Source organism: Sphingobacterium spiritivorum, from assembly GCF_016725325.1.
Taxonomy (GTDB): Bacteria; Bacteroidota; Bacteroidia; order Sphingobacteriales; family Sphingobacteriaceae; genus Sphingobacterium.
In genome coordinates this window covers 4,439,972-4,497,642 of the sequence record NZ_CP068083.1, presented here as the reverse complement: position 1 = coordinate 4,497,642, position 57,671 = coordinate 4,439,972, and the positions used below count along the sequence as shown (strand labels likewise).

Below are 57,671 nucleotides of genomic sequence, written 5' to 3'. Positions count from 1 at the left end.
TCCAATGGTCCGATTATCGTGACACCATCTAAATAAGATATTGCAGTATGATGAAAAAAACATATTTCAGGTCGCTCTGTATCTTATTTATTTTTGTTGTGCAGACCCATATTTCGGTCGCACAACAAAAAAAATATCAGGTGTATGCAGCTGCCTTTTATAATCTGGAAAATTTGTTTGACACAGAAAAAGACACCTTGATCAATGACGAGGAGTTTACATCTGAAGGTGGTAATCGCTGGACAGCAGAGAAATACAGAAGGAAACAGCTCAATATGGCAAAAGTCATATCCCGCTTAGGTAAAAAATACTGTCCCGCAGGTCCTGCATTTGTAGGGCTTTGTGAACTCGAAAATCGTAAAGTACTGGAAGATCTTACCCAACAGCCGTCACTGGTATCTCTGGGATACGGTATTGTACATTATGATTCACCAGACAGACGTGGTGTAGATGTAGCTTTGCTTTATAATCCGGGACTGTTTAAAGTAAAAAGCTCAAAAGTGTTTGCATACAAAGTTGATCATTTACCAGAATACAGAACCCGGGATATTCTACTGGTAACAGGTGAATTGGCTGGAGAGGAAATGCACGTTCTGGTCAATCACTGGCCTTCCCGGTATGGCGGTAAATCTTCCGAACTTCGGGAGCATGCTGCTACTATCGTACGTTCTGTAGTAGATTCATTATATGCACAGGATTCTCTGGCTAAGGTCGTCATAATGGGCGATTTGAACGATGATCCGGTAGATAAAAGTGTACGGGTGGTGTTGAATGCTAAAAAAACACAGCCGGAAGTTGCAAAGGGCGGACTTTTTAATACCATGTGGCAACATTACGATCGTGGTGTAGGTTCTTTGGGCTATCAGGGGAAATGGAATCTCTTTGATCAGATCATCATATCTGAGCCTCTTTTAGGGGAGGATCGCTCAACCTTAAAATTCTGGAAATCTGAAATTTATAATCCCGAGTTTCTGATTACACAGGAAGGTCGATACAAAGGCTATCCGTTTCGCACATTCTCCGGAAATGTATTTCAAAACGGATATTCCGACCACTTTCCGACTTTGATTTATCTGGTAAAAGATTTGAATTAAATCTTTAGTTTTGAAAGTTCTATGCGCATATTGATTTATCTGTATATCAGCACTACACTCTTCTTTGCCACAGGTTGCGCAAAGGATGATAAGGATACTGCTATTCCAGTGTCTGCCCGTACAGTAATGGTGTACATGGCAGCGAACAACAGTCTTTCCTCAGATGCTTATAAAAACCTCAATCAGATGGAAGAAGGGTTTACAGGGACCGATGGAAAGCTCGTCGTTTATGCGCGTATATTCGGTCAGCAGCCCAAACTCTACGAGATCGTATACGATACGAGCCCGGAAATAAAAAGCAAGGTACTCAAGACCTATAATGATCATGATTCTTCTGATCCGGATATTATGAAAATGATATTTGCTGACATGAAGAATCTTGCTCCATCACATTCATACGGAGCGATATTATGGTCACATGCCACAAACTGGGCTCCGGCTAATGCGGGAAAAATCAGTGTCCGTTCTTTTGGAGATGATAACTACAGCAAGATGGATGTACAGGTGCTGAAATCGGCTCTTCCTTCAGAATTGGATTTTCTGATTTTTGATGCCTGTTCGATGGCTTCTGTAGAGGTGCTGTATGAACTTCGAGATGTTGCACCCTATATTCTGGCTTCTCCAACTGAGGTGCTGAGTGTAGGTATGCCTTACCATCAGATCAACAGCTTATTGTATGAAACAGATGTAAAGAAAGGGCTTAGCGCTATTGCTAAAGCCTACATTGCTTATTATGAGCAAAAGTCAGGTTTGGAGCAGTCCGCTACTTTTTCATTAGTAGATACAAGAGCAATGGCCGGACTGGCCAGAGAGACACAGCTTTTGCTTTCTCAAAATCCAGAAGTTATTCCTACGATCAATCGGAATATGGTGCAACGGCTAGATCTTGATCCGGCAACACCGGTCAAAGCATATGATTTTCTGGATATGTTTGAAAAACATTTTCAACCGGAGAAATTACAAGGCCTGAAAACAGCTATAGAAAAAACAGTTGTTTATAAAGCACATACCGCCAATTTCCTGGGAAAACCTATTCTGGCCTTTTCAGGATTATCAGGTTATATTCCAGCGAAAGAAGAAGCTTCCTTAGCTCCCTTTTATCAGACTTTGTCCTGGTCAAAAGATGCGGGTTATGATAAGTTATTCTGGTGGTAAGAATTAATAAAACAAAACAGTCCGAAATCTACATTTCGGACTGTTTTGTTTTATATCTATAATTGATCAAAGATTATGCGGATGGCGGGGTATTTCGCAGATATTTTACTTCTGTCTCAGAGAAAACATCCAGATTAATAATGCTCATTGTTGCATCAGCATACCAGTTTCCTTCTTCGTCTAATTTTTGTAGTTGCCATTTATATTCATGCCCCTTTTTTGAGAAAACCTTGATTCTAAAATATTCATTAAATCGAATGTTATTTTTTTATTAAATTTAATTCTTCAATCGTTTTGTTAATATTGTTTTTTGTATAATTGGAATATTTTTAACTAACAAAAATTATGAGTTTTTATTTTCGATTAAGTTTTATAATAATATTATTATTGTGCTTTCATAAAGGCAATGCACAAAATTTATTAAATTTTGAATCATGGAATGTTGGAGCAGCTCCTCAAACATCAAACTTGGAATACTTTGGTTCAGATGAAGATAATATTCTCATTTGGGAAAGTGTTCCAAGAGATGGAAAGAATGTAGTCTGGAGGGTTAATGGAAATTCTGTAGGAGATCAAGTGGGGGGATTTATATTTAAAAATCAGACTGTAAATCCTTGGAAGATGTATAGATATAGTGTTTGGATTAAAATGTCCATGAATCATGGTCAAATTTCGCTTGGAGTTTTTAATTCTCCAATAAAGAATTTGGATGGATCCATTAATCAGTTTGGAACATTCTTTTCTGATAAATTACCAATATTGGAACGATGGTATTTAGCAGTTTGTTACATACATCCTTTTAATAGTAATTTACAAGAGCATACAGGAGCAATTTATGATGGAATAACAGGGCTTAAAGCATTATCAATAAATGATCTTAAGTTTTTGAATGGAACAACATCAATTAATTTATTTAGTGATTTAATTATAAATGCTACGAATCCTGATCCATCTATATATACAGATTATTTTGCCCCAAGGCTAGAAGAAGTTAATGGTAATGAAATGCAACTTTCAGGTTTACTTGGCTTAACTACAGGAGTTGGTGAAACATTTTTTAAAGATAATGTAGGTATCAAAACTGAAAATACAAAGGGATACACGTTAGCAGTAAACGGTAATATCAGAGCCAAAGAGATAAAGGTTGACGCTGCAAATTGGCCAGATTACGTCTTCGATCAAACGTATCAACTCAAACCTCTCCATGAAGTTGAAAAATTTATAAAAAAAAATGGACACCTTCAGGAAATACCAAAAGCTGAAGAAATTGAAAAGGAAGGGCTGTCTCTTGGTGAAATCAACAATTTGCTTATAAAAAAGATTGAAGAACTTACTTTGTACATTATAGAAATAAACAAAACTGTAGATAAGCTTAAGCAAAATTAAAAACTGTTATGCTGACTTTAAAGTGATTAATAATTTCTATTAATCACTTTAAATAATTCTTCACTCACCGTTTTACTTTGATTCACCATCATAAAATGTCCGGCGTCTTCAATACGTGTAGCTATATTTTTAACATTCTTAGCGGGAAGAATATTATCTTTTGTCCCATGAATATGTATATAGTTTGTCGGTTCCTGTAAATTTTTCCAATTCAAAATTTCATTAATCGCCCACGTCATAAACAGGGGGTCTGTATCTTTTAATATTTCCTTGAGAAGTTGCTTATCTTCAGCTGTATGAATACCGAATAGCCATCCTAATACAGGATTATAGCTTTTGAATAGGGATGGAGGAAATATTTTGTGCAGTTTTAATCGACCCAATAATCTGTATAAAGCCGGAATTTCATGTCTTGTTTTAGCTGATGCGAGTAATATGAGTTTATCATATACTATTAATTTAGAGATCTCAACTGCGACCATTCCTCCAAAGGATAATCCTATAATAATTGGATTATCAGTATGTATCATTTGAGTCATACGTGCAGCATACTGTTCAATAGATTCTTGACTATGTGGAGGAATCCAATCCAGATATTCAACATCAAGACCATTGAAATCAATGTTACTAAATACTCTTTTATCCACACCCAATCCGCTGATAACATATATTTTCTTCATAACCGATAATAACCCTTGTCAATATAGGTAAAAGATAGATCTCCTAAAAGCTATTACTGCGCATTCTATCTGCGTAGCAGATTATAAATCAAAAGCCTAACTTTAGACTATTTAATATTATTTCATTGTAATTCAGCTTGTTGTTTTTTTTGTTTTAGACTACGAAAAAGGATTGCATAGTCACTTTTGATCTTTGTATTGACCTTGTTGTAAACAAGATAAAATATACTTGATATGAGAGATAGAATACTTAAAAAATTAAATGAAATTTCAGTTGCAGAAAATATAAAGATACTTTTTGCTTGTGAATCCGGGAGTAGAGGGTGGAAATTTCCTTCTATTGACAGCGACTACGATGTTCGCTTTATTTTTGTAAGAAAGCCTGATGCCTATTCAACTATTTTTCCAGCAGTTATGGATCTGCAGTTTCCGATCCATGAGGACCTCGATATGTATGGCTGGGATCTTAGAAAGGTACTTACTCTTTTATATAGTAGCAATGCGACACCTTTCGAATGGATACAATCTCCTATAGTTTACTGCCAGGAGCTAACTTTTAAAAAGTTTTTTTTACAGTTGATAGAGTCTTATTTTGATGAGCGAAAGCAAGTACATCATTACCTTGGGACGGTTAGGAGCAAGATCGATATCCTTGAATATAAAAAAGTGAAATTAAAGTCATTATTTTACGTGCTGAGATCTTTGTTAGCAGCAGAATGGAGTTTAAATAATAATTCATATCCTCCTATGATCTTTGACGAGCTGATGGTGTTGATGCCAAAAGATATATGTAATGAAGCAATAGACCTTGTCGCATTAAAGAGCAATGTTAATGAACAATTTGAATATACCTTAACCTCTTCTCTTAGACAATATATATCAGATAAATTCAGAAGTCTGGAAGCAAAAGCCAAATTGACAGAAAGCAAACAGTTTGATAAAGATCATTTAGAAGAATTTTTTAAATCTATATTACATCAATCATGACAATACAGGATCTTAAGAATCAAAAACTGATACTATTTGAAGCTATAGTTGGAAGTAAAGCATACGGTCTTGCTACAGATGAGTCAGACACAGATATAAAAGGAGTGTTTTATTTACCTAAAGACAAATTCTTCGGTATGGAGTACATTTCTCAGGTGAACAATTCTACCAATGATGAGGTTTATTATGAATTGGGACGATTTGTTGAGCTGTTGTCCAAAAGTAATCCTAATACATTAGAATTACTGGCCAGTCCTGAAGATTGTATTCTGCATCAGGATCCTTTGTTTAAGATGTTTGATATGGAAAGTCTTGTTACGCGTGAATTAGTGGAGACTTTTGCTAATTATGCTATGGCTCAGGTGAAAAAAGCTAAGGGATTAAATAAAAAAGTAAATAATCCATTAGACGAAACGCGTAAAAATCTTTTAGATTTTTGTTTTGTAATTGATGGCCATGAAAGTATAGCCTTACAAAAATGGTTAAAAATAAAAAAATGGAACCAAAAGCATTGTGGATTGGTAAAAATTAATCATAGCAAGGGGGTGTACGCTTTGTTTTATGATACCACTGGGATGCACAATTATAAAGGTATTTTGCTCAAAAATGATAGTCAGGAGGTTTCTTGCAGCTCCGTGAAGCCAGGAGAAGTGCTTAAAGCTTATTTGTTTGTGAATCAGGATGCATATTCTTCTTATTGTAAGAGTTATAAAGAGTACTTTGAATGGGTAAAACAACGAAACGAAAGTCGTTATCAGGGAACATTAAAACACGGAGGGGGATATGATGCAAAAAATATGATGCACACGATCCGCTTATTAGATATGTCAAAAGAAATACTTCAATACAGAAAATTGAATGTAAGAAGACCTGATAGGGAAGAATTATTGAAGGTAAAAAAGGGGACATATACTTATGAAAAGTTGTATGAGGAATGTGAAAGATCTATTAATGAAATTAACTCAATGCTGTATGTATGTGCTTTTGCGCAAAAACCGGATATTTCTAATCTGGAAAGTATTTTAGTGAAAATCAGAAAAGAGTTATATAAATAGTTTTTGTGATACACTTTTACACCAGTCATTTTATTTTAAAATGACTGGTGTAGATTCATAGGACAAATGTCACCTGAATATAAAACATGATATCCGAAACTATTTTTGTGGTCTGTTTGATCCGGATACTACCATATTCTTATTAAATTGTGCCTGTAATAAAATAAACGACGGCTATGGCAGAGGAACATAACAAGACTGAATTTTGGGAATCAGCATTTAATGATAAAAAGGAAATGTGGGGTTTTGAACCTTCCAAATCTGCTGTGTTGACGAAAGATTTCTTTGTGCAGAAAGATCTCCGGAATATACTGATACCCGGAGTTGGTTATGGGCGTAATGCGCAGATTTTTAAAGATAATGGAATAAAAGTTACAGGTATTGAGATCTCACAGACAGCCATCCAGATGGCGGAAAAACATTATGGAACAGATATGCTTATTTATCATGGTTCTGTAACGGATATGCCTTTTGACAAGGAGTTGTATGATGGAATATTTTGTTATGCTTTGATTCATTTATTGAATGAAGATCAACGAAAGAAACTGATCAGAGACTGCTATAATCAATTGATACCAGGAGGTTATATGGTATTTACAGTTATTTCCAAATCAGCACATACATACGGTCAGGGACGCCTGATCAGTACCGATCGCTATGAAATATACGAAGGTGTCCATATGTTTTTTTATGATGAAGATTCCATCCGGACAGAATTCGGGGCATTCGGACTATTCGGGATCACAGAAATAGACGAGAATCAACCGTTCTATTTAATCAAATGTCAGAAAGAACAATAAAAGTAAAATCATGATAGTTTTGCAGATCTTATGCTAGTAGCGGACGGCCTCACTTTTTAAGCATTCTGTTTAAAGTAATTTTAATACGCATCCGTCTACCTCTCTTTAACGACGCTAAATATGGCAAAAAGACTTATTCTGATATTATTACTTTTTCTGGTTGCAGATATATATTTCTATCAGGCGATCACTACGCTTACAGAAAGTACATGGATCCGGACGATCTATTGGTCTGTAGATGTATTGTTGTTTTCAGGAATTATCGCTATCGTATTTCTCCGGAGAGCAGGTAACAATCTGCAACGATTCATTCCTGTATTGATTACAGCTATGCTGGTTATCTTTATTCCCAAACTATTCTCCTTTCCGATACTGTTAGCAGAAGATATTGTAAGGCTATTTCGGGGATTTCCGGTTAGAAGTATATATGTCAGCGAAGCGACATTAGCCCTTGCTGTTATTATGGTATTGATTATTCTGTTTGGTCTTACACGTGGTAAGCATTTTTACAGAGTGAGAAAAGAGACACTCTTCTTTCCTGATCTTCCGGAAGTTTTTGACGGTTTTACCATCACTCAATTGTCCGATATACATTCCGGGAGTCTGAATGATATCAAAGGAGTACAAAAAGGAATAGATCTCGCCAATGCGCAAAACAGTGATCTTTTGTTGTTCACAGGAGATCTTGTCAATAATATGGCTAGTGAAATGGATCCCTGGATTCCATATTTCACAAAACTCAAGGCTCCCTATGGTAAATATTCTGTATTGGGCAACCACGATTATGGAGACTACATTCGTTGGGATAATAAGGAAGCCAAGGAAGCCAATCTTAACCGACTAAAACAGGTACATGCCGAAACAGGTTTCCGATTATTACTCAATGAAGCTGTAATTATCAATAAACAAGGTCAAAGTATAGCACTGGTAGGAGTAGAAAACTGGGGTAAGGGTGGTTTTCATCAATATGGCGACCTCAAAGAAGCCACTTCTCATATTCCTGATGATGCATTCAAAATACTGATGTCTCATGATCCTTCTCACTGGGATGAAGTTACCGTTGATCACAATCAGCGTGTACACCTCACTTTGGCAGGACATACACACGGGATGCAGTTTGGAATTGAGTTATTCGGCTTCAAATGGAGTCCTATTCAATATTTTTATAAACAATGGGCAGGTCTCTACCAGAGAGATGGTAAATATTTGTATGTCAATCGAGGATTTGGATATCACGGACTAAAAGGAAGGGTAGGTGTATGGCCGGAAATAACGGTGCTTACACTCAAACGAGAAGTCTGATTTTCATAAAATTATCAAACTCTTAATATAAAAGAGCCCCTAAGAAAATCTTTCTTAGGGGCTCTTTTATAATCAGGATAATTATGTTTTATTTTGTTCTTTCTCTCTCCTCCTCATTTCCGAAATTCCTTTGTCTGGATTTTATTTCTTTGTTGCCGAATTTATAACTTACAGATATACGGAATCCTCTGCTGTCGTGGTAAGATCTGACATCATTTTTGATCCCATTGGAGTAATAGCTGATAAGGGGTCTTTGTGCATTCAGCAAATCTTCTCCTGTAACTGTCAGCGTCAGATTTTTATTGAGCAATAAAAATTTCATAGAAATATCCATAATATGAAGCCTGGAAATATGGAAGATCTGATATCTTCCGGGAAGCTGTAACCCATAATTCAAACCAAAAAATATGGATTTTGACGAATTCAGGGTAAAATCGTTATTGCTGTAAAAATAAGCGTTATAGCCATCGACAGATTCTACGAAATTTGTTTTTGATTTCACATGCTGATAGTTTACATTGAATCCTGTAAAACTATTCCACCAGGACCATTTACTGAAATTGTAATACGTTGAATACCCGATCTGGTAGGTGTCCGCATAGTTTAGAGGAGTACTTCTTGTCACATTATTTACCGGATCAACTATAGACAGTTCCTGTCCAAAATCTGAAACCCGAGAGAAGTATACCGAACTCATCCATTTCTGTTTGTAGATGTAGGAAAATTCAAGATTATCAATAAAAGAAGGTTTCAGAAACGGATTTCCTTCCGAATAATAGTAGGGACTGGTACGGATCACAAAAGGATTGAGATAGTCAAAATCCGGTCTGCGGATCCTCCTGCTATAATTAAGAGAAAACGAGTTGCTGTCATTGGGTACATAGGTAACATAAGCTGTCGGAAAAAACCGGATATAATTATTTTTATTAGCCTGATTCAGATTGGCAGAATATCCCTCTGTTTGCGTAGCTTCCATTCTCATCCCAAATTGCGTTTCCCAATGTTCATTCAGCTTTCTGTGAGCCGAAAAGTATAATGCTTCATTGTATTCTTTATAATTAAAAACATTAGACTGATCCGTATTCAGTATTGGTGTTCCGCTTAGATTGTCATATACCTGCAGATCGTTATTCGTATTTGTATAGGATATTTTTCCTCCGAAACTAAGATTAGCCCAGTTGTAAGGTAAGGAAACATCTATCTTTCCTGAATAGTTTTTTATCGTATTGATATTACTGTTTGTAGATGAAAAGTAACTGTTCGGGATTGGGGTACGGTTTGGGTCCAGTTCATGACCGGCAAAAGAACGGTAATCGCCCTTCTTATACCTGAAGTAGTCCAGATCCATAGTGATGTTCTTACCGGATGAATCTAAAGCAAGGTTATGATACCAGTTGAGTGCATTCATTTCAGGCTTATTATGAGCTTCTACATCAGATGTAATGTAGGAATTTATGATTTCGTTTGAAGCATTAAATCTTGTAGTGAGTGGATTATTAGCAGAAGTGCGGTCCGTGAAACTGCCTAAGTATTTGACTCCGGTGCTCCATTTGTCCGTTATTTTGTAATCTGCTCCCAATCCCAGACTCCAAATAGAACTTACAGATTTGTTGCGAACCTCCTCTGTCCATAATTCGTCTGTGTAGAAGATGCGTCTGTCTGAGCGGGTACTCAGTTTTTCAGTACCTTTACTCATACTGGTTTGTAAAGATAACCGATTATGATTGTAGTTGAATAATCCCTGCAGATTGCTGCCTGCATATGTTTTCTGCGTATAGGTTGTGCCTATATTCGCAGTCCAGGAATTAGCTTTTGCAGTTTTGAGTTTAATATTAATCAGTCCACTGTTTCCTTCAGCATCATATTTGGCAGGAGGGGTAGTGATGACTTCAATGCTTTTGATATTGTCTGCCGGAATAGATTTTAAAAAAACAGCTACATCCTCTTCTGACATCCGTTGTAACCGGTCATCTATCATCACCAACACATTACCCTTACCTACAATAGAGATATTTTCGTTTTGTACTCTTACCGTGGGTGTGGCTTTCAGTGCATCCAGAGCCGTACCTCCGGTAGCGAAAGTCGAATTCTCCACATGAAATACCAGTCTGTCTACCTTTTGCTCGATTTGTTTTTTTCGGCCAGTTACCGTTACTCCGTCTAATTCGGTTACCTCGTCTATCTCCACATCTGCCAGGGTTGTATCCTGACGTAAAAGGAGAGGTATATTCTTAAATTCTTTTCCGAATTGCTCAATGACCAATTGGTAATCGCCTTTGGAAGTTTGGATAGAAAAATATCCAAGACTATCTGTGAATGCCTGATGAATCCGGACTGAGTCCTTATTCAGGAGATTGATATGTACAAATTCGACAGGTTGCCGGCTTAGATTGATAATTCTGCCCTTTACCCATATCTGCTGTCCCATAGCACTCAACTGACAAAGAATAGCAACTATAAAAAAGATAAATGTTTTCATGTGTTTAATGTTAAATCCGGACAAATATTCTCCGAAAAATAGTATTGGCCTATTTTTTTCGACAAACCCCTCCGGTTTATCTACGAATCCGTTTTTGTAGACTTTGATGAATGAGTACCTTTGAAAAAAACTAGTTAGATGTTGTATAAAGGAACATTATCAAAAGCAACGGAAAGATTCATCCATCTCATATTTTGGCTGATTGTAATCTATTTTACATTCGTGAAAAATCCCTTATATGCAAAGTTTGCAGTACCGGATCTGTTTTACATGACTTACGTGATCTGTTTTGTTTCCACCTTTTACTTTCATTATCTGATCGTCATGAGATGGGCATTTAATGCCTTTAAATGGAAAAAACTGTTTTTAGGAATATTTATTTCCTATCTGGTTTTTACAGGTCTACGGTGGGTGTCAGAACAGGTGGTAACGGATGTATTATTTCATAAAATCAATTATGTCAATACCACGTTTATCAGTTATATGCTGGATAATATGCATTACAGCAGTATGCCTATTGTTTTCAGTTCTTTACTTTGGTTTGCTATCTATTTTATAAGACTGCTGGAATACAATAAGATTATCCTGGAAGAAAACAAAAACACGGAAATTAAATTTCTGAAAGCACAGATCAATCCACATTTTGTATTCAATACCCTTAATAATATTTATTCAATGGTTTATTTTCAATCGGATAAATCGTTGCCTGCCATTGAGAAACTGAGCCAGATCATGCGTTTTACAACGTATGAATCTCAGAAAGAAAAGATAAAGCTGGCAGATGAAATCGGCTATATTAACGCATATCTGGAGTTGGAACAGTTGAGACATGAGGAAAATGCTTTTGTTGATTTGCATATGGAGGTACTGAATGAGGGTATGGAAATACCGCCCTACCTTTTATCACCTTTAGTTGAAAATGCACTCAAACATGGAATTGCGTCCAATTCAGCACCTATTATAATACATCTTCATGTCGATGCACAAAAACTGACTTTCAGAGTGGAAAACGGGATCGGAAATCATAAAAAGGATAAACTAGGCGGTATAGGATTGGATAATCTAAAAAAGCGTCTTGAAATATACTATCCGCAAACACATGATTTAAAACTGCAGAATAAGAATAACATGTTTACAGCTGAACTGCAAATAAATTTATGATAAAAAGAAAAATAAACTGCCTCATCTTAGATGATGAACCTTTTGCAGTAAAGCTTCTGGCAGATTATGCCTCTAAAGTATCACAATTGAATATTGTATATGCAGGGACGGATGCTTTTGAAGTCATTGAAATATTAAATTCCGCATCTGTAGATTTGATATTTATAGATATACAGATGCCTCAGCTCACAGGTATTGAATTAATGCAGATGTTTAACCAGAAGCACAATTTTGTTATCACTTCGGCTTATTCTGAATATGCATTGGATGCTTTTCAGTTTAATGTAATTGATTTCTTATTAAAACCGGTCACCTTTAACCGGTTTTATCAGAGTGTAGAAAAATTCAACCGCTGGCAAGCTGCGTTTGCAAACAGTGAGGCTGACAATTCGCTGTTTGTGAAAGTAGACCGCAAACATTACAAAATCCAACCGGATGACATCCTTTTTATAGAAGGACTAAAAGATTATATCCGTATTCATACGGTATCGGAGCGGATCGTGGTATTAGAAAATATGAAAGATATTCTGGACAGATTGCCGCAAAACCAGTTTGTGCGTATCCATAGATCCTATATCATCCCTTTAAACAAAATCAAAGTAATAGAAGGAAATCAGATCGTCATGACGAATGGTGAATATCTCCCGATCGGGGAGACTTACCGAAAACTTATTGGTGAATGGCTGGGAAAAAATTAACCGGTCTTTCTATAAAATAATATTCCGCTTGAATGCACAGCCCAGTTCAATAATAGAATCTGTCTTTGCAATTCCCGGAATATTATCAATTTTTTCATACAGTAATTGCCTCATGTGTTCATGATTTTTGGCAACGATCTTAATGTATAAAGTATAGTTTCCTGTAATGTAATAACATTCGGTAACTTCAGGGATTTTCTGTAATTCTTCAATTACCCGCTTTGAATCGTAATCTTTTTCCAGACTAATACCCGTGAAAGCTCCCCAGTCGTAGCCCAGTTTTTTCTCATTCAATACAGGTTTAGTTCCTTCTAATATACCCTGATCGGATAGCCTGCTTATGCGCTGATGAATCATCGTATTGGAAACGCCCATTTCACTGGCAATAGCCGAATAAGCCATTCTTCCGTCTGTGTCCAGCGTTTTGAGTATGCGGATATCAAAATCATCTAATGTATACATGGTTTTTGGAGTTGAATATTCAAATTTAGTATAATTTGTTATTTTTTAAGTCAAATTAAATATTTATTTGTGTTTTACATGTTATATTTTATAAGTTTGAAAATATGAATAATAATATTGAGGATATGAATATTCAAACCGATAAAACCAAAAGTGATGCTTTTATAGCAAAAGAAAACCAATATGGTGCACATAATTATCACCCGCTTCCTGTTGTATTAGAAAGAGGAGAAGGGGTATTTGTCTGGGATGTGGAAGGTAAAAGATATGTTGATTTTTTATCAGCTTATTCAGCTGTAAATCAGGGCCACTGTCATCCGCGTATTATCCATGCGCTGACCGAGCAGGCTAAAAAACTAACGCTTACTTCACGTGCATTTTTCAATAATAAACTTGGAGAATTTGAAGAATACATCTGCAGGTTATTTGGATATGATAAAGCGCTTATTATGAATTCCGGAGTAGAAGCCGTGGAAACAGCCATGAAACTCTGTCGTAAATGGGGATACCAGGTCAAAGGAATCGATAGTAATCAGGCAAAAATTGTATTCGCCAAAGATAATTTTCACGGGCGGACCATTTCTGTGATTTCGGCTTCTAATGATGAAGTCAGTACCCATGAATTTGGTCCTTTCGTAGATGGAATCATTCAGGTACCTTATAATGATGTCGAGGCTTTTGAAAAACTCTTAAAAGAAGATAAGAATATTGCAGGCTTTATCGTAGAACCCATTCAGGGGGAAGCCGGGATTATTATTCCTGATGAAACATATCTTTCTGCAGTCCGTCAATTGTGTACAGATTATAATGTACTGTTTATCGCAGATGAAATTCAGACAGGTATCGGACGTACAGGAAACTTATTGGCATCCTATGATGTCTTCGGATCTGTACCTAGCAGTAAACCGGATGTTCTCATTTTAGGTAAAGCATTGTCCGGTGGTGTATTACCGGTATCAGCAGTATTGGCTAATGATGATATTATGCTTACAATCAAGCCGGGAGAACACGGATCCACCTATGGAGGTAATCCATTGGCTTGCGCGGTTTCCATAGAAGCGCTACAGGTGGTGCTGGATGAAAAACTCACTGAAAACAGCCAAAAAATGGGTGAAATATTGCGGGCCGGGCTGAAAGAAATTGCCGGAAAGATAACATTGATTAAAGAAGTAAGAGGAAAAGGATTATTAACAGCTATAGAAATGAATTGCTCTGAAGAGGATGAATTAGCCTGGAATCTATGTCTTGAATTCAAGAAAAATGGACTTTTGGCAAAACCCACACATGGCAATAAAATTCGCCTGGCCCCGCCATTGGTAATCAATGAAGAACAGATAACAGAAAGTCTGCGTATTATCGAGAAATCCTTAAATGCTTTTGTATGAAAAGATCTATAGAACTGATTAAGAACAGATCTGATATAGGTGCAGGGACAAGAGGATCAGATCTGGGGATAGACGCAATAGAGATTGCCGCAATTAATAAAGGCAGTCTTTTCTTTAGAAAATATCCGTTTGTGGATGTACAGACACGTAATGATTCAATTTATGAGAATGATCTCAATCCATTCGGCAAACATATAAAACAGGTATATCAGCAATGTAAACAGGTGGCTTCTATTGTTGAAGACAGCATATTGAAGGAAAATTTTCCACTTGTATTCTCCGGTGATCATTCTTCAGCAATCGGTACGATCAGCGGGATAAAAGCTGCTCTTCCCGATAAAAGGTTGGGCGTGATCTGGATCGATGCCCATGCGGATATACATTCACCCTATACGACGCCTTCCGGAAATCTGCACGGAATGCCGATCGCTGCAGTGTTGCAGGAAGATAATTTACAGTGCCGGATTAATGAGGTGGACAGCCATACACAGACATATTGGGAAAAACTAAAGCATGTAGGTACAGCTGAAGCCAAACTGGTAGCTGAAGATCTGGTATATTTTGGCGTCCGCGATACGGAGGAACCTGAAGATATGCTTATAGAAAGGTTGGGCATCAAAAACTATCAGGTAGGAGAGGTACGTGTTAAGAATGTAGAGCAATGTATTACAGAAGTATTTGAACAATTGAAAAACTGTGATATTATATATGTCTCATTTGATGTAGATAGTATGGACAGTGAAAAGATTTCTGAAGGAACAGGTACACCCGTACCCGAAGGATTCTTTCCTTTTGAAGTTACCTTACTCTTACAGGAACTGATGCGTTCGGAAAAAGTAGTTTGTATGGAAGTTGTGGAAGTAAATCCTCTGCTGGATCATCATGGAAACAGAATGGCTGAAGTCACATTCGACATCCTGGAGAAAGTAGCAACTGTTATAGAAGGTACGGACTAAAATCGGGAATAGCTTTCCTGTCAGCTTATATAAACCGCTTCGAAAGAGGCGGTTTTTTATTTTGATAACAACTTATGTGAGTGAAATATTTTTATGTTTCTGTAAATATTAAAATAGACTTAAAGAGATATGATAACTCTCTGAAAAATTACTTAATTTTAAATGAGCATCGTAATCGTTTATATTTTGTCAATATGAAATTTTGAGCGACGTGAAATCAGAGAAGCAAAATAAATTCCTGAGGGAAAGATCAACATAATAAAGAAAAGTATGTAGTTACTGTCCTGAAATTTAAGAAAGATGTTACGAATATTTTAGAAACGGGAACAAAATTGGGTGGCTTACAATTGAAATTTTCAAATTTTTAATAAGATGAAAGAGATAGAGAGAATACATCAAAGTATAAAAGGAGAATTACCCGATACGACAAGGATGGTTATCACAATAAAAAATGTTGACAATGTTGAAGAAGTCCTTAATAATGCTAAGAAAATTATGAAATGTATTTCTAACTATGCTTATACAGATAATTGGCCATCAGATGAAGAATGGAAATCTATCCTTCCGAAGTGGTTTGTGGAAAGTATGACGGAAAAATCCGAGAAAGATAGAGAGAATGATGAGAACTTATGGCATTATGAATCTTGGATAGAGAGTATGTACCATAGAGCATGGGAATGGTATAGTTCGAAGATTGAAGGTAATACAATAACGATTGTGTTTAAAATGCTTAATCTCCCATATATTTTTGAACAATTTCTTTATATATTTTATTCTCAGGGAGTACCAATGAGTAATATTACAGATAAAGATGATATATATGGGGAAACCCAACATTAAGTTTTAACGCTTTGCATGAAGCAGTTTTTCTTTATTTAAACCATTTTTTTATCAAAGATCTGTTGACAAGAGCCGTTGATTTTTTTCTTTCCTGATCCGGGAGTTTAAGAAGGGTGTTAAGAATATTTTAGAAACTGGAACAAAATTGGGTGGCTTACAATTGAAATTTTCAAATTTTTAATAAGATGAAAGAGATAGAGAGAATACATCAAAGTATAAAAGGAGAATTACCCGATATGACAAGGATGGTTATCACAATAAAAAATGTTGACCATGTTGAAGAAGTCCTTAATAATGCTAAGGAAATTATGAAATGTATTTCTAACTATGCTTATACAGATAATTGGCCATCAGATGAAGAATGGAAATCTATCCTTCCGAAGTGGTTTGTGGAAAGTATGACCCAAAAATCTATCGAAACAATAATGAAAACCAAAGGCCAATGGCATTATGAATCTTGGATAGACAGTATGTACCATAGAGCATGGGAATGGTATAGTTCGAAGATTGAAGGTAGTACAATAACGATTGTGCTTAAAATGCTTAATCTCCCATATATATTTGAACAATTTCTTTATATATTTTATTCTCAGGGAGTACCAATGAGTAATATTACAGATAAAGATGATATATATGGGGAAACCCAACATTAAGTTTTAACTCTTTGCATGAAGCAGTTTTTTTTTATTTAAACCATTTTTTTATCAAAGATCTGCTAACACGAACAGTTGAATTTTTTCTTTAATGATCCGGGAATTTAAGAAAGATGTTACGAATATTTTCAGAAACTGGAAAAAATTAAATGAAACATACAGAAAATCAAATTAGAATTATCGCTTTAAAAATATTAAAGGATATTGAAATATAAAGAAATTGTGGACTCAACCGATAACATTAATTATAGATAAATGAAAAGTGTAAAATGGTTTTGGATTGTAAACTTGTTATTAACCCTTATAAGTTTATTTTTTTTGGTTTGTTTTATAATAGATCTGAATAAATTCTCTTTACTAAAAAATGTTTATTATCTGGTGACTTTGGATGAGTCTATTACTCCCTTTCTTTTTATAATGGAGTGTATTCAGATTCCGCTAATACTAGTGATTTTATTATGGAAGAAGCAAGAAAGAAGAACTCTTCCATTATTTTACTTATTCTTTCTTATTACTTTATGCGTTTTGAAAATAGTATTATACTTTACTACAGCTCTTGGTTTTGCATATGGAGAGTATTAATTTATTCTTCAATAGAAACCTAAATTATATAAAATGAATTTTAAAAAACAAAAATAGGATGTTGTCACGCAGTGTTTATTTTGAAGGTAAGTCTTCATCTCTGATGCAGCAGGAGAGCCTGTTTACTATCAGAATTTTAATTAAAGGATGCTAATGGAAAATATTATCGCATTAAGGACTAATGCTTTTATAATGTCTTGACCACTTCAAAAGTAGCGGCTTTTCTGAGATAAGAGAATATCCTCTTTTGCCTTGAAGAAGAAGTGGCAGATAGTGCTTTCAAACTTGCCGAGAGAAGGTTGAAAGTCAGATAGTTTATTAAAACAATAAGAATTATGATTCCAATAGGAGAAGAGTATGATAAAATATCAAACAGAGATTTAGTAAATATTATTTCGAAAGAAGGGAAGATTAATATTAATTATTATCCTGTTTTAGCAAAAAGAATGAAGGACGATTCTAGATTTGAAAAATTCTTATTAGCAGAAGTTAGCTCAGAAGATAATATAAATGAGGTATTTTTTGGTTTTGCTAAAATAGCGTGGATTCCATTATTATCAATTATAGAATATAGTACATCTAACTTTATAAGGAAAGGGGTAATTGAGTTTAATAAATGGTCAGAAATAGAGAAAGACGTTTTTATAAATTATATTAAAAACGAAAAAATAATTAAATATTTTTAATTCTGTCAAAAATATAGTGAATAAATTTTTGACTATTCTTAATAAGAGAGAGTGTACTTTTTCTAAGAGCGTGTTCAGAAATCTGGATTCTGAAATTAGTCAAAATTGTTAATGAAAAGCGAACTGGAAAATATTAAAATCCAGTATAAAAGCCAATCAAACGCTATTTATTCCTTCGCTATTTTCACTGTTTTTCTACTGTTATCTTTATCTTTTATGGAGAGATTCAGGCTTTCCCCGGTGAAGTAATTTCCAAGGAAAAGTTGACATATGTCCTTGAATTCATCAACTTTATAATCATTAATCTGCAGAATAACGTCTCCACGTTTCAAACCTGCTTTTTCAGCATTTGAACCTTCATATACAACAGAGACTATATAGTCATCATTCACAAGCTGGGAATCAAAACCATAAAAATTACTGTTCTTAACAATTTGTCTGGTCTGATAAGGGTGAAAATAAAAGTGTTTGTGCAGATAATCGAGAGTGATTATGCCATATTTACCAAAGGGCATGCCTATGGCGTTTTTATTCTTATGTTCCGATACATTAGTTATAATGCTGTCCAGTATTCCGGGGCCGATTTCAATCTGATTCAGCAGTATTCTCCATTCATCTCCCTCTTTTCCGGCACCGAAGAGTCCTGATGAAACGGATCCTTTGCCTTTATACAGCATTTTCGCTTCTCCTTTATTATTCAATTCGTTATAAGTAGGGTAGGACACCGCTAAAAGTTTATCTGAGCCGCTGTCAAATAAAACCTGGAATGGGTTACTGTCAGCTATTTTTATGTTCAAAAACGGCCTGCTGTTTTTGTCAAAAGCCAGGGCCATTCTTTCGTCAGGAAGTACGGTGAAGTTTTCGATTTTATCGGTCAGGATGAGCAATTTTTTTTCAAGATCGATCTGTACGATACTATGCTTAAGGATTGTACTTCCTAAAAGCCCGTCCACAGCAAAACACTGCAAAAGGCCACTGGCAGACAAGTCATAAACCAGTGCCTGTGTATTTGAAAAAGCAATATTTCCGATTTGTATATCCGGCATTTTCACAACCGGAATGTCACTTGATTTGCCGGTAACATCCGTTGTCGCTATTTTATGTCTTGATTTAAAGTTGAGCTCTGCGCGTAACTGTTCTGATATCAGAAAAGGGGCGCCTGTATCCAGAATAAATCTTCTTTCTTTATTTTCAATGGTTAGCTTAATAATTATCTTATTCTTTACATACTCAAAGGGTATAGTATCACAGAAATTAGAAACCTTGATTTTCGAAGCATTCAGATTTTGTGCATACCCAATATCAGGTAGCATGAAAAGAAATGCCATCATGGCAATAAAAGATAATTTAGATAGAGTCATTGTTCAGCAACGATTAATAATCACAGTCCACAATATAATAAAATTGTATTTACTTCCAGTCACTCAAAATTCTGATAAAAAATATACTTTGCAATAGTATTGCAAGTAATAGTTTCATACATTTATGCGATCATGAAGTGTCTGATTATCATATGGGCCTTTTATTTTGTTGCGCTATCTATAGTTCCCTGTAGTGATGGCATAAATAAATGCGAAGATTTGTCTTCTTCTCAGAAGAAGGCAGAAGATTCGCTGCTTCATGACCACAACCAGGATCAGGACGATTACTGTTCTCCTTTTTGTCAGTGTAGCTGTTGTAGTGTTACACTGGCTGTATTTCATTTTGAAGTATTAAAGATGACCGAACCTTTTTCTCAGTTTACAACTGATAATGCGGCCGTAACCGGTTCATCTGTTGTCCGTACATATACCGGAAATATATGGCAACCTCCTCAGTCAATAGCTTAGTTCCTGATACAGGAGCTGCTTCCTCATTCTCCTTTGTTTGCATTTATCAGAACAAAGGCTGAAAACACAGTTAGTCAATTACATATTACCGAAAAACAAAAATAGAATAGCTTGTGCTATACGCGACCTGTTACGTATTGTTCCTGTATGAATGCAGAACAATCGTATCTATGTTTTAAATAGCATATAAGATCTATTTACACTGTCACTGTACAGTATCAATAAAAAAAATTAGATGGCATTAAAAGAAGAAATGGAACAGCAGGGTAACTGGTTGTTCCGATACAGAAGTATTTTACCAGTTGGCATTCTGGTGCTTGCACTGATCATTTTTATAGAGATGAAATTAAAGCAAAGTCCATTATCAGCATGTGATTATGTTTTTGAATCATTCTGTTTACTCATTAGTCTCGCGGGCTTATTGATCAGAGCCTATACAGTAGGATATTCACCTAAAAATACCTCAGGACGTAATACAGCACAGGGGCAGGTCGCCGATACACTAAATACTACCGGCATATACAGTGTCGTCAGAAATCCCCTTTATCTGGGTAATTTCTTTATGTGGCTTGGCCTTGCATTACTCACGGAGAACGTATGGTTTGTCATCAGTTTTATCCTTCTTTACTGGATGTACTATGAGCGGATCATTTTTGCCGAAGAACAATTCCTCGAACGTAAATTCGGAGATCAATACACCGAATGGGCCAAAAGAGTCCCTGTGTTCATTCCTAATTTTAATAAATTCAGCAAACCCGACATAAAATTCAATATCATTAAAGTTCTGCTCAAAGAAAAGAACGGCTTTTTTGCTTTGTTTCTGTTATTTAGTTTCTTTAATATTATTGAGGAATATATTCGCAAACATACACACTACAATATGGTTTTTATAACAGGTTTTCTGATTGCAATGGTTAGTTATCTGGTATTAAAGTGGCTAAAGGTGAATATGTCCAATGAAAACTGATAAAATAAGCATGGCTATGAAAAATGAAATAGAAAACAAGCTCAAAGCTAAAAACACAAAGCCAACGAGTATGCGCATATTGGTGTATGATTTTTTAGCTTCTCAGCAAGTGGCCTTATCTCTTTCCGAAATTGAAAATTACTTTTATCCGGCAGATCGTATTACTCTATACAGAACGCTAAAGACTTTCGAAGAGAAAGGAATTGTACACAGTATACAGGAGAATAACACCAGTAAATACAGATTGTGCAGTGATGACTGCAGTGAACAGACACACAGAGACTGGCATCTGCATCTATATTGCAAGATATGTAAGCAGACAACTTGCAGGACAGACATTAGTTTCAAGCAGCCTTCAGGTGCTGAAGTGCAAATAGACGAAGTAAGATTATTTGCCAAAGGTATATGTGAAAACTGCCTGTCCAAAAGTATGCAATAGTATTGCAGATATAAGCTGGTTAGATTTGTATCATTGAATAAATGATTAAGTATTGAAATAAAAAACTATCAGATCATGACAACAAACAACAACAATACACCGAAAAATAATACCGATTGCTGCACATACACCGAAAAAATATATGAAAAAGCAGGAGCGAAGGATCTTATAGACGGCACAGGAAAAAAAGATGACCATAATCATGATCATGGCGGACATAGTGATGATGACGGTCATGATCATTCTCATGTAGAAGGAAGTCCCTTTAAACTCTTTCTGCCAGCCATTATTTCTTTTGTGCTGCTGATGGTGGCTATTACTTTTGATAACTGGCTGCCTCAGGCCTGGTTTACCGGATGGGTGAGAACAATCTGGTATGTAATTGCTTATATACCTGTGGGACTTCCGGTTATCCGAGATGCTATAGTCAGTGTTAGCAAAGGAGATGTATTTTCCGAATTCTTTTTAATGACCATAGCCACTGTGGGAGCATTTGTTATTGCTGAATACCCCGAAGGTGTCGCCGTGATGCTGTTTTATGCTGTAGGTGAAGTTTTTCAGACATTAGCTGTGTCAAGAGCCAAAGGAAATATCAAGGCATTGCTGGATCAGCGTCCGGATGAAGTCACGATTCTGGTCGATAATCAGGCAAAAACAGTCAAAGCAGAAAGTGCTCAGATCAATGATGTGATACAACTCAAACCCGGAGAGAAACTGGCATTAGATGGTGAACTCTTATCAGAGGCTGCTTCTTTCAATACGGCAGCGTTAACAGGGGAGAGTAAGCCGGATACAAAAGCGAAAGGTGAGGTTGTACTGGCCGGGATGATCAATCTGAATACGGTGAGTCTGGTAAAGGTGACTACAGCTTATACAGACAGCAAGCTGAGTAAAATACTGGAATTAGTACAAAATGCGACTGCGCAAAAAGCGCCAACCGAACTCTTTATACGCAAATTTGCTAAAATATACACGCCTATAGTTGTTGTATTAGCCATTATTATTTGTCTTGTTCCTTACTTTTTTGTGCAGGATTATCAGTTCAATGACTGGCTGTACAGAGCATTGGTTTTTCTGGTTATTTCCTGTCCGTGTGCACTGGTGATTTCTATACCGCTCGGTTACTTTGGAGGTATTGGGGCAGCCAGCAAAAACGGCATCTTGTTTAAAGGCAGTAATTTTCTGGATGCTCTGGCTGAAATACAGCATGTAGTAATGGATAAAACCGGAACAATGACCGAGGGCGTTTTTCAGGTTCAGGAAGTAAACTTTAAACCGGAGTATAACCAGACCGAGATATTGGGAATGGTAAATGCGCTGGAAAGCCACAGCACACACCCGGTAGCTACCGCCATACATCAATATGTAGGAGAAATAGACAGCAAGCTTATTTTAGAGCATACGGAAGAAATAGCGGGACATGGATTGAGAGCACAGATCAACGGAAAAGAACTGCTGGTCGGTAATTTCAAGCTGATGGATAAATTTAAGATTGCCTATGATGTCGATCCCTCTTCCATAGTATACACCCTGATAGCCGTTGCGTATGATGGACAGTTTGTAGGCTATATGACTATTGCCGACAGTATTAAAGAGGATGCTGCAGAAACGATCAGGCTTTTGCATAGTTTTAATGTAAAGGCGACCATGCTCAGCGGTGATAAAAGCTCTGTGGTACAATATGTAGCTGGACAATTAGGGATTGATAATGCCTTCGGAGACTTATTGCCAGAGGACAAAGTAAGCAGACTTAAGGAAATAAAGGCTGGAAATGTACGTGTAGCCTTTGTTGGTGACGGCGTAAATGATGCTCCGGTGGTGGCCTTAAGTGATGTCGGTATAGCGATGGGTGGATTGGGCAGTGACGCAACCATTGAGACTGCTGATGTGGTAATTCAGGATGACCAACCATCTAAAATTCCGATGGCTATCCGGATCGGAAAGCAAACCAAACGCGTGGTATGGCAAAATATAACGTTAGCATTTGTCGTAAAAGGAATCGTATTGATTCTGGGTGCCGGAGGTCTGGCTACCATGTGGGAAGCAGTTTTTGCAGATGTAGGCGTTTCTTTAATTGCCATCCTGAATGCTGTACGTATACAGAAGATGAAATTTTAGCAAGATAAGGAATAAATGGTCTTTTCTGATTTCGCTGTCCGGAAGCGGGTATAAAACTTCTGGTCAGCAAATCAGATAACACACTGTAGAATTAAAAGGTTACCGCAGTTGTTTTATTAAATCCTGCTTTAACAAAAGGTTTCAGCTGAGGTGTAAATAATTGTGGTGCAAATTCAATTTCCTTTGTTGTCTTGTTGACAATCCATTGCGATCTCTTCTCCAGTATAAATTCTAGTCTTTTCTCCGGTGACAGACCTGGCAGGGTATAGTAAGTGATATGTTCGCCTTCTTTTCCGTTATTCTCACGATAAATCCCTTTAATACGTACATTGTTTCTGGTTTCAAAAGATTTGATAAAGGGGCCGTCTTCATTCGCAATTTCCCAACGGGGATCTTTCGGACAACAAACCGATCCGTACTGTTCGGACCGATAAGATACAAAGTGATCCTTAGGTATATCCGGAGTCTTAAAATCAAGCTGAGGATGACCATTTCCGGATATGCGCATACTATCCACGCTGATCTGATCTTCATTTCTTTTAATATGGTAATACACATTTGTCGTAGCGGGCTCCAGAACAATACCGTTTTTGGTGGCATCTTCTGCTACACGCTGGTAAAACTCCCAGTCCGGAACTATGAGAATAAACTCCTTTACCGAAGGATAAAAAGATGTTGAATTTTTGAACAAATCTACAGGCACTCTGGCAGATAAGAAGAATACATGTAATGTGTCCTGATCTTCTTTCATAGGTATATCGATCAGATAATTATCTCCCTGGTGTGCGACATGCTCATTTTCAATCATAATGACTTCACGATAAGCGGTATCCAAAAAATTGACTACTGTATCACGGACTGTAGAGGAAAGTGAAGAATTACCGGACTTTTGCAGGTTCATGCAACTGCAGGCAAAAGCAAGTACAGAGGAAAAAGTAAAAACAACTAATTTTATCATAAGCGGGTTTTTAGTATTAACAGTCTATCCATTTCTTAGTTTTAAAGATATCACTGTTTGTACTAATTGTAATATCCTGATTTATATTTGCAGGAAAAGAGTTGATAAGCGTATAATTCACAGGAATATTTTTCTTCTCTGATTATGAAAAGCAGCCTGAACACCCTATTTTTACTGCATAACCTGATTACGGATGAATAGAATAATAAACGGTGTAATACTCGTTTGCTTTATAGCACTGGTTTCCTGCAGCACATATAAATTTATTGAAGGCTCTTTATTAAAGAGTTGGGGAATCAAACCCGGAGAAGCAGCTGTCCTGAACACATCAGATTCTAAAATATACAGATTCCTGATTATCAACAACTCGTCTGAAGATAATGATCTGACTGTTAAAAATGCAGATGGCACATTAATACGACAGATTGCACGACATGATACCGTAGAAGTGAAAGCGGCACTGAATGGCATTCGTATTGAAAACAGCGCTGTAAAAGACGCTATTTTTACCCTGAGTGTCTTCTTGAAGCGGGAGACCTTTAAAATGCCCGAAGTTAAAAAGCAGCCGCTTTGATTGCAGGCGTTAATACTCTTCTTAAAGAATGAGTCTGGCTATTAATAGCGCATTTCCTCACAATTGTAACCAATTTTATTTAAGAAACTAACGATATCATCCATACGAAAAGACTGACCTTCTACACGCAGTACATTGTCACAATCCATCAGATCAAAATTAATCGCAAATCCCGGATATTTTTTAAGAAGTTGCTGGACAATAAGATAGGCTATATCAGAATTAGCAACATCGGTTTTATATACTTTTATCATCATATCATTTATAAAATTAGAGTGTATGTTATTTTCTTTTGATTTTTGAAAAAGGATTAAAGGATAGACCTATATTAAAATAGAATGCCGGATCTGGTTTTGTTTTGAAAATATAATCGTCAAATGATTTTTCTTTTTCAAACACCCGGGCTGTAGGAACGATCCTCGCACCCGTTTTCGCTGCTATAATAAAATAATTGCCAAGCAGATGCTCATAGACGAATCCGGAATTGATATCCATCTGGCTATACTGGTATTTTTGGGAAGTACCATCTAAATTGTAGAGATAAAATGAAGTGCCATCCAATTCTGCACCTACAGAAACTCTTCCCTTACGGAAAACATGTTTTCGGAGCATTAGATTTCTTGGCAGGTTTATATCTGCAATGAATCCGTTATCAAATTCATGTTCATACAAAAAGGTTGGAATAATAGGAATTTGAGCACTGGGATCTATATTCCAAAGGAGTCCGACAGCCATTTTTGTTTGTCGGTTTGCCTTTAATATCATTGTACCCGTTACTAAACCTCTGACTCTCTCCAAATCCTTTTCGCTGCCATCTACCATTACGCTGGAAGAGAAAATGGTCATTTTATTCCATAATCTGGCAAAGTAAGCCAGATTCAGGGATGTAAAATGTGACTGATACTCATCCTTTTGTATAGCTTTATCTGAACCGGATGGATGTATAAGTTCGGATTCTGCCATGATATATCTGTATCCAACGGTCGTTCCCAATGCCCACTTCTGTTTTTTGATCAGATTCAGATTGACACCAACCCTTGCCTGTGAAAAATTCGTCATTTTTCTATCCGGAAGATTTTCAGCAGCTATCTGAGATGAGTAATTATAAGGAGTCAGATAGGAATACTCGGCATTAAAGGGCCTTAGTTCTGTAAATTTTAAGGCGGCATAAGCTAACGTAAGTTTCGTTATTTGTGCGTTTTTGGAAACACTATCTGCAGATTGGGCAAAAACCGTAGTTATGGATAAGATTGAAGAGAAAAACAATAATATTCGTATGCTGATGTTCATGTCTTAATAATAAGGAGATTGATTTCAGAAGCAAAAAAAGCAGTTATAATAAAGCGGAAATGTGTTTTTATACGAAACGGACTGTTTTTTATACCAAATGGATATTGAAAGGCAGATTTGTATAATAAAAGCAGGCATTCGTATAATTTATATACCTTATGAGGTATATGTTTATATTTTTGTGGAGTTGATTTAATCCCGACAGCTTCTATGAGTTACAGACCGCAAAAGATGACAAATAATCAGGTTATTAATTTTATCGTTGATAAACGGTATAGTGTCTGGCGTCATATAGCTCTTCTGATCACACTATTTTTACATCTCTATTATTCGACTTCCTTAGATGCTGTTAATCGGGATATTAGTTATCCGGGGCTGATAGCCGTATTTATTACGTTCACGATTATGTTTTACATTAACATATATCTGTTAGTTCCCGCCATATTTTTAAAAGCTGAATATGCTTTATATTTTTTATGTCTTGTCATTTTGGTCGTCGTAGGTCTTACCTCTCTGGTATTTATTTTCAATAATTATATTAAACCGGATGTAAGCATTAAAGAAAAGTTTGAAGTAAACCGCTTTTACAAGGGTGCAGTCTTATCTATAATTATCATTCTGATAAGTACACTGATCAAACTGATGCAACGATGGGTAAAGGACAACGAACGCATAAAAGCATTGAGTAATCTGACGCTTAGTATGGAATTAAATGAATTAAAAAATCAGATCAATCCGCATTTTCTTTTTAATATGCTCAATAACGTAAAGGCTTTAACCCGTACCAATCCGGAAGCGGCTTCTATGGTTATCATGAAATTGTCCGAATTTTTACGATATCAGTTATATGAAAATAATGACGATAAAACCCTCTTGGTGTCAGAAATCAACTTTTTATCCAATTTTGTAAATCTTGAAAAAATCAGAAGAGACAGCCTTTCTATCGATATACAGAATGATGTAGATCCCCGGATACTCAATGGTATTTTTATACCGCCCAACCTCTTCACTACCTTTGTTGAGAATGCTGTTAAGCACAGTCATAGCAGCGATAACGGACACGCCTATATTCATATTCACATCATGTCGGAGAACAACAGACTCAAATTTGTCTGTAAAAATTCTAAAACAGAAGACGATCAGAATTTGGACAAAACAAATAGCGGATTAGGACTGAATAATATTAAAAGGCGTTTACAGTTGTTGTACGACAAGCAATACAGCCTCGATATCCGGTCTTCTGATCATGAATATATTGTTAATTTAAGTATACCCGTATGAACTGTATAATAGTAGATGATGAACCTCTTGCCAGAGATGAAATGCAATCGCTGATTTCAGAGGTTTCTGAAATAGAAATATTGGGTAAATTTTCGAATGCCAGACAGGCACTTGATTTTTTAAAAGAGCAGCCTGTAGACCTGATCTTTCTGGATATACAGATGCCACTTGTTACCGGTATTGATTTTGCTCAGCAAATCTCCGGTCAGAGTATGATTATCTTTACGACAGCTTATCCGCAGTACGCTTTGAAAAGTTATGAACTGGATGCATTGGATTATCTGTTGAAGCCTATAGAGAAACTACGTCTGGAAAAAGCAATACATAAGTTTCTCAGTTATAAAAATCTTCTTTCGGATACAACGGTGAAAAATACAGTTGAGGCTAATACAGAAGATTTTCTGTTTATAAAATCAGAAAGAAGGTTTTACAAGATATATTTTCAGGATATCCGGTTTGTAGAAGGACTGAAGGATTATGTAGTTATTTACACTAAAAGCCAGAAACTGATTACAGCAATGAACCTGAAGATTATGCATCAGAAATTGCCGGTCAGCAGCTTCCAGCGTGTCAGTAAATCATATGTAATCAATGTAGATTTTATAGATTCCTTTGATAACCATACCATTTATATGGATGAGAATGAAATTCCGCTGGGAGAGGTTTATAAAAAAGAATTCTTCGAACGCTATTTAGGAGGATCTCTTAATGCACAAAAATAATGCTCTGGATCTTTGTAGTATATTTTCACTGATTTCAGCGATATAATTCTAGTAAATGATTCCTTATCTTCGAAGATACAGTACATTAAAAATCAGAAAGATGTCCAGATTACATATTATTTTATTCCTGCTTCTCTTTACTTTTAGCCGTGGTGTCAATGCCCAGATTATTAGTGTAGGGTACAAGTATGAAGAGAAAAGTATGTTTCAGAGTACGGTTAACCTTCCTTTTCTGATGGATAAAAATAAGCCTTACGAATATATGGCGGGTGTGGATTATACAACCAAAAATTCATTTGCTCCTTCAGGCATAGCTCCGCAGCTGACAGGGGGATATTATATTATAGACAATAAACATAAAAGTAATATCCTGTCTCTGCAGTTGAGTGCCGGATATCTTTTCGATCTGAATAAGAATTTCCAGAATCAGGTCCGGTTGTCTCCTCATGTATACTTTGAACTGAACGGTATTTTTAATTTCAAAGCTGGATATGACTTTTTTATGCCTCTGGAGAAGGGATATCCATATATATCAATAGGTCTCGGCGGACTGCTTTCGCTCAGACATATGAATATAGGGTTCTGAGATTTTTTTAGGTGGATTCAGTTATGATCTGCTTAATGCGGAAATGGCTTCTTCTCTTGTTTTTACAAAGTTGATACGACCTGTTTTATTGCTTTCATATATAAAATCCCGCAGGCTTTTACTGGAATATATGGAAAAATCACCTATAATCGCCATACGACCGCTGTAGGTAGAGAATTTCTGTAGAATATCACCTGCAATACCCGTTTTGAGATCAAAAAAATCCGGATGTACATGTGCTGCAGTAATTATAACGCTGTCTGCATCCTGATACTTGCAGTTCATGATAAGCTCCAGGGCATCCTGTGCCGTACTTATTTCTATGTTATCAGATTGTAATTCTGCTATTCGGATTTCGTTGCTCGTTATAAAGTCTATATTCATATCCTAAAAGGGTTGCTTTAACTTCTGATATATTTTGGAAATCAGGGTCAAAACAAATATAGTCATCTTCGGGCATAATGTTCTTCGGAGAAGATTAAACTGAAAATCATCTTATTCATTACAAATAAGATGATCTGAATTGTACTATATAAAAATTATTTCTGTTGTGCTTCTGCCCAGGCTTTAAATTGTGTAATCGCTTTGCTCAACACGCCCGCCGATCCTTTAAATTTTCCGGAACCACTGGGAACATTTCCTTTTCCATACCACTCGTAAAATCCCTGAGTCCGGATGACCCGTTCCAGCATGGGGCGAACTTCTGTATAGGCTTCATGGGCAAATCCATTTGCGATGAGTTGCTGGATCATTCGCCCTCCAAACCATGTCCAGTCACCGCCATTCTGATATATATAGGCTCTTGACATATCTCCTCTGAAAAATCCTTCAGGATAAGTCGGATACAAGGTTAGCCCTATACTCGGCATTCCTGACAAGCGTACGTTTTCAACCATTTGCTTGTTGACGACAGCTATTTCTTTTTTGGAGAGTACGCCGGCTTCTATTGCTATAGCAGTCCCGCCGTGATAATGAATCTTGTTTTCATCAAATCCATCAGGCAGAGGTGACTTTCCGGGATAGATATGAGGGATGAATTTTTGATTTTTTGTATCCCAAAGGTGTTTTCGGATATTAGTATGAATAGATTTTTGCAGCTTTTTCCACTGCGCTACTTCGGGAGCCTGCGGAGCAACACTACATAAGTCTCTTAAAGCAATAATCAGCATAGCATTATCATATACATCTATAGCTTCATTGGAAAGCTCATTCCAGTCACATCCAAAGTTATCATGTGGCTGCACATCTCCCCAGTCCGCGGTCATAGCGCCATATAACAAGCCATATTGTTTATTGTAGCGTTCACGCAGAAGGTAGTCTATCATTTTATTCATGCGGGTGAGTACAGTTTTTCCTGCTACACTTTCCTGCAGAATAGCATGATCACCTGTTTTGCGGATGTATTTACATACAAGTTGTATCAGAGAAGTTTCCTGATCCGTTTCCACCGTATTCTTAAACCCTACATGACCCGGAGCCGCTGCTGCATAATAAGGGGTGTCATCATTCCATGTAAAATCCTTTTTCAGTACATATCCGTCTACCATTTCATCGTTAGGTTGCTGCAGAGCGAAGAATAGCAATATAGCACCTCTGACATCTTCTTTAGAACGTTCTTCCAAAGCTGTTTCAATAAAAGTATTGAGATCTCTTGCCCATATCTGCGAGTAACCACTTCCGGCATTAAATCCTTCTTTTATGACCGAGCGGGCCAACTTATCTACATGTGTCAGGGAGGTGTCAGCCAGAATAGCAGCTGATAATTTTTGATTTTCCAAGTGTTTGCGGGAATGACAGCCTGTCAACAAAAACAGACCGCACAGCCAATAAAGCATAGTATTCATAATGGTGTATAAGGTTGTATGTATATACATGCAATGATACGCATAATTGTAAGATAAGCAAGTGATGATTTGTAATAAAAGTATTGATACATTAAAATAATGAAGTTTTGTAAGGCTTTTATATATAAGATAAGTATTTAATATTTTTATTATTCGGAATAATAAAATATATTTGCTTTTATATGTATATACATTTTGATTTAATAAATCATATCTACATACACGTCAGAAATTATAAATTATGAAATATCCATGTAGTACAGACTGCACAAACACGAATGAATATAGTTTGGATATTCTAAATGACCATTTAAACTCAAATACATATGAAATATATATTTCTCACCATACTGTCAGTCTGCACCTTTGTTATTCAGGTTTGTGGACAAACTGCCGAAAAACCTGTACGTTATGTAAATCCAAATATTGGTACAGCACATAGCCGCTATTTCTTTTACACACCTGCAGCTTTACCATTTGGGATGGCCAAATTAGCGCCCAGTACAAATGGAAGTTATGGGAATGCCTCAGGATGGGAAGCCGTCGGATATGATGAACGACATGAATCTATTGCAGGTTTTTCCAATTTTCATGAATTTCAGATTGGGGGTGTAGTATTTGCACCTACTGTAGGAAAGGTAAAGACATATCCCGGAGTATTGGAAGATCCGCATTCGGGTTACAGATCGGCATTTGACAAAAAAGATGAATTCGCTACTGCCGGTTATTATCAGGTCAGGCTAAAGGATTATGGAATTAAAGCGGAATTAACGGCCACAGCACGTGTGGGATTCCATCAGTATACTTTTCCGGAGACAGATTCTGCCAATATTATCTTTGACATCGGTCACAAGATGGGAGAGAGTGGACTTGTGCTGGACGCTCAGGTAAACTATGAAGGCAACCATATTTCAGGCTATGTGGTGACTAAACCGGTATATGTAAAGAAGTATCAGGAATCGGCCACAGTGACGATGTATTTCTATGCAGAAATAGATAAAACACCTGTAGCCTATGGTACATTTACAGACAGTACAACATATGCCGGAGAGAAAGAAAAGAGTGGAAAAGGAGCAGGACTCTATCTGGTCTTCCATACAAGGGAAGGGGAGAATATCGGTATTAAAACCGGACTTTCTTATACATCGATTGAAAATGCCAGAATAAATCTGATAAAAGAGGCTAAAGATCTTTCATTTGATAAAGCCAAAGAGCAGGCTTTAGATAAGTGGAATACCGCATTGTCACGCATCACCGTAAGCGGAGGTAAAGAATCAGACCGCATCAAATTTTATACAGGTCTATATCATGCATTGTTAGGCAGAGGGCTGGCCAGCGATATAAATGGTGCTTATCCCCGGAATGATGGCGGAGTGGGCCAGATAGCACTTCGTAAAAACGGAGAGCCTGTACATCATCATTACAATACGGATGCGATATGGGGAGCTTTCTGGAATCTGACACAATTGTGGGCGATTGCTTATCCGGAATATTATAACGACTGGATTCAAAGTCAGTTACTGGTCTATAAAGATGCAGGCTGGCTGGGAGACGGCATCGCAAACAGTAAATACGTATCCGGAGTGGGAACAAACTTTACAGGATTAGCCATTGCTGCTGCTTACAATATCGGTATACGGGATTACGATGTAGAACTGGCATATGAAGCAGCCCGCAAAAATGAGCTTGTATCCGAAGGGCGTATACCCGGTGCAGGTAAATTAGATGTAGGCGTATTTGTCCGTCAGGGGTATTCACCTTATCTTATAGATAAATCAGACAGCCCTGAACTCATGGTGCAAGGTTCGCCGTTCGGAGCCTCACATACTCTGGAATATGCTTTCTCCGCTTACGCCGTCGCTCAGTTTGCGAAGGCTTTAGGAAAAAATGAGGATTACCGGACACTGAACAAATTATCCAAAGGCTGGAAGCAACTGTATGACCCAACAACCAAGTTTATACGACCTAAAGACGTTAACGGACAGTTTATAGATAAATTCAATCCTTATGAATCCTGGAGAGGATTTCAGGAAGGTAATGCCTGGCAATATACATTCTATGTACCACACACACCCGAAGAACTGGTATCCCTTGTGGGGAAAGAAACATTTAATAAACGACTGGACAGTATTTTTACTATCTCCCGCAAGAACGTATTCGGAGGAGGTACACATATCGATGCTTTTGCAGGTATTGAAGGATTATATAACCACGGCAATCAGCCCAACTTACATATCTCCTGGCTATTTCATTTTGCAGGAAGACCAGATCTGAGCCAAAAATGGGTACGGTCCATATGTAATGAATTTTACGGAACAGATGGTGTACACGGCTACGGCTACGGACAGGATGAAGATCAGGGCCAATTGGGAGCATGGTATGTACTATCTGCAATGGGTATGTTTGATGTCAAAGGACTAACCGCTCCGGATGCTTCTTTGCAGATCGGTGCACCCTTATTTGACCGGATAAAGATACAGTTACCTGAAACTATACGTCAGAAACCTTTTACGATTACTACCCACGGGCAGAATCCGCAAGCAATTTATATCAACAATATGAACCTCAACGGAAAAGTACTTAAAAAGCCTGTACTGCGCTTTGAAGAACTGCGCAAAGGCGGTCAACTGGATATTTACCTCAAAAAGTAATAATAAATCTGCACATCACGCTGATTCCGGATGATATATCTCGGAGGGAGGAAAATAATTGTTATTTTGAGCAAACGATTGAGTTGGTTTAAAAACGCACTTTATGCTGTTTTCAGGCATTTTATCGCCAGAATATTACATTTAACAGATGGCTTAAGACGTTTTATTGCTCTATTTTAGGCATATCTTATTCCAATAAATTATGAAAAAAATAGTACCTCTGTTGTTACTCATAATGGGTAGCTACGCCACTCTACAAGCTCAGTCCGCTGCAAAACTTAAAGAAACCTATAAAGAACTAAGCGTCTTTTCAGATCCTTTGGCTACGCAATTAAGAAAAGGAATTAAACGTGCTGATATTGCCAAAATTACAGATCCGCAGATCCGTATGGTCGCAGAACAATTGCAAACAGGCAAATACGATAAAAATTACAGATTAGCTTCCTACCATGCCATTTTATCACCAAGCGAGCTTGGGGAACAATTGTCTATCGGCGATGGATACAGTAAATATCAGAATATTACAGGCATTTATTTGCCAATCGGCAAACAAACCATCCTTGTAGATGGAATTTCCCATGATAATCATATCAAATTAGTTGTTCCAAACTGGGACAGACATGCTCCGCAGGGAATAGACCCGACCGATGATCCTAAAGGATGGGGAATAGAAAAACAGGAGTTTGACTTGCGTAACGGAGTGAACCTTGTAGATATTAAAAATTTCGGAGGATTAGCATATATCACTTACTTTTCAGATAAACCAAAAGAACAAAGTCCTATACAGGTTCACTTTTTGAATGCAGCTGTAAATGGCTATTTTGATATTAGTAAACACAATGATCAGGACTGGAACAATCTGGTCGATCATGCAGTCTATCCTATAGTTGATGCTGTTGGAAAACATATACAAATAGCTTATCCAACGGAAGCAATTAAGAAGTATGCATATGGTAAAGGTGTAGAACTGATCAGTAATTATGATTCATTGGTCTATCGCCAACACCGTATATTGGGATTGATAAAGCACAACAGAGTGCCTGAAAACAAGATCCTTTCCCGTGTCAATTACAACTATTATATGTTCCGTGACGGAGACGGAGTGGCATATATGGGAGATAAACCCGGGTATGCAATGGCGATGGTCGTAGATCCTGCAAGTGTAATAAAAGGAGATCCTTGCTGGGGATTCAGTCATGAAGTAGGACATGTGCATCAGACGCGCCCATACCTCAGCTGGGGTGGTCTTGGAGAAGTGAGTAACAATATTTTTTCCTTGTACGTGACGACCTCATTTGGTAATAAAAGCCGCCTTTCAGAACAAAAGAACTATGACAAAGTTCGTAACGAACTGTACGGAAAAGGTAAAAGTTACCTTCAGGATCCAGATGTATTTAACCGGCTGGTCCCTTTCTGGCAATTGCAGTTATATTTTGCCGGACAAGGTGTAAATCCTGATTTTTATCCGGATCTTTTTGAAGCTTTCCGCCAGCAGGCAGCTGTTGATCTGACTCAAAACAGAAGAAACAGAAGAAGTAATTTCATGGATAGAGGAAAGAATCCGGCCGTATACCAGCTCAATTTTGTAAAGACTGTTTGCGAAATTGCTAAAGTAGATTTAACAGAATTCTTTGACGGATACGGATTTTTCTATGTCGGCAACTTTGAGATGGATGACTATGGTAAATATAATTATGAAATGACGCAGGCAATGGTAGACGAATGCAAAGCAGCTATACGCAACATGAATCTTCCGAAACCAAAAACTGATCTTTCTCTATTAAAAGATTAGATTAAAGATTCCCGCTAAGGCTCATTTTCTAACGGAATGAAAAAGGGCGCTGAATTGTTTTCAGCGCCCTTCCTATATTATACTTCCATATCTTTTCGATATTCTCTCGGACTCTTCTGCATAATCATTTTAAAGAACTTGTTGAAATTCGTTAGGTTTTGATATCCGCTTTGGTAACAAATCTCAGAAATAGAAAGTTGTCTGTTCATGAGTAATTTACAGGCATGACCGACTCTCATTTCATTGACAAATTTAGAGAAGGACTTTTGTGTATGTCTTTTAAAAAAACGACAAAAAGCATTGGGTGTCATATTGACTATTTCTGCTGCCACACTTAGAGAAACTTCATCTCTGAAGTTTTGCATCACATAGATATATACGTTATTGATCCTGTTGGTATCCTGTTCTCCAAATGTAGGCTTGTAGCCAATAGATGCCAGATTTTCACATTCACTCGTTTGATGAAGGAGCTCAATGAGATTCAAAAAGCCTGTGATTCTTGAAAAACTCTGTTTATCAACAAGAGATTTGATTTGATGACTGGCTTTTTCTAATACTTCTCCATAGAAACGTAATCCTCGCTGAGCTTTTTTTATAAAATGCTGCATAGAATGGATAGTCGACTGATCATCTGTCAAGGTAAGCAGAAAATCTGCCGGAAAATAGATCACAATAGCTCTTGCACGCTCTTCATGCATAGGATTGAGAAATACATCATCATTTCGCCAGATATGGGGAACATTCGGTCCCATTAATACCATATCTCCTGCCTCGAAAGAAGCGACGTGATTTCCCACTATACGCTTGCCGTAACTTTCTAAGATCAATACCAGTTCACATAGCTCATGAAAGTGAAGAGGATTACTCAAGAAGTTCTGATCTACAAGTTTGATATGAATGGTTTTTTCACTGGGCGGTGACAATTCAATGAATTGCGCTTTCATAATCAGTTATCGTTTATAATGATATCAAATATAACCAATTAAAGGTTTTAGTGAAACAATAATGATCGTTATTATTGTAACAAAACCATATATGGGAGTAAAAAGTTTTATTTTATGTGTATCGGGTTTTAGTTTGCTGCTTGTGTACCTTCTACCTTTGGTTGAACTGATTTTTTCGGAAATATAAAACGTTGTTTCCGGATAAAGTCAGATTTTGTAAAGGCTAAATTCAGTACCCAAAAAACGATTCCGATGAAAATATACGAAACCATTAGTCCGACATGGAAAACAGATAAAGAACTGTTTGAACGGATCCGCAGCGAGCTCTTTACGGCAGTAGTAGGGGATGTGATGGATCAAATGGGATTATATCATCAGTTTTTACCTCCGGATATCCGTGCTCTTCGTAGCGATATGATAGTTGTAGGCCGCGCCATGACTGTTTTAGAAGCGGATGTATCCTCACAGGGCAAAACGATATCCCGTAATCCGGTATTAGCCAGTGCATTCGGTTGTATGCTGGAAGCCCTCGATGATCTCAGAGAAGATGAGATCTATGTCTGCAGCGGCTCTTCTCCGGATTACGCAGTATGGGGAGAGATTATGAGTGCCCGTGCAATACAATTAAATGCTGCAGGAGCAATTCTAAATGGGTATTCCAGAGATACAAATGGTATATTAGCACTGAATTTTCCTTGTTTCTCATTAGGCAGCTATGCACAGGATCAGGCGCCCCGTGGAAAAGTAATAGACTGGAGAGTACCTATCTGTATCGGTAAGGCTCAGATTGAAGATGGAGATCTTTTGTTTGGAGATATAGATGGTGTATGTGTAGTACCAAAAGCAAAGGAAAGGGAAATATTGAGCCGGGCATTTGAAAAAGCCAGAAGTGAAAAGATCGTCTTTCAGAAAATAACTGAAGGAATGGCTGCAAAAGAGGCCTTCGAGAAATATGGAATTATGTAAACCTATGAAAGTAAATACAATAGCAGTATGGGTAATGATTTGTGCATTTGTTTCGGTGACAAAAGCCCAACAGCTTAATACACGAATATCTTTGCCTCCGATTCCGGCAGCAGTGACAGGTACAGATCAGCCCAGCCTATCGCTGAATGGCATATGGTATTTCCGCTCAGACCAATCCTCAACATCTGCAATTAATGTTCCCGGTGAATGGGAAATGCAGGGTTATCATGTATCACCAGGAGAAAAGGCGATCTATGAGAAAGAATTCACTCTTCCTGCCTCATGGGTAGATAAACGTGTGGTAGTCCGCTTTGATGCGGTGAGTTCATATGCTATAGTCAAGGTAAATGGTATCATGATAGGAGAGCACGAGGGAGGATTTGTAGCCTTTCATATGGATCTGACTTCAGCTATAAAACCCGGCAATAATATACTTACGGTGGAAGTACAGGCAAATACTATCAGTGATATATTAGGTTGTGTCTCTCAGTATGCAGCTCATACAGTCGGCGGTATATTGAGGAAAGTGACATTATTTGCTCTTCCACAAGTTTATATTTCAGACCTGGATGTAAACAGTAGCTTTGACAGTCAGTACAGACATGCTAAACTTGACTTAAGTACGCGTATTATGAATCATACCCGTTCTATACAAGACGCAGGCATAAGGTACACACTGAAAGACAAGGAAGGAAAAGTGATCTTTATAAAGAATATTTCTGAAAAAGCTCTTAAAGCGCTGACATCAGAGCAGCTGGCTGTACGTGTAGATGTAGATAAACCTCATCACTGGACGGCAGAAACTCCCTATCTCTATGAGTTGACGACAGAATTGCTGAATGATCGTCATACGATTCAACGCAATGTTCAGAAAGTAGGTTTCAGAGAAGTAAAGATAGCGGGCAATCAATTACTGATCAATGGTAAACCCGTAAAATTAAAAGGTGTAAACCGGCATTGCGTTCATCCGCTGCTCGGCAGAGCTTCTGACCCGGAACTGGATCGCAAAGATGCAGAGCTATTTCTGGCTGCTAATCTCAATTATATACGCACTTCACATTATCCGCCTTCTGAAGAATTTCTTCATGCAGCAGATGAATTAGGCTTGTACGTAGAGAGTGAATCCGCATTAAACTGGATCCAGCATCATGCTTCACCAATCTGGCAACATTGGGATTATCAGGATCCTAAGTTTTTACCACTGATGATACAGGCCAACAGAGAAAATGTAATGACGAATAAAAAGCATCCTTCTGTTATTCTGTGGTCGCTGGGAAATGAATCCAGATGGAGCAATTTATGGGCTGAAGTCAATAAAACTGTTAAACTTCTGGATAAAAGCAGACCGACCAGTTTTCATGACCAGACATGGGGAGGATTTAATAACGCAGGCAGTAAGGCAGATGTAGCCAATTATCATTATCCTGGCATCGACGGACCTGCAAACACAGATACGATCTCCCGTCCCACACTTTTCGGAGAGTATGCACACTTGTCTACATACAACAGAAGGGAATTGCTTACTGATCCCGGAATAAGAGATCTGTTTAACGCACCCATGCGCATTTTTTTTGATTCTATATACGTACATAAGGGTAATCTTGGGGGAGCGATATGGAGTGGAATAGATGACACATTTCATCTCCCTGATGGAAGAATTGCAGGTTACGGACCATGGGGACCTTTAGATGGCTGGAGAAGAACAAAGCCGGAGTACTATGGTATAAAGAAAGCTTATTCACCGGTAAGGGTACTGAATATGCAGCGAACAAAAGACGGAGTAATGTGCACTGTTCAGAATCGTTATGATTTCTGCTCTCTTGAAGATATTAAGATACTGGCCGTTATTGACGGAAAAGAAATACGGCTGAAATCATCAATAAAACCACATAACACAGGTCAGATCCTTATTCCACAAGCTAAAGACGCTGATATCGTTGAGATTATGTTTACGGATCCGAGAGGATTTGAAATTGAACATGAGATATTCACAGATAAGAAGCCGGTTCAGGTAGCCCATATGTACAAATCCTTGTCTTTAAAAGAAGATTCTGCATTTATTTATATTACCCAGGGAAATATAGATTATACGATCAGCAAGACATACGGAGTGATTACTACAGTCCGTAAAAATAAGGAACTGATCCTCACCAAAGGGCCCTCTTTAGCCATTATAGCCGCAAATACAGAAGATGGAGGCAAACCTAATGTAGCAGGAGAAACGTATCAGAATAATATCTATCCGCTCAAACATTATCCCTTATATACTTTATTTGCAAAAAATGTATCTGTAGAAAATAAAACAGACAGTATCCTTGTCAACCTCAACCTTTCCTATCAACAAGGGGAAGGAAATCAACAGTTTGTCTTTACGAAAGATGGCTTTTTAAAAGTGAGATATGAAATGGAGAATAAAAAAAGTGATATCCAGGTCTATCAGTATGGATTAATGATGGAACTTCCTCTCACTTTCGATGAACTTACCTGGCACAGAGAAGGCCCCTTCAGTTATTATCCAAAGGATCATATCGGTCGGAATAAAGGGTTTGCAAAACTTAACGCAAATAACATATATGACGTTGAAGCACATGGAAAACCTTTAGCAAGAGACTGGAAGGATGATGCGAATACATTGGGATCCAATGATTTCAGGTCTACAAAAGCCAACATCATCTCTGCCGAACTGAAACACAATACACAAAGTACAGTAAAAGTAATGTCCAATGCTAAGCAGGCATCCCGAAGCTGGAAACAGGATGAACACGTCCAATGGCTGATTGCAGACTATACAAATAACGGATCAGAACCTTTTTACGGAAGTCCGCATAGTTCGGGGCGTCTTACACTCCGAAAGGGTGACAAAATTAAAGGAATGCTCTTGCTGAAAATTGATTAGGAAAGTGTAAATTACAAGGATGAAGGCATCCTCATAAGTTGATCTTCTTCTCTGTTTCGAATGTGTTTAAAACAGATAAAAAATATATGCATAAACCTGTTTAAATGAAGATAGTAGATGTTAAAGTCTGGTTGGTGGAAGGAGTAAAATACAACTGGACATTGCTGAAAATATATACCGACACCGGGCATACAGGTGTAGGAGAAGCCACCAACTGGCCAGGAAGCCCCATTGTTTTTGAGGCCGCAAAGCATGCGGGTCAACGGATCATCGGACTGGATCCTATGCGGACCGATTTTATATGGACAAAACTGTATCGTGATCTGAACTGGGTCGGACCTTATGGTGCCAGTATGTGTGCTATAAGTGGAATAGATATGGCATTACTGGATTTAAAAGCTAAAGTCCTCGGTGTACCCTGTTATGAACTTTTGGGAGGTGCTTTCAGGAAAGACATTCTGTTATACGCTAACTACTGGTTTACAGGTGGCGGGCATAATAAGGCAGACTATGCTGCTCAGGCATTGAAAGTAAAAGAAGCCGGTTTTACCGGACTCAAGTTCGATCCGTTTGCACACACTAATTATTTATATGGAGAGGACCTTTCATCTAATCTGACACTGACATCTGAGCAGCAGGATCTTGCATTCGAGGTTAGTCAAGCCGTTCGTGAAGCCGTCGGGCCGGATTTTGATATTATGATCGAAACACATGCTATGCTCAACTTTCGGGTCGCAGTCAAGATGGCCGAACGCCTGTCTACTCTGGATATCACCTGGTATGAAGAGCCCGCCGGTCCGGAAAACGCAGATACATTAAGAGCTATGCGAGAGAGAATTCCTTCCAGTGTTTCTATCTGTGTTGGAGAACGGCACTACACCAGACATGGTATTCGTCCGGTACTCGAAAAGAATGTTTGTGATATGATGATGCCCGATATTACACGCTGTGGCGGCCCTTCAGAGATGAAACGTATGGCTACAATGATGGAAGCATATAATGTGCTGCTGGCTCCTCATAATCCCAATGGTCCGCTGTCAACGCTGGCAAGTGCTCATGTATGTGCTGCAATACCAAACTTCTTCAGACAGGAATTTATGTTTAATGATGTCCCATGGCGGGATCAGGTTATCGATCAGCCTATAGCGGACATGATCAGCAACGGAGTATTGACACTTAGCGATAGACCGGGACTTGGAGTTGATCTGGTAGAAGAAGAAATGCTGAAACATCCCGGTATTCTCGAACCCAGATCTGGATTTTACGTATAGACAATGGCACTTACAATAGATTTAACAGAAAAGAATGTTCTGATTACAGGTGGCATTTCAGGAATAGGATTAGGAACAGCTATCCAGTTTGCAAAAGCAGGAGCAAAGGTGATCGTTTGTGCTGAGCGATCTGTACAAGATGAACAGGTTCAGGCATTCTATAAAGAGCTGCATCAGTACAGCAGCGACGTATATTATTATCAGACGGATGTAACAAATCCTGTTGAAATAAAGCAGTTAGAAGAAGAAATCAGAAGTCAGTTCGGCCGGTTAGATATACTGATTTCCAATGCCGGCAGAAATATTTTCACTACACTGGCAAATTGTGATGAGGAAACCTGGAATACCAATCAAAAATTAAATCTGGAATCCCATTGGTTTCTTGGTAAAACAATGAGACCACTGCTGCAGGTGTCGGGGCAAGGGGTTATCATTGTATTATCCTCTAATCATGCATATAGTTCAATACAGGGGTGCTTTCCTTACAATGTGGCAAAAGCAGCGCTTCCTGCGATGGTCAGAGCAATGGCCATAGAATGGACACCTTCCATTCGTACGGTGGGAATAGCTCCGGGATTTATTGACACGCCCGGAAATCAACTGTGGTTTGATTCATTTGAAGACAGCCAAAAGGCGAGAGCTGATACCATAGCACTGCACCCTGTCAAACGCCTGGGTACACCCGAAGAAATCGGAGGATGGTGTGTTTTTTTATGTAGTGAATACGCTGCTTTCGCAAACGGAACGACCTACCTGATTGATGGTGGCAGAAGTGCATTAATGCAGGATTGAGATGGAATAAACACAGCTTATGATTGTAAACGTGAATAATACAACAGAGCTGCAATGTCTACCGTTAAAATAGTGTCACTACCAGTCATTTTAGTTGTAGTGGTCTTCCCAAACTCTACCTAATTTTACAACTATACAAAGCTGTACTTACTTTATATTTTTTAATGAAGTATAGCTGTATACTATAAACCTTAATCTACTTATAACAAGCCTGTTTTGAACAGATTAATATTTTTAAGTTGATTATCCAGTTGTAAATAAAAAATGGTTAGAAAAATTATTGTGTGTGCAGTTTTACTGCTTCTTGTCATTGGAGTAGCCTTGTTTGCTTTTGCAAAAGAGGACCCTGTAGATTTTAGTACTGAAGTCAAGCCCATACTGAATAAACACTGTATTACCTGCCACGGAGGAGTAAAGAAAAACGGAGGGTTCAGTATACTTTTTGAGAACGAAGCCTTCGCAAAAGCAGAATCCGGTAAACCAGCTATTATTCGCGGAGATGCGGATCATAGTGAATTTATAAAAAGACTAACCCATGAAGATCCGGAACTTCGCATGCCTTATAATGCTGCTCCACTCAGTGAAGCCGAGATTGATATCCTCAAAAGATGGATAAATGAAGGAGCTAAATGGGGAGAACACTGGGCATATACGTTGCCGGAAGAAGTAGAAGTACCCAAGCCATTTTCATTTGCCAGACTATTTGGAAAGTATCCGTCAGGGATTTCAAATGATATTGATTATTTCGTACAGGACAAATTCAGCGAAAAAGGATTGAAGTTTTCAGGTGAAGCGGATAAACAAACCCTGTTAAGAAGAGTATATCTCGATCTGACCGGAGTGCCACCTACCTGGGAAGAGATCCGTAGTTTTGAAACCGACACAGGTGAAAATGCATATGAAATACGGGTAGACAGTCTGCTTTCCTCATCCCGTTACGGAGAAAAATGGGCTTCATGGTGGTTGGATATGGCCAGATATGCCGATACTAAAGGTTATGAAAGAGACGAGTCCAGACAAATCTGGAAGTATAGAGACTGGGTGATCAAAGCCTTTAATTCGGACAAACCTTACGATCAGTTCACTATTGAACAACTGGCCGGAGATCTGTTGCCTGAGCCTACAAAAGAGCAGCTTATTGCTACAGCTTTTCACCGTAATACAATGAACAATGACGAAGGTGGTACAGATAGTGAAGAATTCAGAGTCTCGTCTGTATTAGACCGGGTCAATACGACCTATCAGGTATGGCTGAGTACCACATTCGAATGTGTCCAATGTCATAGTCATACCTATGACCCGTTTAAATTTGAAGAATACTATAAATCTGTTGCTTTTTTTAATAATACAAGAGATGAAGACACCTACGGTGATCATCCTAAATTACGGTTCTATACCGCTGATGATGAAAAAAGACTGGATAGCATTAAAAACTGGATCAGTCAGTCCGGCAATCCGCAGTTAGTCCGTTCTGCAGAACTATTTCTTCACACATTAGAACCTAAGGTACATGCACATTACAGTGATCAGATCACTAATGGTGCTTTGTATGACACCAAGTGGCTGGGACTGCGCAACGGAGGAAATGCAAGACTGAAGAAAATAACACTGGACGGTAAGAAATTATTCTTCCTGAATTACTGGACATCTGCTCCGGGCGGAAAGCTGGAAATCAGAAAAGATGGCCTTCAGGGACAGATACTGACCAGTATTGATCTTCCGGCTACACAGGGAAGGCAGGTGATCCATGTTCCGATTCCGGAAATATCCGGTGTTCACGATCTTTATCTGCTTGCAAAAAATCCGTCTATAAAAACTGATGAGACTGTCCTGATGATCGAATGGTTTGCTTTCAGAGAAGGATTTCCGGGGATGGATAGCCCGAAAAGCCAGCATATGGAACGCACCTTTATGCAACTGGTAAATATGAACCCCGAAAGTGTGCCCGTTATGATTGAAAATCCTAAAGAGATGGCGCGTACAACTTACGTCTTCGAACGCGGTAACTGGATGGTACATGGAGATGCGGTCACACCTGCAGTACCTGCTGTTCTCAATGATTTTCCTAAAGGTGCACCAAATAACAGATTGGGATTCAGTCAATGGATTGTAAGTAAAGAAAATCCGCTTACCGCCCGTACATTAGTGAACAGAGTCTGGGCACAGCTATTCGGAAGAGGATTAGTCGAACCGCTGGGCGACATGGGTACTCAAAGTATTCCGCCTATACATCGTGAACTGCTGGATTACCTGTCATTGAAAGTAATGAACGAAATGAACTGGAGCGTCAAATCTCTTGTTCGGGAAATGGTAACATCTTCTACATACAAACAATCTTCAGGTTTAAACAACAAGCAGGTGGAGAAAGATCCGGAAAACCGGTATTGGGCACGTGGACCACGTTTCCGTCTTTCTGCTGAACAGATCAGAGATCAGGCACTTGCCGTCAGTGGTCTGCTGAGTTCCAAAATGTATGGTCCGGGTGTCATGCCTCATCAACCGGAAGGTGTATGGATGACTGTATACAGCGGCGAATCATGGACCAAAAGTACCGGTGAAGATCAGTATAGACGAGGTATATACACCTTCCTGAAGCGCACAAGTCCTTATCCGTCATTTATCTCGTTTGATGCTTCCAGCCGGGAAGTCTGTCTGGTGGATCGTATCCGGACAAATACACCTTTACAGGCGTTGACAACACTTAATGATCCTGTCTATCTGGAAGCAGCCAAAGCTCTGGCCACAGAGATGGAGAAAGATGCAAAAGGTAATGTCAGGCAACTTATAGCTTCCGGATACAGACGAACGATGTTTAAAGATCCGGCTGAAGATAAACTTATCGCTTTGGAAAAACTTTATCATCAGGCACTGAATAATTTTAAATCTCATCCGGAGGCAGCCACTAAATTCCTGAGTATAGCGCCTGCCGGTAAGAAAGATCAACAACAGATAGCGGCTAAGGCTGCAAGTACTGTGGTGGCAAATGCGTTGTTGAATCTGGATGAATTCTTAACCAAATCCTAAAGAGTTATGGTAGACTTAGATAAATTGATGCGTGAAGCACAACAATACAAACTGCAGGCTGTTACCCGCAGGCACTTTCTCAAAGATTGTGTAGCAGGGATAGGCAGCATTGCACTTGGCAGTCTGTTAGCCAGTTGTGGTGGAAGTGGACAGGGAGATGCTCCGCTTAATCTGAATGCGTTGAATCCGATGATCCCCCGAGCACCGCATTTTCCGGCTAAAGCCAAAAGTGTAATTTATCTGCACATGGCGGGAGCGCCCTCACAACTCGAACTTTTTGACTATAAACCGGAACTGCACAAGTTACATAATAAGCCATGTCCGGATTCCCTGTTGAAAGGTAAGAAATTCGCATTTATCCGTGGCACACCTAATATGCTGGGACCACAGGCCACATTTGCGCAATATGGAGAAAGCGGAGCATGGATATCCGATCATTTGCCACATTTCAGCAAAGTGGTGGATGATGTCAGTTTTTTGAAAGCGGTACATACAGATCAGTTTAATCACGGACCGGCTCAGCTGTTTATGCACACCGGTAGTGCCCGGCTCGGCAGGCCGAGCATAGGTTCATGGGTGACTTACGGACTTGGCTCGGAAAATAGTAACCTTCCGGGGTTCGTGGTGTTGACATCCGGAGGAAAAACTCCTGATGCTGGCAAAAGTGTGTGGGGAAGTGGATTTTTACCCTCAGTATATCAGGGTGTACAATGTCGCTCAAAGGGAGATCCGGTCTTATATATTGCTGATCCCGACGGGATGGGAAGAGATCTCAAGAAACATACGATTGATGCTATCAATACCGTGAATATGGATGAGTATGAAACGTATAAGGATCCGGAGACTCTGTCCCGTATCGCACAGTATGAGATGGCTTATAAAATGCAGGTTGCAGTACCTGAAGTAATGGATATTGCTTCGGAACCAGAGTATATACATGAATTGTACGGCACGCAACCAGGTAAGGAGTCTTTCGCAAACAACTGCCTGCTGGCGCGTAAACTTGTAGAGCAGGGGGTACGCTTTGTACAATTATTTGACTGGGGATGGGATAGTCACGGAACCAGTGCCTCAGATTCGATAGACCTGGGATTCAGAAATAAATGCAGAGAAATAGACCGTCCGATGACAGCTTTGATTATGGATCTCAAACAGCGCGGACTGCTGGATGAAACTCTTGTTGTATGGGGTGGTGAATTCGGGCGCACACCTATGCAGGAGAACAGAGATAATCGTGACATGCCTTTTATGGGCAGAGATCACCATACAGACGCATATACCATCTGGATGGCAGGAGGCGGTGTACGTAAGGGAGTGACCTACGGAGAGACAGACGAAATCGGATTTACGGCGGTCAGTGGCCGGTCTTCTGTACATGATGTACATGCGACTATGCTGCATCTGCTGGGCTTTGACCACGAAAAGTTTACATATGAGTTTCAGGGACGTCCATTCAGACTCACTGATGTTGAAGGAAATCTCATCAGCGATATTATATAACCAATAGATTATGGGGAAAATAAAACTATTATTAACAGCTATCCTTACATTATTCATGATGCAGCATTTGCATGCTTCAGCAACATTTAAAATTCGTTTTTACGCTACAAACTGGGGAATGAATGAGTCCTGGGACAGCTATTGCGAAAAAGTCAAAAAAGCCGGATACGATGGTCTGGAGGTATGGGTACCAGGAAGCAAAGAAGAACAAAAGCAAATGTTTGATGCGTTCCGGAAGTATGGTCTGGCATACGCATTTTTAAGCGGAGGCGGCGGAGCAACTTTTGAACAATATTACAACAGCTATGTCAAAAATGTAGAAATGGCCATGCAGCTTAAACCGGATTTTGTCAATTGTCATACCGGAAAGGATTACTTTACATTTGATCAGAACAAAAAACTGATTGAAGCCGCTGATATCATCAGTAAAAAATACCATATTCCGGTTATGCACGAGACTCATCGGGGAAGATTTAGTTTTGCGGCTCACATTACAAGACAGTTTTTAGAACAGATTCCTCAATTACAGCTTACACTTGATATCTCTCACTGGTGCAACGTTCATGAGTCACTGCTGGGTGATCAGACAGAAACAGTTGAACTGGCACTATCCCGTACAGCGCATATTCATGCCCGTATTGGACAGCCGCAAGCGCCTCAGGTCAGTGATCCGGCTGCTCCGGAATGGAAAAGCACAGTGGAGCAACATCTGGCCTGGTGGGATGAAGTGATCCGTTTGCGTAAAGAAGCCGGAATAAATCAGTTAACGGTTACCACCGAATTTGGTCCTTCGGGATATCTACCAACGTTACCCTATACACAACAGCCGGTCGCAGATCAATGGACTGTAAATGTATATATGCTTAATCTTTTGAAGTCCCGATACCAACAATAATGATCTTTATAGAAGAATTACTTAGTTTCACGGGCCGCTGGCATCCTGTATTGGTTCATTTACCTATCGGAATACTGTTTCTGGCTCTTGTATTTGCTGTTTTCGCACGCTTTGAACGCTACCGCAATTTGTCTTTTGCAATTCCGTTCTCCTTACTTTTGGGTACCGGAGCCGCTATTCTGACTTGCATAACAGGTTACCTGTTATCACTGGATGGCGGATATGATACATCCGTGTTGAGTTTTCACCAGTGGCTGGGAATTGCTGTTGCCGTCATGAGTTTGTGGACATATTCGCTGTACAGAGCCGCTGATAAAGGTGCAGGGCTGTGGGCAAAACTGGTAAAACGGCGTTTTTTCTTTTTGATAACGGTTGTCGTTTTATTGGGTGCAACTGGCCACTTTGGAGGAACACTTACACATGGAAAAGGATATATGAAAGATGCCCTTCCTTCTTCAATCAAGAAAATTGCAGGTATCCAGGCTGAAGAAGAAAAGCTGATTTTAATCGAAAATGTTCAGGATGCCCATGTTTATGATGCTATTATTCAGCCTATTCTCCAACAACGTTGTCAAAGCTGTCATGGAGATAAAAAGCAGGAAGGAGGGCTCGCTCTGCACAATCGGGAAAGTTTGTTAAAAGGAGGGGAAGATGGATCTGTGCTGACAGCCGGAAAACTGGATAAAAGTGAATTGTATGCCCGTCTTATTCTGCCTGAAGGTCACGAAGGACGTATGCCGCCAAAAGGCAGAACACCTATCAGCCCCGAACAAATACAGCTTATTGGCTGGTGGATAGAACAGGGCGCAGATTTTGAAAAGAAAGCAAAAGACCTCAAACAAAATGAAAAGATTGCAGCACTGTTAAAGAGTCTGGAAGAAGGTGACTCGTCTGCCAAATCAGCATATGCTGCATTGCCGGAGGCTCCGCCACTGCCGGACGAGGCTATTCAGCAATTACAGCAAAAAGGGGTGAAGGTAATCCCGTTATCTGCGGACAATAACTATGTCATGGTCAATGCAATCAATTATCCAGAATTTTCAGATGCAGATATGCAAGACTTGCTAAAGATGAAAGATAATATTATCCAGTTAAAACTGGGACACACGGCGATCTCTGATAAGGCTTTGTCTGAGATTGCAAAGCTGCCTGTACTCATGAAACTTCATTTGGAACATACGGCAATTACAAATGAAGGATTAAAATATCTGAAAGGACATAAAAACCTATCTTACATAAATTTATATAAAACAAAAGTGTCTGATGAAGGGCTCTCTTATCTGCAGCATATTCCCAAGTTAGAACAGGTATATGTTTATCAGACTGGGGTAACTCCCGGAGGTATAGATAAAGTTCGCCAGACCTTATCAAAATCTCATTTAGATACCGGAAATTATCAATTGCCATTTTTGGCAACAGATACGATGCAATATCAATAAATACGTCTGGAGTTTAACGAAGAAAATACAGTACACCAGATGGGGCCGGATTTTTAAATCCAGCCCTTACTGATAAAATATTGGATAATCCGCTATAACTGTATGGTCTGTTCTATATGAATTTGAGACAGAAAATATTCATCATGTGATATAGCGAGTAATGTACCTTTGTAATCATTTATAGCAGAGGTCAGAATTTCCATATTCTGAATATCCAGATTATTGGTAGGTTCATCAAGAATAATAATATCAGGTGCCTGATTGCCTATGGTAAGACAGCATAGCATCAACCTCATTTTTTCTCCTCCACTCAATGCATAGCAGGGTTTATCCCACGTATCTCTGTCAAAAAGAAACCGAACCAAACGGATCTTTATTTCATGCTCCTGTAAAGCTGAAGAATTAAAGTGTGATGCCTGTTCAAATACAGTGAGATCACCATTGATAAGAGAATAATCCTGATCGATATATACAGCATGCCGGATCGCACTGAACAGATTTCCTTTACCCGGCGACAAATTGCCCAGTATCATATTGATCAATGTTGTTTTACCGGAACCGTTTACACCTTTTATGGCATATCTGTCCCCACTGAAAATTTTAAAAGACACATTATTTTCCCATATAGCAGACTGAGCATAAGTGTAATTAATATCTTTAGCTTCGACTAATACTTTTCCTTTATGCAAAGAAGACTGATCAAATCCAAACTTCATTCTGTCCGTATCAGATACTTCCTTGCGTAACATATCCAGATCATTTGTGATATGACTTAGTTTTTCGGCATGGACATCCTTTATTTTTGCCGTACTTCGTTCCGCACTGTTACGCAGCGTATTCATGACAATGGTTGGAAGACCTGCTTTCTCCTGTTTCTTTTTTCCTCTGGCGTCCAGCTTTTGTTGTCTTTCCAGTGTTTCTCTTTCCACCTCCTTAGCCTTACGCAATGCTTTTTCCTTGCTTCTGATATCTTGTTCCAGCGCTTCTGACTCGATCTTCTTTTGCTCTACATAATGGTCATAATTGCCACCATAAATCCGGATTCCTTTAGGACTGAGTTCATAAACCGTATTCAGCAGATTCAGTAACTGGCGGTCATGACTTACGATAAGCAATGTCAGATTGGTCTGTATAATAAACTCATACAGCTTCGTTCTCCCGATACGATCCAGATGATTACTGGGCTCATCCATCAATACTACATCCGGTTCATGAATCATAATACCGGATAAGAATACTTTCGTTTTTTGTCCTCCACTCAGACGGCTCATAGATTGCTGCAGATCGATATCCTCAATTCCCCAATACTGAAAGGCTTTCTGGCAACGTTCCTCAATACTCCAGTCATCATCCAGTATCTGCAACTGTTCATCTGTCATGCGGCCATCCAGTATTTCATAAAAAGCCTGCAGTTTGGCACTTATACCTAATGCTTCAGCAACAGTACTTGTGTTATATTGTCCGTAGTGCTGCGGCACGTCATAGCATTTTGCGTCCACATGAACCTGTCCGGCAGAAGGCTGAATCTTACCTGCAATAAGTTTGAGAAGGGTAGACTTGCCCACTCCGTTGTTACCAATAAGTGCAATTTTTTGCTGTTGCTGTATGTGGAGTGAAATCTGGTCGAATAAGAGCTCCTTATTCGGGTGTATATATGTAATTTGTTGTAAACTAATCATCAGTAATTTCTTTAAAAAATTAAACAATAAATGGGCTGACTTGAGAAGTTCTGATCCCTGTTAATGCTATTAAAAGAAATTTGATATTACATATATACTGTTGGGTTTTGTGCTACAAAGGTAGGAAATTTTCTTAAATAAATGCTAACACAGTATTTGGTATAATAAAAAGGCCGAATTAAACATATGCTGTCTAACCGGCCTTCTATGTATATAAAGGAAAAAATTATGCTAGTTTACAGCTTGCTTTACAACACCAATGTATAAAGGTGTGTTGGTATTATCCTTCTTCCCAACCAGGATAATAGAGTAATAATTATCCGGATCTAATTTTATACCCTCTCTGCTTACCAGTATGTTACCGGATTCATCTTTTACAGATAATTTAAATGTTCCGCTGGCCTGAGATACAAAAGCCTGGTTAGCTGTTGCTGTAGTCTGAGTTTCGGTTGCTCTGTCTTTAAATTTATCTTGGATAGCCGTATCGCCGATCTGCAGAGAAACTTTCCCCGGCATATCAGCTAAGTTAAAGAACCGGAGACCTGCAGGTTTATCAGTTGCCGGTGTAAGGGTAGTTTTCTTGTCTTCCGTAATAAAATGTTTTGCTTTATCCTTATTGCCAAAAGTAAATGAAGAATAATAAACACTGTCTTTTACAGCGAAAGTAGTATCTACAAGTGTTTTAGGATCCTGAGTTCCTTTTACAATAATATTACGGTTTCCGGTGAACAGCGCGATCCAGTCATACCCTTTATACATTAATGGGAAATACGGATTCTGGATAGGACGCTGATCAGCATAATAAACAATACCCTGAGCATCCGAAAATCCATTGACCATGGTTAGTCCGCCTGCAGGAATATCAATATAATTGTTGTCATTGTCTTTCAGACAGCTGCTCAGTAAAAAGCTACTTAATACAAAGCAGATCATTAGATAAAATGTATGTTTTTTCATGTTTTCTAAAGTTTAGATTTCCGTTTTCCGGAATTCAAATTATTCTTTCTCTTCTGGTTTATAAGACGGATGGAGAAATCGAAAAGCTACAGATTTATAAAAATTTTTATAATTATTGCTTCTTTTTAAGTTTTAATTTTCTGAAAAACAGATTTTTAAAAACATCTGAAGTGTTTTCTGACTCTTGAAAAACGCAGTCCGGAAGAGGGTTTAACATTTCAGTAATCAGGAATTATGCGTAAAAAAAACAGCAAACATTTATACATCTCAATGGTTTTAACATAAAAGAAAATATTATGGCTATAATTGATCAAATTACTACTTACCTCGGCAATGAAGCTGATGAATTACTCCGTTATGAGAGTAAAGCTGTTGCCAAAGATATACTTCATCTTCCATCGCCTGATTTTATCGATCAGGTATACGGCATTACTGACCGTAATCCGCAAACCATACGTAGTCTGGGACAGCTTTTTGGACATGGACGCCTTGCAAATACCGGATACTTATCCATTTTACCGATTGATCAGGGTATAGAGCACAGTGCCGGCGCGTCCTTTGCTGCTAATCCTTTATATTTTGATCCTGAAAACATTGTAAAACTCGCAATTGAAGGAGGTTGTAATGCTGTTGCTACCACTTTTGGTGTATTGGGTTCCGTTGCCCGCAGATATGCACATAAAATCCCTTTTATTGTAAAAATAAATCATAATGAGCTACTTACGTATCCCAATAAAAGCGAGCAAATCCTGTATGGAACAGTTCGTGAAGCCTGGAACCTGGGTGCAGCAGCAGTAGGAGCAACGATATATTTTGGATCTGAAGACTCCGGAAGACAGATTGTAGAAGTTGCAAAAGCTTTTGAGGAAGCTCACCGGTTAGGTATGGCAACTATTCTGTGGTGTTATCTGCGTAATGATGCTTTTAAAACAGGAGGGAAGGACTACCACCTTTCGGCAGATCTGACCGGACAGGCAAATCATCTGGGAGTGACGATACAGGCGGATATCATTAAACAAAAACTGCCTGAATTGAACGGTGGTTATCAGGCTCTCAATATGGGGAGCAGCAGCTATGGAAAACTTGATGAACGGATGTATACTGAACTGGCGTCATCTCATCCTATTGATCTTTGCCGTTATCAGGTATTGAATTGCTTTTCCGGTCGTGCAGGACTCATCAACTCAGGAGGTGCTTCCGGTAAAAATGATTTTCCGGATGCTGTTAAAACAGCTGTTATCAATAAAAGAGCAGGTGGAACCGGATTGATTTCAGGCAGAAAGGCCTTTCAAAGGCCTATGGATGAAGGTGTACAGCTTTTGCATGCTATACAGGATGTCTATCTGAGTAAAGATGTTACGATTGCCTAGATAAAGAATTTATTGATATAAATATTATTCATAAATCCCCTGATTCAAAGTCAGGGGATTTTTACTGACTAATTTCTAAACATGGAAATTAATTCCGTAAAAAAGATAGCTTATTAGTTGTTAAATGTTGGAATCTATCACTTTAACTTACCCTGAATCATTTACCAGTTTATCTTTAATGGAAAATGGAAATTATGAACAAATCCAAATAACAGACAACAGTTGAATCCGGCAGATCACACTTTTCAGATAAAAATTGTCCTTCCTGATGCTATTATATAAAGAATGATACAAAAGCATTCCTTTGCTGAAGGTTGACTTTCTGTTAAAAGTATTATCTTCACGTCCGGAAAATAATGAATAGACATGTCAAATAAAACCAATGCTGTCCGGATGCTGGATCAGCTTAAGGTCAATTATGAAGTACGCGAATATGATGTGGATGAAGATGATCTGAGTGCTGGTCATGTTGCAGAATCATTGGGTCTGGATCCTAAAACATTATATAAAACCTTAGTTTTGAAAGGTAATACCAGTGGATATCTGGTAGCTGTAATTCCTGGAGACACTCAACTTGATCTTAAGAAAATAGCAAAGGCTTCCGGTAATAAGAATTGTGAGATGATCCCTGTAAAGGATATCCAGACCCTGACCGGATATATACGAGGAGGTTGTTCACCTATAGGAATGAAGAAAGCATTTCCTACCTATATAGAACAATCTGTTCAGATACAGACTGCCATTAGTATCAGTGCAGGGAAGAGGGGATTGCAGATTATTCTGAGTCCCCAGGATCTGGTAAAGGTTACGAATGCCCGATATGCTGAATTGATATAGTTGCATGCTTTCATATATAGTTTCATTATCAGCAAAATAGAGCCCTAATTATAAAGTATAAATTGATATTATCATTATCTTATGTTTAATTCTCCTGCAGGTTTAACCTCCTCAAAAAAGCATTACGCCATATTGGACGGACTGAGAGGTGTGGCCGCTTTGGTTATTGTGATTTTCCATTTTATGGAATGGGTCTATACCGATTTTAGTGATAATATTGTAGGACATGGCTATCTGGCTGTAGATTTTTTCTTTTGTTTGTCTGGTTTTGTTATTGGCTATGCTTATGATGACCGTATTAATCAAATGGGGCTTAAGCAATTTTTTATTTCCCGGGCTATACGTTTACATCCTTTAGTCGTTCTGGGAGGTATACTGGGTTTATTAGGCTATTTCTTTGATCCTTTTACCGGACCGGAAGAAGTTTTGTCTACCAGTCGTTTGATCCTTATAATAGTCTTTACCTTACTTCTGATCCCGTTTCCGGTAATGAAAGACAAGGTTTATAATATGTTTGGACTGAATGCTCCTGCATGGTCTCTTTTTTGGGAATACATTGCCAACATCATATATGCATTATTTCTGTCCCGTATCAGGAGAACCTTTCTTATCCTTTTGACCATTGTGGCTGCAGGTGTTTTATGTTATGTCAGTTATACAACAGGTGGTTTGTCTGGTGGGTGGGGAAAAGGAAACTTTTGGGAAGGTGGTGCACGCATTGCCTATTCTTTTCTTGCAGGTCTGCTCATTCATCGTTCCAAATGGATTCTGCAATCAAAACTAGGCTTTGCAAGTCTCAGTATTTTACTGATACTTCCTTTTATGATGCCGTTCACCTCGTGGAACTGGCTGGCAGAATCTTTCGTTGTACTTTTCTATTTCCCATTACTGGTATCTCTGGGAGCAGGAGCGGTTCTTTCACCCTCCTTACTAAAGATCTGTAATTTCTCAGGACAGATCTCTTATCCGATCTATATGACTCATTATTGGGGAATTTGGGTATTTGCTCATTATTACACGACGTACAAACCCAGTACAGAACAGCTTTTTTATATCATACCGGTCTGTGTTATATTATTAGTATTGTTCGCGTACCTGACAATGATTATATACGATATTCCTGTCCGGAGATATTTAAGCCGTAAAATGCGTAAATAGTTATCCTATTTTCTATGCAAACCCAGTCTTTTTACCTTTTGCAGCCACTTCTGTCTTAATGCAGGAGAAGAAGTCCTGACAATACCGACATATGTCACCTTTACGGGACTGATTCCGCAAAACTGTAAAACGGAACGCTTTAGCTGATTAACACTGGGACGTCCGAAGAAAAGGCGGTAATACCATCCCGGCTGATCCAATGTCGTAATGATATGAGCCGATCTTCCTTTTAACAATTTATCCCAGAAAACAGAATTCGGGCGATACTGAAAAGCACGGCCCGGAAGAAATAAACGATCGATAAACCCTTTGCTGATGGCAGGAAGACCTCCCCACCAAACCGGATGAATCCATACGATATGTTCAGCCCAAAGGATCTTTTGCCAGGCTTCCTGCAGATCTGGTTCCAGTTCTATTCGCTGACGGTATCCATACTGAAGGTTAGGATTAAACTGTAATTCTGAAATGATGATTTCCTGTATCTGAGCTCCCGCCTCCAGCGCTCCCTGCTTATATGTTTCTGCAATTGCGGCGTTGAAGGAGCTGCTGTTCGGATGAGCGTTGATAATAAGTATTTTATTCTTTGACATTATAACTGTTGTTTATACAAAAATACCCTATAAAACAACAGGACTTGCAGGACAAATGTCCTAAAAAACGATTTCACGTCTGATACGGCTCAGGTGTCTTTGTGTTATACCCAGATAAGTAGCCAGATAGTGGAGAGGGATTAAGTGTATATAGTCAGGTTGGTGCTGCAGTAAGTCAGCATAACGTTGATTGGCTTGCTGGCGCTGCAGTTGAAATATACGTTGCTCCAGTTCGATATATTGCTGTTCAGCTATGGTTTTCTGAAGCCTGATCCAGTTTGGATAAAGATCGTCCAGTTTTCTGATATCTTCAGCACTGATTACGAAGAGCTCCGCATTAGAAATAGCCTGTATATTTTCCTGACTAGGGGTCTGCTGTATAAGAGAAGAATAAGCCGCCATCAATTCATCTGGAAAACGAAAACAATAGGTGATTTCGTCCATATTCTCTTTCAGATAGTAAGAACGAAAAATTCCGGAAACAATCAGTGCAACTTCTCTGGACTCATTACCTTCTCTGATAAAATAATCTCCCTTTTTCAGCGACTTAAATTTAAAATAGGAGGAGATGGCATCCACTTCTGAAGCGGAGAAGAACTGGGAGTTTTCTAAATAGGAATTGATCATCATATTAACAGCATCATTATGCCCAAGGCATAAATATACGGTAATGAAGGGTGTTCTTTCTCGATTTGGCATAAAATCTTTTTTTTAAAGGTTTTATTTAGAATCAGACATTTATAAGACAAACAGGGGATGGCAAAATCGTAACTTGTATGCATTCATTAAAATTAATTCATTATGGGAATTTTAGAAAATAAAGTAGCTATTGTGACCGGAGCAGGATCAGGGATTGGTCGTGCTGTAGCTTTGTCTTATGGAAAAGAAGGTGCAAAAGTAGTAGTTTCAGATATTAATGAGAATGCCGGACAGGAGACGGTAGATACGATTGTGAAGGGCGGAGGAACGGCTTTCTTTTTTAAAGCGGACACCTCCTCTGCAGAAGAAAATGAGGCTCTTGTGGATGCAACGATAGAGAAATACGGGAAATTAGACATTGCCTGCAATAATGCAGGTATAGGAGGTTCAGCTGCATTAAGTGGCGATTATGGATTAGAAGATTGGAAAAAAGTAACGGATATCAATTTTAACGGCGTATTTTACGGTTGTAAATACCAGTTAAAGGCGATGGAAAAAAATGGTGGGGGAGCTATTGTTAATATGGCATCTATACATGGTATGGTCGCTGCGCCGATGTCATCCGCCTACACCGCATCCAAACATGCTGTAGTCGGCTTGACCCGCAATATAGGTGCTGAATACGGTCCGAAGAATATACGTTGCAACGCTGTAGGCCCCGGATACATTATGACGCCTTTGCTGACAACACATCTGAGTAAAGAGCAATTGGAAACCTTACGCACCAAACATCCGATGGGACGTCTTGGAGAAGCGGAAGAGGTGGCTGAATTAGTGCTGTTCTTGAGTTCTGACAAAGCGTCCTTTATGACAGGAGGTTACTATCTGGTAGATGGAGGTTATACGGCAGTTTAATAGTTTCATAAAATCAAAAAGCGTGACTGAATATGGATTTAGTCACGCTTTTTTTATAACATCAATTTAATAGGATTTTTCATAAACCTCTTCTTACGGAATCTTCATCAGGAATTCAATATACTTATATATCCTGTAATAAAAAAGTTGGCGGGGACGCCAACTCACGCTTGAAGTTTTACCTGTCAGCATTTGCTGCTGTTCTCACCAGGAATTCAATATACTTATATATCCTGTAATAAAAGAGTTGGCGGGGACGCCAATTCATGCTTGGAGTTTTACCTGTCAGCGTCGGCTGCTGTCCTCAGCAGCAGTAAGCTAACTGAGAGACTTTGCTGCGCAATTGAATTTAAAACGCAGTTTTAGAGAAAAAATACTGTATTTTAG

51 protein-coding genes (1 of these 51 cut by a window edge) are annotated in these 57,671 nt (G+C 38.5%); 37 read left to right on the top strand and 14 right to left on the bottom strand.

All coding sequences use genetic code 11. The features are described from left to right. The 4 genes from I6J02_RS18830 to I6J02_RS18815 all read left to right on the top strand — a co-directional run. Nucleotides 1-36: the 3' end of a DUF5689 domain-containing protein gene (locus I6J02_RS18830; protein ID WP_236582167.1), read on the top strand. Its footprint begins 1,320 nt before the window's first position; 36 of the gene's 1,356 nt are visible here — the last part of the coding sequence; the start codon falls outside the window, past its left edge; it ends in the stop codon at nt 34-36. Nucleotides 37-47: 11 nt separating this feature from the next. Continuing rightward, nucleotides 48-1,094 carry an endonuclease/exonuclease/phosphatase family protein gene (locus I6J02_RS18825; protein ID WP_201679314.1) on the top strand — a complete coding sequence of 349 codons (1,047 nt, stop codon included), beginning with the start codon at nt 48-50 and terminating at the stop codon, nt 1,092-1,094. Between the two features lie 21 nt (nt 1,095-1,115). Next, complete coding sequence (locus I6J02_RS18820) at nt 1,116-2,249, top strand: clostripain-related cysteine peptidase (RefSeq protein WP_201679313.1); 1,134 nt, start codon at nt 1,116-1,118, stop codon at nt 2,247-2,249. A gap of 345 nt (nt 2,250-2,594) precedes the next feature. Next, the gene (locus I6J02_RS18815; RefSeq protein WP_201679312.1) at nt 2,595-3,635 is read left to right on the top strand and encodes a hypothetical protein; all 1,041 of its coding nucleotides are present in this window, start codon (nt 2,595-2,597) and stop codon (nt 3,633-3,635) included. A 26-nt stretch (nt 3,636-3,661) separates the two neighbouring features. Here the strand turns inward: I6J02_RS18815 and I6J02_RS18810 are convergent, their stop codons facing one another. After that, entirely contained in the window at nt 3,662-4,315 is a 654-nt protein-coding gene (locus I6J02_RS18810; RefSeq protein ID WP_201679311.1) for an alpha/beta hydrolase, read from the bottom strand. Nucleotides 4,316-4,549: 234 nt separating this feature from the next. On the opposite strand from I6J02_RS18810, the gene I6J02_RS18805 reads away from it, so the two are divergent. The 4 genes from I6J02_RS18805 (at nt 4,550) to I6J02_RS18790 (ending at nt 8,459) form a co-directional block, all read left to right on the top strand. After that, on the top strand, nt 4,550-5,302 hold the full coding sequence (locus I6J02_RS18805; protein WP_201679310.1) for a DNA polymerase beta superfamily protein: 753 nt from the start codon (nt 4,550-4,552) through the stop codon (nt 5,300-5,302). Then, complete coding sequence (locus I6J02_RS18800) at nt 5,299-6,357, top strand: DNA polymerase beta superfamily protein (protein ID WP_201679309.1); 1,059 nt, start codon at nt 5,299-5,301, stop codon at nt 6,355-6,357. The genes I6J02_RS18805 and I6J02_RS18800 overlap by 4 nt, the downstream gene beginning before the upstream one ends. A gap of 176 nt (nt 6,358-6,533) precedes the next feature. Continuing rightward, nucleotides 6,534-7,157: a class I SAM-dependent methyltransferase gene (locus tag I6J02_RS18795; protein WP_201679308.1), complete on the top strand. Its 624-nt coding sequence runs from the start codon at nt 6,534-6,536 to the stop codon at nt 7,155-7,157. Nucleotides 7,158-7,277: 120 nt separating this feature from the next. Further along, nucleotides 7,278-8,459 (top strand): metallophosphoesterase, encoded by a 1,182-nt coding sequence (locus tag I6J02_RS18790; RefSeq protein WP_201679307.1) that lies wholly within the window; start codon nt 7,278-7,280, stop codon nt 8,457-8,459. Nucleotides 8,460-8,547: 88 nt separating this feature from the next. Here I6J02_RS18790 and I6J02_RS18785 read toward each other — a convergent pair whose 3' ends face one another. Then, nucleotides 8,548-10,938, bottom strand: a complete 2,391-nt coding sequence (locus I6J02_RS18785) for a TonB-dependent receptor (protein ID WP_201679306.1) — start codon at nt 10,936-10,938, stop codon at nt 8,548-8,550. Between the two features lie 138 nt (nt 10,939-11,076). On the opposite strand from I6J02_RS18785, the gene I6J02_RS18780 reads away from it, so the two are divergent. Both I6J02_RS18780 and I6J02_RS18775 read left to right on the top strand, forming a co-directional pair. Further along, the gene (locus I6J02_RS18780; protein WP_201679305.1) at nt 11,077-12,099 is read left to right on the top strand and encodes a sensor histidine kinase; all 1,023 of its coding nucleotides are present in this window, start codon (nt 11,077-11,079) and stop codon (nt 12,097-12,099) included. Next, complete coding sequence (locus tag I6J02_RS18775) at nt 12,096-12,797, top strand: LytR/AlgR family response regulator transcription factor (RefSeq protein WP_236582166.1); 702 nt, start codon at nt 12,096-12,098, stop codon at nt 12,795-12,797. Before I6J02_RS18780 ends, I6J02_RS18775 begins: the two co-directional genes overlap by 4 nt. Before the next feature lie 9 nt (nt 12,798-12,806). Here the strand turns inward: I6J02_RS18775 and I6J02_RS18770 are convergent, their stop codons facing one another. Continuing rightward, the gene (locus tag I6J02_RS18770; RefSeq protein WP_201679304.1) at nt 12,807-13,259 is read right to left on the bottom strand and encodes an Lrp/AsnC family transcriptional regulator; all 453 of its coding nucleotides are present in this window, start codon (nt 13,257-13,259) and stop codon (nt 12,807-12,809) included. Nucleotides 13,260-13,363: 104 nt separating this feature from the next. On the opposite strand from I6J02_RS18770, the gene rocD reads away from it, so the two are divergent. From rocD to I6J02_RS18745, 5 genes are all read left to right on the top strand, one after another. Beyond that, complete coding sequence (gene rocD, locus I6J02_RS18765) at nt 13,364-14,644, top strand: ornithine--oxo-acid transaminase (RefSeq protein ID WP_317191824.1); 1,281 nt, start codon at nt 13,364-13,366, stop codon at nt 14,642-14,644. Beyond that, complete coding sequence (locus I6J02_RS18760) at nt 14,641-15,600, top strand: arginase (protein ID WP_201679303.1); 960 nt, start codon at nt 14,641-14,643, stop codon at nt 15,598-15,600. The genes rocD and I6J02_RS18760 overlap by 4 nt, the downstream gene beginning before the upstream one ends. Nucleotides 15,601-15,972: 372 nt before the next feature. Continuing rightward, a complete protein-coding gene (locus I6J02_RS18755; RefSeq protein ID WP_201679302.1) occupies nt 15,973-16,440 on the top strand; it encodes a hypothetical protein in 468 nt (155 codons plus the stop codon). Between the two features lie 185 nt (nt 16,441-16,625). Further along, nucleotides 16,626-17,093, top strand: coding sequence for a hypothetical protein (locus I6J02_RS18750; protein WP_201679301.1), 468 nt, complete (start codon nt 16,626-16,628; stop codon nt 17,091-17,093). 917 nt (nt 17,094-18,010) lie between these two features. Further along, on the top strand, nt 18,011-18,361 hold the full coding sequence (locus I6J02_RS18745) for a hypothetical protein (protein WP_201679300.1): 351 nt from the start codon (nt 18,011-18,013) through the stop codon (nt 18,359-18,361). Nucleotides 18,362-18,528: 167 nt separating this feature from the next. On the opposite strand, the gene I6J02_RS18740 is transcribed toward I6J02_RS18745, so the two are convergent. After that, nucleotides 18,529-19,722: an aspartyl protease family protein gene (locus I6J02_RS18740; protein WP_201679299.1), complete on the bottom strand. Its 1,194-nt coding sequence runs from the start codon at nt 19,720-19,722 to the stop codon at nt 18,529-18,531. A gap of 132 nt (nt 19,723-19,854) precedes the next feature. Between I6J02_RS18740 and I6J02_RS18735 the strand changes: the two genes are divergently transcribed. The 4 genes from I6J02_RS18735 to I6J02_RS18720 all read left to right on the top strand — a co-directional run bounded on the left by I6J02_RS18735 (nt 19,855) and on the right by I6J02_RS18720 (nt 23,714). Further along, entirely contained in the window at nt 19,855-20,190 is a 336-nt protein-coding gene (locus I6J02_RS18735; protein WP_201679298.1) for a DUF6660 family protein, read from the top strand. Nucleotides 20,191-20,425: 235 nt separating this feature from the next. After that, nucleotides 20,426-21,157 carry a methyltransferase family protein gene (locus I6J02_RS18730; RefSeq protein ID WP_201679297.1) on the top strand — a complete coding sequence of 244 codons (732 nt, stop codon included), beginning with the start codon at nt 20,426-20,428 and terminating at the stop codon, nt 21,155-21,157. Between the two features lie 16 nt (nt 21,158-21,173). Further along, the gene (locus I6J02_RS18725; RefSeq protein WP_236582165.1) at nt 21,174-21,596 is read left to right on the top strand and encodes a Fur family transcriptional regulator; all 423 of its coding nucleotides are present in this window, start codon (nt 21,174-21,176) and stop codon (nt 21,594-21,596) included. A 75-nt stretch (nt 21,597-21,671) separates the two neighbouring features. Then, nucleotides 21,672-23,714, top strand: a complete 2,043-nt coding sequence (locus tag I6J02_RS18720; RefSeq protein WP_201679295.1) for a heavy metal translocating P-type ATPase — start codon at nt 21,672-21,674, stop codon at nt 23,712-23,714. Between the two features lie 91 nt (nt 23,715-23,805). Here I6J02_RS18720 and I6J02_RS18715 read toward each other — a convergent pair whose 3' ends face one another. Next, the gene (locus I6J02_RS18715; protein ID WP_236582164.1) at nt 23,806-24,672 is read right to left on the bottom strand and encodes a hypothetical protein; all 867 of its coding nucleotides are present in this window, start codon (nt 24,670-24,672) and stop codon (nt 23,806-23,808) included. A gap of 193 nt (nt 24,673-24,865) precedes the next feature. Between I6J02_RS18715 and I6J02_RS18710 the strand changes: the two genes are divergently transcribed. Further along, on the top strand, nt 24,866-25,246 hold the full coding sequence (locus tag I6J02_RS18710) for a hypothetical protein (RefSeq protein WP_201679294.1): 381 nt from the start codon (nt 24,866-24,868) through the stop codon (nt 25,244-25,246). Nucleotides 25,247-25,287: 41 nt separating this feature from the next. On the opposite strand, the gene I6J02_RS18705 is transcribed toward I6J02_RS18710, so the two are convergent. Both I6J02_RS18705 and I6J02_RS18700 read right to left on the bottom strand, forming a co-directional pair. Next, nucleotides 25,288-25,503, bottom strand: a complete 216-nt coding sequence (locus tag I6J02_RS18705; RefSeq protein ID WP_201679293.1) for a hypothetical protein — start codon at nt 25,501-25,503, stop codon at nt 25,288-25,290. A gap of 25 nt (nt 25,504-25,528) precedes the next feature. Continuing rightward, nucleotides 25,529-26,536 (bottom strand): DUF6268 family outer membrane beta-barrel protein, encoded by a 1,008-nt coding sequence (locus I6J02_RS18700; protein WP_236582163.1) that lies wholly within the window; start codon nt 26,534-26,536, stop codon nt 25,529-25,531. A gap of 210 nt (nt 26,537-26,746) precedes the next feature. Here I6J02_RS18700 and I6J02_RS18695 point away from each other — a divergent pair, with 210 nt between their 5' ends. The 3 genes from I6J02_RS18695 to I6J02_RS18685 all read left to right on the top strand — a co-directional run bounded on the left by I6J02_RS18695 (nt 26,747) and on the right by I6J02_RS18685 (nt 29,125). Then, entirely contained in the window at nt 26,747-27,817 is a 1,071-nt protein-coding gene (locus I6J02_RS18695) for a sensor histidine kinase (RefSeq protein ID WP_201679292.1), read from the top strand. After that, nucleotides 27,814-28,539 (top strand): LytR/AlgR family response regulator transcription factor, encoded by a 726-nt coding sequence (locus I6J02_RS18690; protein ID WP_201679291.1) that lies wholly within the window; start codon nt 27,814-27,816, stop codon nt 28,537-28,539. Before I6J02_RS18695 ends, I6J02_RS18690 begins: the two co-directional genes overlap by 4 nt. 100 nt (nt 28,540-28,639) lie before the next feature. Further along, nucleotides 28,640-29,125, top strand: coding sequence for a hypothetical protein (locus I6J02_RS18685; RefSeq protein ID WP_201679290.1), 486 nt, complete (start codon nt 28,640-28,642; stop codon nt 29,123-29,125). Nucleotides 29,126-29,146: 21 nt separating this feature from the next. Here I6J02_RS18685 and I6J02_RS18680 read toward each other — a convergent pair whose 3' ends face one another. Both I6J02_RS18680 and I6J02_RS18675 read right to left on the bottom strand, forming a co-directional pair. Beyond that, nucleotides 29,147-29,509, bottom strand: coding sequence for a DUF4180 domain-containing protein (locus I6J02_RS18680; RefSeq protein WP_201679289.1), 363 nt, complete (start codon nt 29,507-29,509; stop codon nt 29,147-29,149). Between the two features lie 155 nt (nt 29,510-29,664). After that, on the bottom strand, nt 29,665-30,969 hold the full coding sequence (locus I6J02_RS18675) for an amylo-alpha-1,6-glucosidase (RefSeq protein ID WP_201679288.1): 1,305 nt from the start codon (nt 30,967-30,969) through the stop codon (nt 29,665-29,667). A gap of 326 nt (nt 30,970-31,295) precedes the next feature. Here I6J02_RS18675 and I6J02_RS18670 point away from each other — a divergent pair, with 326 nt between their 5' ends. Beyond that, on the top strand, nt 31,296-33,620 hold the full coding sequence (locus I6J02_RS18670) for a GH92 family glycosyl hydrolase (RefSeq protein WP_201679287.1): 2,325 nt from the start codon (nt 31,296-31,298) through the stop codon (nt 33,618-33,620). A 202-nt stretch (nt 33,621-33,822) separates the two neighbouring features. Then, nucleotides 33,823-35,412, top strand: a complete 1,590-nt coding sequence (locus I6J02_RS18665) for a M60 family metallopeptidase (protein WP_201679286.1) — start codon at nt 33,823-33,825, stop codon at nt 35,410-35,412. A gap of 77 nt (nt 35,413-35,489) precedes the next feature. Here the strand turns inward: I6J02_RS18665 and I6J02_RS18660 are convergent, their stop codons facing one another. After that, the gene (locus I6J02_RS18660; RefSeq protein ID WP_201679285.1) at nt 35,490-36,356 is read right to left on the bottom strand and encodes an AraC family transcriptional regulator; all 867 of its coding nucleotides are present in this window, start codon (nt 36,354-36,356) and stop codon (nt 35,490-35,492) included. Nucleotides 36,357-36,608: 252 nt separating this feature from the next. Here I6J02_RS18660 and I6J02_RS18655 point away from each other — a divergent pair, with 252 nt between their 5' ends. From I6J02_RS18655 to I6J02_RS18620, 8 genes are all read left to right on the top strand, one after another. Continuing rightward, nucleotides 36,609-37,322 carry an RraA family protein gene (locus tag I6J02_RS18655; RefSeq protein ID WP_201679284.1) on the top strand — a complete coding sequence of 238 codons (714 nt, stop codon included), beginning with the start codon at nt 36,609-36,611 and terminating at the stop codon, nt 37,320-37,322. 4 nt (nt 37,323-37,326) lie between these two features. Then, a complete protein-coding gene (locus tag I6J02_RS18650) occupies nt 37,327-40,218 on the top strand; it encodes a glycoside hydrolase family 2 TIM barrel-domain containing protein (RefSeq protein ID WP_201679283.1) in 2,892 nt (963 codons plus the stop codon). Between the two features lie 104 nt (nt 40,219-40,322). Further along, nucleotides 40,323-41,489, top strand: coding sequence for a mandelate racemase/muconate lactonizing enzyme family protein (locus tag I6J02_RS18645; protein WP_201679282.1), 1,167 nt, complete (start codon nt 40,323-40,325; stop codon nt 41,487-41,489). A gap of 3 nt (nt 41,490-41,492) precedes the next feature. Then, on the top strand, nt 41,493-42,281 hold the full coding sequence (locus I6J02_RS18640; protein ID WP_201679281.1) for an SDR family NAD(P)-dependent oxidoreductase: 789 nt from the start codon (nt 41,493-41,495) through the stop codon (nt 42,279-42,281). A gap of 264 nt (nt 42,282-42,545) precedes the next feature. Then, nucleotides 42,546-45,305 carry a DUF1553 domain-containing protein gene (locus I6J02_RS18635; protein WP_201679280.1) on the top strand — a complete coding sequence of 920 codons (2,760 nt, stop codon included), beginning with the start codon at nt 42,546-42,548 and terminating at the stop codon, nt 45,303-45,305. A gap of 6 nt (nt 45,306-45,311) precedes the next feature. Then, nucleotides 45,312-46,805: a DUF1501 domain-containing protein gene (locus I6J02_RS18630; protein WP_201679279.1), complete on the top strand. Its 1,494-nt coding sequence runs from the start codon at nt 45,312-45,314 to the stop codon at nt 46,803-46,805. 10 nt (nt 46,806-46,815) lie between these two features. Beyond that, nucleotides 46,816-47,700 carry a sugar phosphate isomerase/epimerase family protein gene (locus tag I6J02_RS18625; protein ID WP_201679278.1) on the top strand — a complete coding sequence of 295 codons (885 nt, stop codon included), beginning with the start codon at nt 46,816-46,818 and terminating at the stop codon, nt 47,698-47,700. Beyond that, entirely contained in the window at nt 47,700-49,139 is a 1,440-nt protein-coding gene (locus tag I6J02_RS18620; RefSeq protein ID WP_201679277.1) for a c-type cytochrome domain-containing protein, read from the top strand. The genes I6J02_RS18625 and I6J02_RS18620 overlap by 1 nt, the downstream gene beginning before the upstream one ends. A 92-nt stretch (nt 49,140-49,231) precedes the next feature. On the opposite strand, the gene abc-f is transcribed toward I6J02_RS18620, so the two are convergent. Together abc-f and I6J02_RS18610 are read right to left on the bottom strand one after the other, a co-directional pair. After that, nucleotides 49,232-50,818: a ribosomal protection-like ABC-F family protein gene (gene abc-f, locus I6J02_RS18615; protein ID WP_201679276.1), complete on the bottom strand. Its 1,587-nt coding sequence runs from the start codon at nt 50,816-50,818 to the stop codon at nt 49,232-49,234. A 231-nt stretch (nt 50,819-51,049) separates the two neighbouring features. Next, nucleotides 51,050-51,775, bottom strand: coding sequence for a DUF4397 domain-containing protein (locus I6J02_RS18610; protein ID WP_201679275.1), 726 nt, complete (start codon nt 51,773-51,775; stop codon nt 51,050-51,052). Between the two features lie 296 nt (nt 51,776-52,071). On the opposite strand from I6J02_RS18610, the gene I6J02_RS18605 reads away from it, so the two are divergent. From I6J02_RS18605 to I6J02_RS18595, 3 genes are all read left to right on the top strand, one after another. Then, entirely contained in the window at nt 52,072-53,145 is a 1,074-nt protein-coding gene (locus I6J02_RS18605; RefSeq protein WP_201679274.1) for a class I fructose-bisphosphate aldolase, read from the top strand. A gap of 366 nt (nt 53,146-53,511) precedes the next feature. Then, on the top strand, nt 53,512-53,982 hold the full coding sequence (ybaK, locus tag I6J02_RS18600; protein WP_201679273.1) for a Cys-tRNA(Pro) deacylase: 471 nt from the start codon (nt 53,512-53,514) through the stop codon (nt 53,980-53,982). A gap of 81 nt (nt 53,983-54,063) precedes the next feature. Then, the gene (locus I6J02_RS18595; protein WP_201679272.1) at nt 54,064-55,140 is read left to right on the top strand and encodes an acyltransferase family protein; all 1,077 of its coding nucleotides are present in this window, start codon (nt 54,064-54,066) and stop codon (nt 55,138-55,140) included. A 5-nt stretch (nt 55,141-55,145) separates the two neighbouring features. On the opposite strand, the gene I6J02_RS18590 is transcribed toward I6J02_RS18595, so the two are convergent. Both I6J02_RS18590 and I6J02_RS18585 read right to left on the bottom strand, forming a co-directional pair. Continuing rightward, a complete protein-coding gene (locus tag I6J02_RS18590) occupies nt 55,146-55,730 on the bottom strand; it encodes an NAD(P)H-dependent oxidoreductase (RefSeq protein ID WP_201679271.1) in 585 nt (194 codons plus the stop codon). A 60-nt stretch (nt 55,731-55,790) separates the two neighbouring features. Next, nucleotides 55,791-56,429, bottom strand: a complete 639-nt coding sequence (locus I6J02_RS18585; RefSeq protein ID WP_201679270.1) for a Crp/Fnr family transcriptional regulator — start codon at nt 56,427-56,429, stop codon at nt 55,791-55,793. Nucleotides 56,430-56,531: 102 nt separating this feature from the next. Here I6J02_RS18585 and I6J02_RS18580 point away from each other — a divergent pair, with 102 nt between their 5' ends. Continuing rightward, nucleotides 56,532-57,284 (top strand): SDR family NAD(P)-dependent oxidoreductase, encoded by a 753-nt coding sequence (locus I6J02_RS18580; protein ID WP_201679269.1) that lies wholly within the window; start codon nt 56,532-56,534, stop codon nt 57,282-57,284. Nucleotides 57,285-57,671: the final 387 nt, after the last annotated feature.

Coding starts and splice junctions, on each gene's coding strand:
- I6J02_RS18825 (WP_201679314.1), top strand. CDS start 48: ATGATGAAAAAAACATATTTCAGGTCGCTCTGTATCTTATTTATTTTT.
- I6J02_RS18820 (WP_201679313.1), top strand. CDS start 1,116: ATGCGCATATTGATTTATCTGTATATCAGCACTACACTCTTCTTTGCC.
- I6J02_RS18815 (WP_201679312.1), top strand. CDS start 2,595: ATGAGTTTTTATTTTCGATTAAGTTTTATAATAATATTATTATTGTGC.
- I6J02_RS18810 (WP_201679311.1), bottom strand. CDS start 4,315: ATGAAGAAAATATATGTTATCAGCGGATTGGGTGTGGATAAAAGAGTA.
- I6J02_RS18805 (WP_201679310.1), top strand. CDS start 4,550: ATGAGAGATAGAATACTTAAAAAATTAAATGAAATTTCAGTTGCAGAA.
- I6J02_RS18800 (WP_201679309.1), top strand. CDS start 5,299: ATGACAATACAGGATCTTAAGAATCAAAAACTGATACTATTTGAAGCT.
- I6J02_RS18795 (WP_201679308.1), top strand. CDS start 6,534: ATGGCAGAGGAACATAACAAGACTGAATTTTGGGAATCAGCATTTAAT.
- I6J02_RS18790 (WP_201679307.1), top strand. CDS start 7,278: ATGGCAAAAAGACTTATTCTGATATTATTACTTTTTCTGGTTGCAGAT.
- I6J02_RS18785 (WP_201679306.1), bottom strand. CDS start 10,938: ATGAAAACATTTATCTTTTTTATAGTTGCTATTCTTTGTCAGTTGAGT.
- I6J02_RS18780 (WP_201679305.1), top strand. CDS start 11,077: ATGTTGTATAAAGGAACATTATCAAAAGCAACGGAAAGATTCATCCAT.
- I6J02_RS18775 (WP_236582166.1), top strand. CDS start 12,096: ATGATAAAAAGAAAAATAAACTGCCTCATCTTAGATGATGAACCTTTT.
- I6J02_RS18770 (WP_201679304.1), bottom strand. CDS start 13,259: ATGTATACATTAGATGATTTTGATATCCGCATACTCAAAACGCTGGAC.
- rocD (WP_317191824.1), top strand. CDS start 13,364: ATGAATAATAATATTGAGGATATGAATATTCAAACCGATAAAACCAAA.
- I6J02_RS18760 (WP_201679303.1), top strand. CDS start 14,641: ATGAAAAGATCTATAGAACTGATTAAGAACAGATCTGATATAGGTGCA.
- I6J02_RS18755 (WP_201679302.1), top strand. CDS start 15,973: ATGAAAGAGATAGAGAGAATACATCAAAGTATAAAAGGAGAATTACCC.
- I6J02_RS18750 (WP_201679301.1), top strand. CDS start 16,626: ATGAAAGAGATAGAGAGAATACATCAAAGTATAAAAGGAGAATTACCC.
- I6J02_RS18745 (WP_201679300.1), top strand. CDS start 18,011: ATGATTCCAATAGGAGAAGAGTATGATAAAATATCAAACAGAGATTTA.
- I6J02_RS18740 (WP_201679299.1), bottom strand. CDS start 19,722: ATGACTCTATCTAAATTATCTTTTATTGCCATGATGGCATTTCTTTTC.
- I6J02_RS18735 (WP_201679298.1), top strand. CDS start 19,855: ATGAAGTGTCTGATTATCATATGGGCCTTTTATTTTGTTGCGCTATCT.
- I6J02_RS18730 (WP_201679297.1), top strand. CDS start 20,426: ATGGCATTAAAAGAAGAAATGGAACAGCAGGGTAACTGGTTGTTCCGA.
- I6J02_RS18725 (WP_236582165.1), top strand. CDS start 21,174: ATGAAAAATGAAATAGAAAACAAGCTCAAAGCTAAAAACACAAAGCCA.
- I6J02_RS18720 (WP_201679295.1), top strand. CDS start 21,672: ATGACAACAAACAACAACAATACACCGAAAAATAATACCGATTGCTGC.
- I6J02_RS18715 (WP_236582164.1), bottom strand. CDS start 24,672: ATGATAAAATTAGTTGTTTTTACTTTTTCCTCTGTACTTGCTTTTGCC.
- I6J02_RS18710 (WP_201679294.1), top strand. CDS start 24,866: ATGAATAGAATAATAAACGGTGTAATACTCGTTTGCTTTATAGCACTG.
- I6J02_RS18705 (WP_201679293.1), bottom strand. CDS start 25,503: ATGATGATAAAAGTATATAAAACCGATGTTGCTAATTCTGATATAGCC.
- I6J02_RS18700 (WP_236582163.1), bottom strand. CDS start 26,536: ATGAACATCAGCATACGAATATTATTGTTTTTCTCTTCAATCTTATCC.
- I6J02_RS18695 (WP_201679292.1), top strand. CDS start 26,747: ATGAGTTACAGACCGCAAAAGATGACAAATAATCAGGTTATTAATTTT.
- I6J02_RS18690 (WP_201679291.1), top strand. CDS start 27,814: ATGAACTGTATAATAGTAGATGATGAACCTCTTGCCAGAGATGAAATG.
- I6J02_RS18685 (WP_201679290.1), top strand. CDS start 28,640: ATGTCCAGATTACATATTATTTTATTCCTGCTTCTCTTTACTTTTAGC.
- I6J02_RS18680 (WP_201679289.1), bottom strand. CDS start 29,509: ATGAATATAGACTTTATAACGAGCAACGAAATCCGAATAGCAGAATTA.
- I6J02_RS18675 (WP_201679288.1), bottom strand. CDS start 30,969: ATGAATACTATGCTTTATTGGCTGTGCGGTCTGTTTTTGTTGACAGGC.
- I6J02_RS18670 (WP_201679287.1), top strand. CDS start 31,296: ATGAAATATATATTTCTCACCATACTGTCAGTCTGCACCTTTGTTATT.
- I6J02_RS18665 (WP_201679286.1), top strand. CDS start 33,823: ATGAAAAAAATAGTACCTCTGTTGTTACTCATAATGGGTAGCTACGCC.
- I6J02_RS18660 (WP_201679285.1), bottom strand. CDS start 36,356: ATGAAAGCGCAATTCATTGAATTGTCACCGCCCAGTGAAAAAACCATT.
- I6J02_RS18655 (WP_201679284.1), top strand. CDS start 36,609: ATGAAAATATACGAAACCATTAGTCCGACATGGAAAACAGATAAAGAA.
- I6J02_RS18650 (WP_201679283.1), top strand. CDS start 37,327: ATGAAAGTAAATACAATAGCAGTATGGGTAATGATTTGTGCATTTGTT.
- I6J02_RS18645 (WP_201679282.1), top strand. CDS start 40,323: ATGAAGATAGTAGATGTTAAAGTCTGGTTGGTGGAAGGAGTAAAATAC.
- I6J02_RS18640 (WP_201679281.1), top strand. CDS start 41,493: ATGGCACTTACAATAGATTTAACAGAAAAGAATGTTCTGATTACAGGT.
- I6J02_RS18635 (WP_201679280.1), top strand. CDS start 42,546: ATGGTTAGAAAAATTATTGTGTGTGCAGTTTTACTGCTTCTTGTCATT.
- I6J02_RS18630 (WP_201679279.1), top strand. CDS start 45,312: ATGGTAGACTTAGATAAATTGATGCGTGAAGCACAACAATACAAACTG.
- I6J02_RS18625 (WP_201679278.1), top strand. CDS start 46,816: ATGGGGAAAATAAAACTATTATTAACAGCTATCCTTACATTATTCATG.
- I6J02_RS18620 (WP_201679277.1), top strand. CDS start 47,700: ATGATCTTTATAGAAGAATTACTTAGTTTCACGGGCCGCTGGCATCCT.
- abc-f (WP_201679276.1), bottom strand. CDS start 50,818: ATGATTAGTTTACAACAAATTACATATATACACCCGAATAAGGAGCTC.
- I6J02_RS18610 (WP_201679275.1), bottom strand. CDS start 51,775: ATGAAAAAACATACATTTTATCTAATGATCTGCTTTGTATTAAGTAGC.
- I6J02_RS18605 (WP_201679274.1), top strand. CDS start 52,072: ATGGCTATAATTGATCAAATTACTACTTACCTCGGCAATGAAGCTGAT.
- ybaK (WP_201679273.1), top strand. CDS start 53,512: ATGTCAAATAAAACCAATGCTGTCCGGATGCTGGATCAGCTTAAGGTC.
- I6J02_RS18595 (WP_201679272.1), top strand. CDS start 54,064: ATGTTTAATTCTCCTGCAGGTTTAACCTCCTCAAAAAAGCATTACGCC.
- I6J02_RS18590 (WP_201679271.1), bottom strand. CDS start 55,730: ATGTCAAAGAATAAAATACTTATTATCAACGCTCATCCGAACAGCAGC.
- I6J02_RS18585 (WP_201679270.1), bottom strand. CDS start 56,429: ATGCCAAATCGAGAAAGAACACCCTTCATTACCGTATATTTATGCCTT.
- I6J02_RS18580 (WP_201679269.1), top strand. CDS start 56,532: ATGGGAATTTTAGAAAATAAAGTAGCTATTGTGACCGGAGCAGGATCA.